We start from the raw sequence: 57,309 nt of genomic DNA, 5'->3' as shown, positions 1-57,309 counted from the left end.
TCTGGCTGGGTACGGGCGTTCGTGTGCTCGACGGCGTCGCGGTCGGGAACGGCGTGGTTATCGGGGCTGGCGCAGTCGTTAACTCTGACCTTCCCGCAATGCACATCTGCGCAGGTATCCCTTGTCGTGTCATCCGGCCCCGGCCGATCTCAGTGGAAGAGGAAAAGCAATGATTACGGTGCTGTCGAACTGCGACATTTACACAGGTTCTGAGGTCCTCAGCGAACACTCGATCGTCCTCCGCGACGGCATCATCGAGAGCGTTACCGACACTCCACCCGTTGGAGCCGACGAGGTGGTCGACCTCGACCGCCGGTCCGTGGCGCCGGGGTTCATCGACATCCAAGTCAACGGCGGCGGCGACGTCCTCCTCAACGATGAGCCGACTGAAGCGGGTGTGCACAAAATCGCCGCCGCCCACCGCAAGTTCGGCACCACCGATATTCTTCCGACGTTCATCACCGGCCCGCTTGACGGCATGCGAAAGGCTGCGGCGGCGGTCGATGCTGCTCGCAAGACCGACCCTGGAGTCCTGGGCATCCACTTCGAGGGGCCGGTGATCAGCCCGAAGAAGTTGGGAGTCCACGCGCCTGACTTCGTGAGGGAAGCCGACGACGCCGTATTTGCTGCCTTCACGTCTGCATCCAGCGAAGGCAAGACCATCGTTACCCTTGCGCCGGAGCTTGCGCCTCCCGGATTCATCAGACGCCTCAAGTCTCACGGCGTGCTCGTTGCGGCTGGTCACACGAACGCGACGGGAGATGACATGAAGCGCGGCTTCGCCGAGGGCATCACGCTGGGCACGCACGTCTGGAACGCGATGAGTCCGCTCACCAGCCGCGAGCCAGGCGCCGTTGGCGCACTACTGGCCGACGACGGCGCATGGTGCGACTTCGTCGCGGATGGCTATCACCTCGACTTTACGACGCTTGCCGTGTCGCTGCGGTCGGCCGCGCCAAGGGGCTTCCTGGTCACCGATGCGATGAGCCCCGTGGGCGGCACCAAGGGGTCTTACCGGTTGGGAGACCTCGAAGTCACCGTGGTCGATGGTCGCTGTCAGACGGCCGATGGCACGTTGGCAGGATCTGCGCTGGACCTCGCAACAGCCGTCCGGAATCTGGTCCAGAAGATTGGCGTGCCCAAGGACGAGGCGCTGAGGATGGCTTCGACGTATCCGGCAGAGTTCCTTGGACTCGGACACGAGCGTGGTCGGATCGCTCCCGGATACCCGGCGCACTTGGCCATCTTCGACAACGAGATCTACGTGTCGGCGATCTACTACAACGGCCAACTCATTCAGACCTCCTGAACAACAACGCAGTCCCATGGCGGGCGGCGTGCAGGTCGATTCCGAGCTCACCCCGGCGTCAGGCGCCAGCGTCGTAGTCGTGGGCGTCCGCTCGACGCCCGCCGCAGGCCTGATTGCGAAGGACTCAGGCCACGGTTGCCCACGGCAGAGCCGGTTGCCGATCGCGTGCTTGCGTGCGCCCAGATGTGTCTTGCAGGCGAACTGGAGCGCCTCCCAGTGCGCCTCCAGGCTCGAGAAGACTGGGAGCTACTCCAAGGGCATCGGGGGCTGGAAGTGCCCGGGACACTTGCTACCGACACGCGTCCTCGAAGATGCGGGTCGCGACGCCGCGGGCAGCGCGCCAGCCTTGATGCTCGCGAGCGTGGTCGGCCGGATGTTCGACTCATAACGCTGGGAGACGCCGGCGAACAGCTCGATCTCCGTGAAGACCTCGCACCACAACCAATCCAGTCGTAGCCCTCACGCACCACAGCGGCGCAGGCTTCGGATCTGACTTCCTCCAGGCACAGAGGAGGGGCCGGGCGACCCCGCTCGCCCGGCCCCTCGTCCCTGTTCGCGAACTCAGGCGGCAGCCGCCGCCTCCGCACCCCCGTCCAGCTCGGCGCCGACGAGGAGGGCGAGCTCGTCGCGCTCCTCCTGGCTCAGTTCGCGGATCTCCTGCGTCGACACCGCCTTGCCCGGGACGCTCAGGTACTTCTTCACCTCGACCATCGTCGCCTTCACCATCGTGCTGCCCTGCTCTCTGGAGACCTCGTCTCCGACTTCACGGAGAACCCTGCGTCCTCCGCTTTGCGTCGACGATCCCGTGCAGCGGTTGCGGCGGGCTCGCACGCCGCTTGCGGGCGTCATGCAGGTGCCGATGGATCTGAAATGCCGAGGGGGTGGCGAGCCACTGGCTCGCCACCCCCTCGGTCCTGCTCGTCAGTACTTCCAGCACCAGAACTGACCCCACGGCGTGAAGGTCATCCCCGCCCGCTTCCGAGGGCTGGCGTAGTAGGCCTGAGCCGCACACACGCTGACGGCCGACTGGCACACCCCGATCGCAAGGAGCTTCCCGCCGACGCCGGAGTTCCAGCAGATGACGGTCGCCGCCCAGAAGCTCCGGCGCGCGGCCTCGGTCTCGTAGGAGTCGAGCAGCAGGTCGACCTGACCCCACTGTGCTCCCGGCCGCACGGTCGCTGCGTCAGCGGGCGAAGCGATGAGGCCCGTCCCGATGACCGCGGACAGCGCCAGCAACATCGCCGCGAACGCGTGGCGGATGCGGTGCGACTGGCGACGAGCGCCCTGCCCCTTGTTCACGCCGACCTCGGCCACATCCAGCGACGCGGCGCCGGACTCCCTGATCGCCGTCAGGGTTCCCTGTTCAATCATGTGAATCTCCTGGTGGACGCGGAGGCTCTTGCCTCCTGACTTCGACGCCGGACGGCTTGCCGTCGTCGTGAACTCGACTCTGGCGATGGGTGATTGCGCGGGTCTCGCGGCGGGCTTGCAGTCGACATGCAGATGCCGCTGGGTGGGGCTACTTGTCGCCGGCATCGCCGTCGGCGGGGTCGTCGATGATCTCGGCGCCGAGGACGTGCTCCAACAACCCGAAGATCTGGCCGAGGGACATCGGCGCGGAGGTTGCTTCGTCCTGATCGTCGGCCTGGTCGTATTCGTCGAGGTCGGCGCTGAAGATGCCGTCCTCCGCCGAGGCAAACTCATCGTAGAAGGCGTTCCAGGCCGCTCTGCTGCGGTCGTGGTCAAGTTCGTCTAGGAGATCGACCTCCTCCGCTGTTGGCACGAAGTGGTACAGGAGGGCGAGCGTCACGGCGTAGCCCGGGAGGTCATCGGGCCCGTCCCAGATCCAGTCCTCGACCATGAGGACTCAACACCCGACGGCCGCGAGGGCGACACGGTCGCCCGGCCCGAGCACGGGCTTGGCGTCGTGAGGGGAGGTCGGGGTCATGACCTCGCGCAGGCCCTCTTGGGAATGGTCCAGGCCCAGGGCGTGCCCGATCTCGTGCATCAGAACCTGCTGGCCGGTGGGCGTCGTCGGGTCCATGTCGTTACGAACGATCACGCGGCCGGACTGAATCACGCCGGAGGAGCTGTAGGTAGGCCCGCCCTTCCCGACGACGGAGCCTGAAACCTTCATGCCGTAGGCGGGCTCGCCTTCGTCGACGTAGCGAATGCGGATCGCGCCGTTGCCGTCGTCACGGAGCGCGGTTCCAGGCTCGATGGTGAGGGGAAGGTTGCTCGCGGCAGCGAGCCGGTCAACGACGAATTCCAGGGCGGCGGCAGCCCCGGCCGGCACCTTGCCCTCGATCGCGACCGGGATGGAGTTGGAGCAGGACCAGTGAATGGGCTTGCCGTTGATCCTGCCCTGGAAGGCATAGTCGCGTCCCTCTCGGACTGCGTCGCCATTGTCGTTCGTCTCCCGCTCATGTGGCGCTACGATCGGCGGCGCCTCGGGCGAAGCCGATACCTGCGGCCTGGCCGTCGCGGCTGCGTGGCCGAGACCCACGACAAGAGCGACCGCGACGAACGCGCCCAACACCGGCATGGGCTGGGTCAGAGTACGACTCCGACCTCCTCGCCGAACGCTGCGCCGACGAGCGGCGCGACGGGAGCGGGCGACGCGTCCGCGTGGTCGACCGCCTCCGTGGCGTGCCATCTCTGGCTCCTCTCCGTCCGGGCCGAGGCGATTGATCGGCCTCGGCCCGGACTTGGGGGTGGTCACACGACTCGCGAGTGGTCCCAGGGATGGGGCGGGAGCGCGTCCCGGCGGGCACGTAACTCCTCGCCTTCCTGGCGGAGGCCCTGAAGCCGGGCCATGCGGTCCCAGACCGGCTGCATGTCAACGGCACTGGCACCGGGGATGCCGGTCGAGATGGTGCCGATGGGGCCGCTGACCCCGGGCTCGACCTTCATCGACGCAGGGGGCGGAAGCTCCGCGTCGAGGCCGAGCTGCACGAGGAGGAAGAGGTAGTCCTCGCGCGCTCCGTTGACCTGGCTCTGGACTTCGTCCCTGATGCGCGGCAGCTTGTCGGTCACGACGATCTCGTCGAGAGCCTCGGACTTGGCGAACAGCTCCTCGATCTCGGCGGACAGGTCCACGTGCTCGTCGAGGTCGTCATCGAGGTCCTCGACCATCGCGTCCCGCTCGCGCGACACCTTGCTTCCGTCGAGCGCCTTGCCCCAGTAGGTGAGCACCGGCAGCAGCAGCCCGGTGATGGCCGCGAGCGCGATCATCACCACCGTGACGATGAGGCTCCCACCCGCGAGCGCGGTGAGGCCGCGCTCGATCATGCCGAAGGTGATGCCCCCGGCGGCGACGATGGCGATGATGCCGTAGACGAGTCGGTTGCGGCGGCTCTTCTCGGCCTCGTGCGGCTGGCGCTCCGCCTGCTGCTCTCTCCCATGGTTGTGCGCTTCGGCAGCGTGGTGGATCGACCAGGCGAGGATGAGGCAGATGCCCACCACAAGGACGACCGCGAAGGTCCACCCCATCCAGTCGAGCCAGGGCTGAAGGATCGGGACGTTGAGGAAGTACGCCGCGAACACGAAGAACCCGAAGGCCTCCGCCCACGGCGCCCACTTGGCGATCAGGCGAAGCGCCTTGGGAACGCGGTCGTGATGGCGCTGACCGTTGGCCCGGTCGTCCTCGATCCGTTCGGTCGAATCCTCGACGTGCTCCACAGCGTCGTGTCCGCCGTAGCGCTTGTTTCCCTCGGGAGTTGCGATGTCGCTCGGGAACCGCGCCAGCTGGTCCAAGTCGTTCTTGATCGTCTCGTTGTTCTCGGCGATCTCGTCCAAGGCCGGGTCGACCTCGGTCTCAAGTCCGAGGCGGAGGATGGACTCCCCGCCCTGGATGAACGGCTTCGCGAGCGTGGTGGCCGCGATCGGCCGCGGGTACCACTCGGACTGAGGCAAGCCCGTCGGGTGGTAGTGGCTGATCGTCATGTCGACGACAGGCTCCACTCGGTCGTACTGGGCCTTGTCCTCGCAGAGTCCGGCGCGGAGCGCCTCGCTCTTGGTGTAGCGCGACCGGGGCCGACGGTTGCGCCGAGGCGCACAACCGTTCCCGTTCCCCTTCTGTCCCGGCCCCTCGGGGAACGGGAACACCTCGGCAGTGGTCATTGACCTCTCCTGTTCTCAGTTGGTGATGGTCACGACGACGGAGCGGTTCCGTACGTCGAAGGGGTCGGGGTAGGGCTGGTTGCGATTGCCCATGCCGACGGCCTCGATGTGACTGGACGGGATGCCCAGGGATTCGAGGAGCTTCTTGATCGCCTTGGCCCGCTTCTTGCTCAGGTCGATGGCGAATTTGCTTTCGAGGTCGTTGCCGGCCGTGTGGCCGACGACCGTGACCGACGAGTCGGGGCCGATCTGCTCCACGCACTGGCGAAGCGCGGCCTTCGTGCTGGCCTTGTCGAGCAGGTTGTCGGAGTCCGGCGCGAAGTACGCGCTGGTGTCGACAGTGCAGGTACGCGCCTTCGGGTTGACGGGCACGGGCGTTGTCGGCGGCGGGGGGATCGGGACGACCGGAGCGGCGACCGTGGACACCGGCGCCGAGCCCTTGACGTACTCGAAGCGAACCTTCGCGGCCCCGCTGGCCTCGGCGAGCGCCGTCCAGAGAGCCTCGCGGTATTCGACCTGCGGCTGACGGAGCTGCTCCTGATCGCCCGACACGGGCCGGACGATGAAAGTGATCTCAGCGCCGGAGAGATCGGGAAGTTCGCCGGACTTCTCCAGGTCGGCGACCACCTTGTCGGGCGCGATGTCCCAGCCCAACCGACGCATGTCCAGCGGGTCGGACGTGTCCAACAGGCTGGAGACGATGAAGATGGGAGCGTCCGTGTCGAGCTGTAGGCGCTCCAGTCCGAGGAAGATCGCCTGCCCAGGCTCGGACGCGCTCGTGTCGTTGATCGTCTGTGCAACCAACTTCAGGTTCTCGTTGGTCGCCTCTTCGGCGCGGCCCGCGACCTTGAGGACGGTGCCGTTGTCGAGCTTCGGTGTCATGTCGAACTCGTCGTTCGAGACCACCTTGCCGTCACCACCGACGCCGATCAGGCGCACGCTGCGGTGCTCATCGGCGGCGAGGCGCAACTCGTCACCAAGCACCCCGGTCATCGGCACCGCCTGAGCGTTTGCGGTCGCCTGGTCGAAGACGATCTGGGTGAACGCACTGCCCGGAAGGCAGCACTCCTCGATCTTCCGCTCGGCCGCGCCGAAGACGGCGAGCACCGCGACGATCAGCGCGACGACCACGCCCCCCGCGATCAGGGCGATCGCCTTGAACTTGCCGCCGCTGTGGCGCGGCCGACGGCTCGCTGCGCCACGACGGCGGTTTGCCGACTGGCGGGCGCGCGTCGTGCGGACCGACCGCTTGCGGCTGATGGTGTTCGTTGCCATGCCAACTCCTTCCCTCGCTGTGAGACCCAAGGCCGGAGGACCTCGGGGCCGACAACTGGGCTTCCTCCGATGCGGAGCTGCCGACGAAGTGGAGTGAACCCACGGGCGCTTGCGCGGCCGTTGCAGAGGAATCGCACGCTCCATGCAGCAAAGGCGATTCCCTACTGGACACGTGCTGGGAACTCGGGCTGTCGGCCGCTGGTCGGTCCACCGGCCGCCCGGGACAGAGCAGCTGCCTACGGAAAGCGTCCTGGGAATCAGGCGTCGTTTCGTTGTGTGCCTACCAATGCACCCATGACCGACGCTCGCCGAGCCCAGGCTCGGCGAGCGCACCTAGAGGGCATGGCGTTTTCCATCCGCTCCCCCGACGAGCTCGTCGCCGTCATCCCGCACATGCTCGGCTTTCAGCCCGAAGAGTCCCTCGTCTTCGTCCCGATGCGCTCCGAACTTCCCGTTGCTCGCGTCGACCTCCCGACGACATCACGAGACACCGAGCTCGTGTGGCACTCCATCCGCGACGGCCTCACCCGATATGCGCATCCGGGCGCCGCGGTCGGCATCGTCTGCTTCGCCGCAGACCGCCAACACGCGGAGACGCTCGGCCGTGAGTTCGCCGAGCGACTCGACACGATCGGCATCGACACCCACGTCCTTCTGTGGGCCGACGAGACCCGATGGGCCGACCTCGCCACCGGCGACATGGGGCTCCAGACCGATGCGGCCCGCGAGCGCATCGCTGCGATGACGGTCCTGAGCGGTCGCGCGCAGCCGGCCGCCAGCCGTGAGCACCTCGCGGAGTCGCTGGTCGGCGACCGCGATCCCGTAGCGAAGCTGCTGTCCGAGACCCGCGCGGCAGCGAGCGGGAACGAGTCGATGGCCGAAAGGCGCTGGGCGCTCGCTCGCATGACGCGATTCCAAAACGACGGCGTCCGCCTTGACGACAAGGATGCGACCAGACTGCTGGTCGCCCTGGAAGCGATCCCGACCCGGGACCGGCTCTGGCTCGACATGAACCGCGGCAATGCCGCCTCCCACGTCGCACTGTGGACCGACTTGACGCGGAGGGCTCCCGACGATGTTCGGGCCGCCCCGGCCTCGCTGCTCGCGTTCGGGAGTTGGCTCAGCGGCCACGGCGCCTTGGCCTGGTGTGCCCTCGACCAGGTGCCCCGGGGGACGCCGTACACCCTCGCCCGCCTCGTCGCAGCCGCCATCGAGACCGGCATGCACCCACGCGAGTGGGACGCGGTCAAGGATGCGCCGGCGGAGGACCAGATTGGTCGCGCATCCGATCTCCGGCGGTCTCCCCCGAACTTGCAGGGCGGCAACGTCCGACCTGCCCCGGGAATCTGAGGAGGACCCGATGCGAGTGATCTACGCGCGGCGGCCGGCCAGCCGTCTCGAGCTCCTACTGTTGCGCCTCGTGCGGAGCTCGAGTGCTGTAGCGCCTCCGGTCGTGCGGGTCGACTTCGTGGCGACGGAAGACGTCGATGCCACCTGAGGTCCACGGCACTACATCGACAGGACCTCTTCCGGCCGTCGATGAGTCACGGCCGTTCCGTAGCCGTCGAGGGTCGACTCCAGAAGCGCATCCAGGTCGCCGCCGTAGTTGGCCTGCGCCATCTGCCGCACCGCCGTCGCCAACGTGCCGCCCGAGATCAGGACGACCGGGTACTGATCGTCGATGATCTCGACCTGTGCCTGGCGCGAGAAGGAGCCCGTGGTGACGTACACGCCGATCCAGCCGCGCCGAAGTCGAGCCACGACCCGAGCGACCTGCTCCGGTGAGATCGACGAGGTGGGCGTGATGCACTTCGCCTGACCGAGGACGACCACCGGTGTGCTCGCGGCGAGCGACCCCATGTCGATCCTGCCGATGAAGTCCACGCCTCCATCTCCGGAGGACCGCGATAGCCACCCTTCCTTGTATCGAGCTCCCGATTCACGCAGTACCTCGGCGGCGACACGCGACGCCAGGAGCTCGAAAGCGTGCTTCCGCCCGTCGTAGAAGTCGTAAACCTGACGAAGCACGGCCGCCTCGGGGCTGCCAGGAATCGGCTGCTGATCCTTGCTGGACCGGACAGCGCTGGCCAGCACTCGGCGTCTGACGCCCGGGACCGCGACACGCCCTTGCTTCACCCAGCGAGCCCACGACTCGGGAGCATCACGGAGCGCTTGCTCGGCTGTCAGCTGCGGATCCCGTCTGTCGTCGATCCATCGCAGGTCGATGCCGTCGACTTCTCCACCTGAGACGACAGCGAGGTCGAGGGCGAGGTTGGGGAAGCTCCGTCCAGTCTCCGGATCCCGCTGAACGACGTGCTCGAGGCGTTCGATGATCGCCGCGCCGCAGAACTCGACGTGGCCCTTAACGATCGCCCGTCCTTCACGATGAACCGTGACACTCCGGAAAAGCAGCAGCGGCGGGGCGAGGAGGCGTTCGTCCCGGCTCGTTCCTGCATGGAGGCGAGCGGCCTCCAGGAGGAGCCGGTTGCCCTTGGTGGCCCCAGGAAGTCCGACGGTCCCAGGCTTGTGGTCGCCGAAGTACCGGACGTGTCCATGGTCGAGGTCGAACTCGTCGTGCCAAGGGTTGGTCTCGTGACCCGCCTTCCACGGACTCGATCGGATGGCGATGAGCGCTCGCCGGCCTCCGTCCGGTCCGATGACTTCGGCCGGCGAATTGATGCCCGCTTCGAGCATCACCATGGGACGGCCGAGATCACCAGGGCTCATGAGCCAGTGGTAGTTCAGGAGCGTTGAGGACTCCATTCTCGTGATCGGCCCGCCGCGGTCGGGCAAGGGCCTGCACCTCGTCATCAACGCCATCCTCGACTCCCCCGGCGCTGTCGTCACGACCTCCACGAGACCGGACAACATCGTCGCCACCATCGAGGCCCGCCGTGAGCGTGGCCCCGTCGCGGTGTTCGATCCCCAGCACCTGACCGTCGGGTTGCAGGACGTCGACCGCAATGCGGTCCGCTGGTCGCCCATCCGTGGATGCGAGGGCCCGCTCACAGCCATGATCCGCGCGGCGGGTCTCGCCTCCACCACTGGACTCTCGTCCGGCGGTGTCGAATCGGGCGGGTTCTGGGAGGGCAAGGCCAGGTCAGCACTCCAGTCGCTGCTCCACGCCGCCGCGATCGAGCGACTGCCAACCCGCGCCCTGTTCGAGTGGTCCCTCTCGCCGTCAGCCGCGACAGATGCAGTGGGCATCCTCGCCAGCCGGCCGCAAGCCGCAGCCGGCTGGGCCGACGCGCTCGACGGGATGATCAACTCCGATCCCCGAACCCGTGACTCAATCTGGATGGCGGTCAGTCAGGCACTCGCCTCACTCGCCGACCCTGCCGTCCTCGACGCGGTCAGCCCAAGCACGGACGAGGCCTTCGATCCGACCTCCTTCCTCGAGCAGAACGGCACGCTCTACCTGCTCGCCACCGGCGCAGGTGCGGGCGCCTCGTGGCCACTGGTCGCGGCGTTCGTCGAGGACCTGACCGAGGCCGCTCGCCATCGAGCAGCCGAGTCGTCGGGATCCCGACTGGATCCCCCGGTGCTGCTGGCGCTCGACGAGATCGGCAACCTCGCACCACTTCCATCGCTCCCGGTGCTGATGGCCGAAGGAGGTGGCACCGGGATCACCACGATGCCCGTCCTCCAGTCGCTCTCGCAGGCACGCAGCAAGTGGGGTGACCACGCGGCCAGCACCATCTGGGACGCGTCGATCGTCAAGGTCATCCTCGGCGGCGCATCGGCGTCCAAGGACTTGCAAGAACTCTCCGTACTCATCGGCGAGCGCGACGAGCGCTCCGACACTGTCACGATCAGCGACTACGGCGCGAGGTCGCTCCAGCGGTCGATCCGGCGTGTGTCCGTGATGCCTCCAGAGCGGATCCGGACCTTGCCGTTCGGCGTGGGGCTGACCCTGTTCCGGAGCGCGCCCCCAATGGTCACAGATCTTCGTCCGTGGACCGACCGCTAACGCGAGAAGATCACCTCTGAATGCCCTAACCCTCCACGTCGACATACTTCGGGAAGTATCGGTACACCGCCGCGTACTTGTTCGATTGCGTGAGCGGAATGCCAACGTCCGTTGCATCTGGCGGAGTGCCAGACGGCAGAAGCGCGTCGAGGTGACGGACCTCCTTAGGGGTAAGCCGCGGAAGCTTGATCCGATAGGCATAAGCGTCAGGCTTGAAGAACTCAAACTCTTCGAAGTTGCAGCTTCGGAAGTGGCTCGCGTCCGACTGGTTCAGGATGACGCCGCCGACCGTCATCATCTTGACGCCATCTGCGTACTCGAAGTTGACCAACTGGCTGTACGCCACTTGCACGCTGTCCGATCGACCAATGTTCCTATCGCGGATGGCGCCGTTGATGCGCTCGTCGATGATCTGGCGGTAGTGGCGAGCAATGTCCCACCCGCCGAGGTCGTCCACGGTCAGCTCCGGAGGCACGAAGGCCTCGAGGTTCTCCTTGAACTCCGCAAACCGCGTCTCGGGATCAGCGTCGAGTTGAGCTCGCGCCGACACGATGAGCACGCTGCCGGACGGAAGTCGATCCACGCACAGAGCGATGTCGTTGAGCATGGCGGTATCAAGCGGGTCGTCATAGTCGAGCCACACGATGCTCCGCTGCTCCCAGTCAAGCTGTGGAAGAACCTCAGCCGACTCACCGAACATCAGCTCCACGGCACCGAACGGCCGGTTGAACTCGAAACGCGGCCGGTCGTCCACCTCGCGCTCGATAGACACCATGGACTGGATGTCGAGCGCGCGGTGGAACAGCACGAAGTCCGCGAAGTAGGGGGAGCCGAATCCGACGTAGCGGTAGTGCTTCAGCGCCGCCGCTCGGTCAAGCCGACGAAAGAGCTCGGCCAGCATCTTCCGCTCGATCGCCTTGGCCGGGCGCAGGTTGTAGTCGATGGCGTCGTAGCTGGCACTACTCATCGCTGTCGTCACACTCGCGTCGGAAGTAGTAGTCGAACGTCTTCTCGCCCACCTCTCGGGCGGAGCTGACCTTCAGCTTCTTCTTCACTGCGTTGATCTGCGCGATGGGTCGCGAGAACTGGATCGACTGCGTCTGCGGTTTCTTCGGTGCGGGCGTTCGGGGCGGCGAGACGAACTTGTCCGAGCTGCCGACACTCGTGATCGGGACCGCTCCACTCTTCTCGGCCGAGGCAACCACAGTCTCGAGCGAGATCACGTCGCGCGGCGGCCGGTCCTTCTCGCTGTCCAGGGCGTTGAGGAAGTCGATGATCGGACGCGCAACTTCGAGCATGCGCGGACGCACTGCCCGAAAGACCCGGTGATCCTGGTCGATGCCTTCCTTGGTGGTCGTCCACGGAAGCTTCTCAACGTCGGCGCTCTCGAAGAAGACGTAACCCTTAAAACGGGCGAACTGGTTGTGGTACTGCGGGAGCGTCTTGCCTTTACCCTCGCCCCAGCCGGTGACCTCGGAGCGATCAGGGCCGAGGATGAGACGGCCGTTGCAGTAGATGTACCAGCCTGCGTCGGCTGGCGACGATACGTCGATCCCAGCCACGATCTCGACATGCACGGGCCGGTCGGTGTCCGCGTCCAGCGTTTCCGAGATCCGCGCGGGCTTCAGCTGATCTGTGCTGAGGAGCGTCTGGACATTGACATTGATCGGCACGTTGTTGAGCGTGATGGCCAGCCCGTCGTTGATCGTGGCCTGGTGGGCCCGCGCCAGCTCGAGTGTCAAGTTGTTGCGGAAGCGCGTCTCGGTGAAGGTGTCCGAGACCGATGGGTGCAGCGGCTTCACCTTGATGACAGTGCCGCAGGCGTCGAGCGAGGTCTCCTTCGCCTCGTAGGTCACGTCCGGAAAGACCCACTTCTTCGTCTTCGCCCACTCGTTGACGTTGACCTTCAGCAGGAAGCTCTCGCCAGTCGTGCTCGAGTCGACGCTGAACGCGCTGCCCAGCTTGAACAGGGCTCGTTTCATGCCGATACCGAACTGACCGATCGAATTGGGGGACGCGGGAGCATCGTCAGGGCGACCGAACCGGAAGGCGTAGTCCCGCGCGATCTCCCACGGAATGCCACCACAGTTGTCGCTGATCTCGAAGCCCGCCTCCGTCGTGCGGACGTTGATCCAGAGCCCCTCGAACCGAGGTGAGTCTGACGCAGTCTCAGAGGCCTCAGTCGGCGCCGGCCGAGGTCGCAGGCGCCGAGCGCCGTCCACGGAGTTGTCGACGAGGTCGACGATGGCAGGAACGAGACTGATGTCGCGCACGAGCATGGAGATGAAGAACGTCTTCGTCGGGTCGGCATTTACGACCTTGGGCTCATCCGCCATGCCACGCCCTTTCATGTCTGAAGTCCAACGTAAGGTAGTCGCTGCAGCGCCCCACCGCTGGTTGACTCGGTAAAGAGGGGGTTCTACCCGCTTCTGTCGGAACCCTGCCCTAGGCTTACCTCCAGGTCACCGGCAGGCGGGAACGAGGAGTGAGGTCTGTTAGCAGCTCGGACGGGACGTCTGACGTCCGTCCTGTAGCCGTCGACCTCTACTCAGGTGCCGGTGGTCTATCACTCGGCCTCGAACAGGCCGGCTTCAACCTTGCCGCCGCGGCCGAGTTCGATCCGATCCATGCGCTGACGCACCGCTTCAACTTCCCATCGACGCCTGTGATCGCGCGCGACCTCGGAGCGGCCTCCCTGCAGGAGACCGCCGACGAGATCCGGGCCGCCGTGGAGACCCACGAGATCGATGCGTTGGTCGGGGGGCCGCCCTGCCAAGGGTTCTCTGTGGGCGGGGTCCGTGACGAGACCGATGAGCGCAACAACCAGCTCCTGCGGTTCGTCGACCTCGTCGTCGAGCTGCAACCGAAGGTCTTCTGTCTTGAGAATGTGGCCGGGCTGCTTGAGCCGCGCTTCGAGTCCCTCCGGAAGGAGGCGATTCGGCGGCTGACCATCGACGGCCAGTTCGAGGTAAGTGGGTTCGGTGCACCGGTCAACGCCGCCGACTACGGCGTGCCACAGACCCGCCGGAGAGTGCTAGTCATGGGCTCGCGCGTGAGCGAGGTACCCCAGCTCGGCGAGCCACTGAGCACCCGCGTGACGGTCCGCGAGGCACTCGAGGGTCTGCCCAGCATCGCTCGCTACGGACGGCTCCTGAAGTCGGACGAGGTCGAGTTGGCCGAGGATGATCTCCGACGCATGTACGCCGCACGCTCGTTGTACGCGAGGCGCCTCATCGGGCTTGAGACGGACCCCCAGGATCGAAGCTGGATGCGGGCTCACAGCGACACGATCCTGACCAACTCGCTCCGCACCGTCCACACCAGCAAGAGCGTTCAGCGATTCACCCGTACCCCGCAGGGTGGAGTCGAGAAGATCAGCAGGCTGTTTCGTCTTGACCCCGACGGCCAGGCGCGGACACTTCGCGCCGGGACTGGCTCGGATCGCGGATCACATACGTCGCCGCGCCCAATCCACCCCGAGAAGGCCCGCGTCATCACCGTGCGAGAGGCAGCACGCCTGCATGGCTATCCGGACTGGTTCCGTTTCCACGCAACGAACTGGCACGGGCACCGCCAGGTGGGCAACAGTGTCCCTCCTCCTCTTGCCGCCGCTGCGGCCCGCGCATTGCTCGCCGCTCTCGGTATCCCTGTGCCGGCACGCCCGGCAGAGACGCTCCCCCTCGGCGACCCAGAATGGCTGCGGTACGGCCGCACCGAGGCTCAAGCGTTCCTCGCGGCCGAGGCGTCAAGCTGAAGCCAGGCTCGAATCTTGACGCTTGACTCGGACGACGAGCATGCACCCGGCGACGATGCCGATCGCAGGTTCCGCTCACTGCACGGCCACAACTCGCGTCGCCGCGGCCGCTAATCCGCAGTGCTGGTGCGCAGCGGAGGCTGGGAGTCCTCTCACACCTATCTCCTGAAGCGGTGCCATCGGGCCACCGCCCGAACCCAGGAGTCAGGATGTCCATCCCCACACAGATGAGCCTCGTCGGCTTCATCGCCTCACCACCGGAACTCCACTTCACCAAGGCCGGCGACGAGTGCTGCCGCATGCGCGTCGGCATCGAGCAGTGGCGCAAGGAGGTCGACGGGAGCTTCACGAAGCTCGACCCGACCTTCCACGACATGGTCGCCTTCGAGAGCACGGCCCGCGAAACCTACGCACGATTCCGCAAGGGCGACTCGTTCGTGGCGACCGGCTACGTCCACGAGTACGAGGTCGACGGCCGCGAGCGCAGCGTCATCAAAGAAGAGTTCGTCGCCCGCAAGATCGGCCACAACGTCAACAAGACCGACTACAGCGTGCAGCGTGGTCGGCACGCCGCGGAACGCTCGCTCAGCTCGGTTCCACAGCTGCCCGCCGTCGGACTCTGGTCAGGCGCTGTCGTGAGTGAAGCGCCCCAGGTTCTCTGCCGGTCCTATACGGGTTGCGGCTCTCTGTTGAGAGTCGCGTAATGGGCCTGCTCGAACTCCACGGGAGTCATCATCCCAAGGGTCGAGTGCAGGCGTCTGTTGTTGTACCAATCAACCCAGCCGGCGGTGGCGTACTCGACGTCGCCGATGGTCCGGTAGGGACCCTGGTGGAAGATCGTGGTGCGGATGCACTCGGTCTTGTAGAGGCCGATGATGCATTCCATCAGGGCGTTGTCGTAGGCATCGGCAACAGTGCCGATCGAGGGCCGGATCCCTTCGTCGGCGAGGTGCTCGGTGAACGCGATCGCGGTGTATTGAGAGCCGGCGTCCGCGTGGCCGATCAGCTCGCCGGGCACGATCGGGTGGCCCTCGCGGCCGCGCTGCCACAGCGCCATTCGCAGCGGGATGTCGACGAGCTCCACGGCCTTGGTGGAGTCGATGTTCCACGCCACGATCCGCTGAGCGAAGACGTCGAGGATGAAGGCGACGTAGACGAACCCGGCCCACGTCCTGACATAGGTGAAGTCCATGACCCAGGTCCGGTTCGGCGCCACCGCGGTGAAGTCGCGGTCGAGCAGATCGCCAGCGCGGTTGCCGTCCTTGCCCGGGATGGTGGTCCGTATGCCCTTGGAGCGTCGAACCCCTTGCAGGCTTAGCGATCGCATCGCCCGATCCACCGCTCCCGGCGACGCATCGAGGCCGTGGCGGCGCACTGAGGTGATCATCTTCCGGCGCCCGTAGAGCCCTTCGGGGGTCATCCTGCGGACGCCTTGGTGGTCGACCTGCCACACGATGTCACGAACGGCGTTGATGACGCCTGCGTCGCTGACGACCCTGGGAGCGGGCGTGCGGTTGACGCGCGCCCACTCCCGATACGACCTCGCGGCGACCTGGCAGCCCTGCTCGCGCAGGACCCGACAGATCGACTCGACCGCGTGGCCTTCGGCTCGTAGCTCGTCGACGAACGCGACGATCAACGATTGCGGGGGTCGAGTTCCCCCGCGAAGAAAATCGAGGCCCGACGCAGGATCTCGTTGTCCTCCTCGAGCCGACGGACCTTCGCCTTCAGTTCCTTGATCTCAGCCAGTTCCTCCGACGTGGCCCCCTGACGCTGCCCGCCGTCGATCTGGGCCTGCGCAGCCCAGCGGCGAACCGTCTCCTTGCCCAGCCCCTCGCGGCGGGCGACGGCCTCAGCAGCCGCGGTCAGCGACGGGTACTCCGGCAGATGCTCCAGCACCTGCCGCACGCACCTGGCCTTCACCGCGGGATCGATCTTCTTCGGCATGCTGCTCATCCTCCTGGACTCAAACAGGAGCGGCATCAAACCTGGGGCGCTTCATCCCTGGGACAGAAGCGATGGGGCGCCGCGGTCCGTCGATCTGATCCTCTTCTCGCGGGAGTCCGGCGCTCTCAACCGCAACTACTTCAACCCAAAGATCTGGCGTCCAGCGCTCGTCGCAGCCGGTGTCGAGCCGAAGCGCGAGAACGGCTGTCACGCCCTGCGCCACTTCTACGCGAGTACGCTCCTCGATGCGGGAGAGTCGATCCTGGCCCTGAGTGAGTACCTCGGCCACGCGGATCCGGGTTTCACGCTCAGGACGTACACACATCTGATGCCGTCCTCTACGGAGCGCACCAAGGCCGCCATCGACGAGATGCTGAGCGTACCGAGTGCACCCCATGAGCCCGAGTAGAAGGCGTTCTGGCAGGTCAGCGCGCTGAGGTCTTCACTACTACGACATCTGATGTCCTAGAACCACGGGAACGGCCCCTGGACCTGCGCCACGCGGAGGATCGGGGGCCGTTTTCCATGCCAGGGGGCGACCACGTCCGGCATGGATGTGGTCGCAGATCGGCACCTGCGGTGCGGTGTGCGGCGGCCTCACGCCTCCCGTGGCCCCGCGGCGCCTGACGTCAGCAGCCGGTCGAGGAAGGCGGTCGTCGCGGGGCTGGGGTTGAAGCTGCTCCACGCGAGGTACTCGACCCGCGTCGGCCCATCGGCCACCGTGACCGTGACGACGCGGGGGTCGGACGGGACGAACGCCGCTGGCAGCAGGGCGACCGCGAGGCCCTGCTGGACCAGGGCGATGATCAGGTCCGTCGACGTGGCCTCGAACGTCACGTCGCGCAGGATTCCGGCAGCGTCGAAGGCGAGGTCGCTCTGAGCGCGGCCGGGGGTTCCCGCGGGAAAGTCGGCGAAGGTCTCCTTCGCCAGGTCCGTGAGGTGCAGCCGCCGTCTCCGCGCGAGCCGATGGCCGCCGGCGAGGACGGCGACGAGACGCTCGCGCGCCACCTCACGAGACTCGACGCCGGCTGGCCGTGTGCTCTCCGGCAGGCCGAGGACGGCGACGTCGACCTCCCCGCGATGGATTGCCGTCATGAGCTCGTCACTGCTGCCGCTGCGCACCGAGATCCGGACAGCCGGGTAGGCGCGGTGGAACGCGCCCAGGGCGCCCGGGACGTCGACGGCCGTCACGGTCGGGATGAGTCCCATGGTCAGCGTGCCACGCACCTGTCCGATCGTGGCCGCAGCGTCTGCGGCAGCACGGTCGGCAGCCTCCAGACTCGTGCGCGCGGCCGGGAGGAAAGCGGCCCCGGCTGCAGTGAGCTCCACCCGACGACTGGTGCGGGCGAACAAGGCGGTACCGAGCTCCTGCTCGAGCGCCTTGACCTGATGGCTGAGCGCCGATTGGACGACGAAGCACTGCTCGGCGGCACGGGTGAAGTTGCGCGTCTCGGCGACGGCCAGGACGTAGCGCAGTTGCTGGAGCTCCATGTCATCAATCGTGCACCACGATCGGTGCAATCGTAACTATGTGTTGGACTCATTGATGCACCGGCCCCGACAGTGAGGGCATGACGACGACGCCCACGCAGCCCCACGCGGCGGCCACCCCGCAGCCGGCCCGGTCGGCTTCACCACCGGGCCGCGCAGGAATGACCCTGGCGGCCGCCGTCGCCCCCGCCGTGTGGGGAACGACCTACATCGTCACCACCCACCTGCTACCACCGGACCATCCCCTGTTCGCCGCACTCGTGCGCGCCCTGCCGGCAGGTGTGCTCGGACTGCTCATCGCGCGCCGTCTGCCGCGGGGAGCCTGGTGGTGGAAGGCCGCGGTGCTGGGCACCTTGAACATCGGGCTGTTCTTCCCGCTGTTGTTCGTCGCGGCCGAGCGCCTGCCCGGCGGGGTGGCCGCGACACTGGGCGCCACGCAACCGATCCTGGTGGCGTTCCTTGCCGTGATCGTGCTGTCCGAACGACTCTCGCGCTGGCGTCTGGCCTGGGGCGTCGTCGGCTTGCTCGGCGTGGGCATGGTCGTGCTCGGCCCCGGCGCCGTACTCGATCCGATCGGCGTCATCGCGGGCATCAGCGGTGCCGCCGCCATGGGCACCGGGGTCGTCCTCACCAAGCGGTGGGGCCGACCCACGGATGTCAGCGCCGTCGGCTACGCCGGATGGCAGCTCACCGCCGGAGGTCTCGTGCTGCTCGCGCCAGCGCTGCTCATCGACGGGGTGCCAGGTCGTCTCGACGCTCCAGGCGTCGCGGGATACCTCTGGCTCGGCGTCATCGGCGGCCTCGTCGCCTACACACTGTGGTTCACCGGGATACGCAACCTGCCAGTGACCGCGACCGCGCTGCTCGGCCTGCTCTCACCGCTCGTCGCCGCCGCCCTCGGGGTCCTCGTCGCAGGTGAGACCCTGAACCCGATCCAGTTGGTCGGCTTCGGTCTCGCCCTGGCGGCTCTCGCAGCAGGACAGCTCACTGGACGACCCCGCACCAGGAAGGAACGCATAGCCTGACGCCCCACCAGCCACGGCGCGTCGTCACCGTTTCTCGGCGACGATGCGCCAGTTGAGGTCGGCGAGCTTGGCCCGCTCGGCCTCGGTCCAGGCCTGACCACCTCGCTGCAGCAGGTCGAGGGACTCCTCGATCCACGGCGGCGCCACCCGCACCTTCTCCAGGGCCCGCACCAGGCGGCGGCCCCACAGGATCAGGTCGCGCTTCTGCTCGCACAGCGGCCACGCCTCGCTCTTGGAGGGCGCTGAGACCAGGATGCGGAAGCCGGCGCGCTCGAGGGCGGCACAGACGTCGGCCGGGTACATCGACTGCGTGGCGGCCAGGGTGGGCAGGAACAACCGGTGCAGGGCGACGTGCTCCTCGTCGTCCCAGTCGAAGAACGGGGTCAGCAGGTACTCCGAGCACGCGTACCGCGCCCCCGGCTTCAGGACCCGGTACATCTCGCGGGCGTGCAGGTCGAGCTCCTCCTTCTTGAAGAACGGCCAGACCGCCTGGAAGGAGAAGCACCCGTCGAAGGTCTCCGACGGGTAGTCGAGCGGGTCGTGGTGGTCACCGACCGTGAAGTGCAGGCGATCGCCCATGCCGCAGCGCTCGGCCCAGGCCACCGCGTTCTCGACCTGGTTCGGGTCGATGTTGTACCCCGAGACCTCTCCGCCGGTCAGGGTCGCGAAGTGGTGGGCGATGCGCCCGCGACCGCAGCCCATGTCCAGCAGGTGCGAGGCGGCGGGGTCCTCGAGCGCCAGCTCGGCCAGCACGGCCTTCTCGGTCAGGATCTGGTTGTCGTACAGGCCCTTGGTCTCGTCCAGCATCGGCGGGATGTACAGCTTCTCCAGGTCGAAGACCGAGAGCATGTTGTTGAGCACCTTGTAGTAGGCCGCGACCGCCCTGGTCTCGTCGGCGGTCTCGGTGGGCTCACCGGCCTGCATCGCCTGGAAGAACCGGTACGCGTCGATCCCGGCCTGCTTGTCCTCCGGCGGCAACGTGGCCAGGCGCTTGAGTCCGGTCGCGGCGGTCCTGAGTCTGTAGGTGTCCAGCATGTTACATTCATACAGCAGTTGGTTGATTGTGTGAATGGGGTGAGCATGGGCCACCACGGCTGGGGCGGTGACCCGCCCGCCACGGAGGAGCTCGCGCGGGTGCGCATCCTCGAGGCGACGCACCGGTGCCTGGAGCGGAGCGGGGTCGCCAAGACCACGCTGTCCGACGTGGCGGCCGAGGTGGGTGTGACGCGACAGACCGTCTACCGCTACTTCCCGAGCCTGGGCGACCTGCTCAACGCGGTCGCCGCGTCAGGGACGAACGCCTTCGTGGAGCGGATGGGCCAGCACGTCGCGACATGCCGGACCCCTCTCGACGCGGTCGTCGAGGCGATCGTGTTCTGCGTGGAGGAGCTGCCGCGAGAGCCCCGCATCGGCCTGCTGCTCCATGCCGAGGACGACCTGTTCGGTCGCGGCGTCACCTCCCCCGCCGGCGTTGCGCTGGCTGCGCAGTTCCTCAGGAGCCTGGCCGTGGACTGGGCCTCCGTCGACGTCACCGACGAGGACCTGGACGGCCTCGCGGAGCTGATGCTGCGCCTGATCGGCTCGCTCATGCAGTACCCGGCCAGCACCCCCCGCTCCCCCGACGACGTCCGCGCCTACGTACGACGCTGGCTCGGCCCGGCGCTCACGACAGCCTCCACCCGCACCTGACGTCCGCGGCCCGCGGGACCACGCCAGGATCAGTCCGAGGAGCCGGTGACCAGGCTGACGGCGAGGAGCAGGTCGATGAGCTCCTCCACCCGACGCACGTCGCAGCCGGTGCGCTCGGCGATCCGCTCCAGGCGGTAGTAGACGGTGTTGGCGTGCACGTGCAGCGCCATGGCGGCCAGCTTCGCGTTGAGGTCGCAGGCGACGTACTGCCGCAGCGTCTCCACGAACGTCCCGCCGGCGGCGAGGTCCTCCTGGACGAACGCCCGCACCTCGGGCCTGACCAGGCGCCGAGCGGTCCGGTCGTGGGTCTGGACGAGGTAGTCCAGGGTGGACATGCTCGACAGGGACTGCACGCCCGTCCGCCCACGCAGGGAACGCCGCGCCAGGCGCGCCTCCTCGTAGGCCTCCGGGACGTCGAGGAAGCCCTCGCGCACCGAGCTCACCCCCACGCTGGGGAAGACGCCCCGTCCCGCCAGGGACGCGATGCCCGCACGGATGCGCGCGAGCAGCCGCTCCTCCCCCGTCGGCTCGACCGGCATCACGGCGACGACCTCGTCGTGGCGCACGACCACCAGCCCGCGCCCGGGGTTGTTCAGCGCCGAGCGCAACATCGACTGGCTGGAGCGCCCGGAGTCCGCGTCCCCGTTGACGGCGAAGGAGCCTGCCACGACCACCAGCGGGCCGGCCTCGGTGATGCCGACGTCGGCGAGCATCTGCACGCGCGGCTGCACCGCCGGCGGCCGCCCCTCCAGGAGGTCGTCGAGCAGGTCGCGGGCCAGACGCGCGGAGTCGGCGAGCTGGAACTGCTGGGCCTCGAGGTAGGCCTCGGCCGCCGCCGTGCTGCCCACCTCGATCGTGCGCATCACCTGGCCCACGATCGTGAGCGCGGCGTCCTTGGTCTCCGGGTGGTGGGCGACGCCGTCGAGGATGCCGTCCCACAGCTCGATCTGCCCGATGCGGAAGGCCTTCATGAAGTCGGGCAGGGCTACACCGAGGTCGACCCGCCGCATGGCGTGGCGACCGGTCCAGGGGAAGTCTCCCCGCTCCGGGTCGCGCCGGTCCTCGACGCTGCTGAGGAACGCCCCGAACACCTGGCGGCAGTGCGACTGCACCTCCGAGCGCAGGCTGCGGTCCTCGAGCGTGGAGTAGACGTCGACCTGCTCCCAGATCGACGACGTGGCGCACTCGGCCAGCTCGTCGACCCGTCCACGCACCCAGTCGGCCAGCAGGTCCACGCCCTCGGCGGTGCCGGTCCCGCGACGGGTGGTCGGCACCGCGACCGAGGCCTCCACGAGGCCCGCCCGCGCGCTCGTCGGGATGCTGGTCCGGGTGCTCGGTGTGCTGGTCTCCGTCACTCTGCGTCCATCCGTTCGCGCTCGCCCGTCGTGCGTGTCCGTCCCGCGAGTCTCCCTCGGTGACGCCCGTCACACCAGTCACTGTCCACCGGCGCGTCGCCGAGCACCTCCCTGAGCACCTCGCCGAGCCGCTCCCGGTCGGCGCGACCGGGTCCGACCCGGTCGTGACCGGGCCCAGCGAACTTTGGGCAGTGGCACAAAGACGTCGGACCGGACCCCGGGCACGATGAGGCGCACGTCACATCGCCTCCACCCCTGACGGCGACCCGACGCCCACGGCCACCCTCACCCCTGCCGCGCCCACCCGGGCCCCACACCGGGTCGCACAGCCGTGCGTCCCCCGACGACAGGAGCGCATGGTGCTCAGCGCACGCAACCTCGAGGTCGTCTACGACGACGTCGTCCTGGCCCTGCGAGGGGTCAGCCTCGACGTACCCGACGGACGCATCGTCGCCCTGCTCGGCGCCAACGGCGCGGGCAAGACCTCCCTGCTCAGGGCCCTCACCGGCCTCCTCGACGTGCACGAGGGCGAGATCACCAAGGGTTCGGTCAGCCTCGACGGCGAGGACCTGCGGCGCACCGCGCCGGAGGCCGTCGTCCGCAAGGGGGTCCGCCAGGTCCTGGAGGGCCGCCGGGTCTTCGTCGAGCTCAGCATCGAGGACAACCTCAAGGTCGGCGCCCACACCGCACGGGCGACGATGGCCGAGAACCTCGATCGCGTCTACTCCCTCTTCCCCGTCCTCCACGACCGCCGCGCACTCACCGCCGGTTACCTCTCCGGCGGCGAGCAGCAGATGCTGGCGATGGGGCGGGCGATGATGTCCAACCCCCGGTTCCTCCTGCTGGACGAGCCCTCCCTCGGGCTCGCGCCCCTCATGGTGGAGGCGATCCGCGACGTGATCGTGGAGATCAACGGCAACGGCACCGGCGTGCTCCTCGTGGAGCAGAACGCCTCGATGGCCCTCTCGATCGCCCACCACGGCTACGTGATGGAGACCGGTCGCGTCGTGCTCGACAAGCCTGCGGCCGAGCTGCTCGCCGACGACGACGTCCGGGAGTTCTACCTCGGGCTGCACCCGGGCGAGGACGGCTCGGGACGCAAGTCCTTCCGCGACACCAAGCACTACCGCAGGAAGAAGAGGTGGTCGGCATGAGTGCCGCCAGCCCCGTCGTCCAGCTGGACGACGTGCACCTGTCCTTCAAGGGCGTCAAGGCCGTCAACGGCGTCAGCCTGCACGTGGAGCCGGGCGAGCTGTTCGCCATCATCGGGCCCAACGGCGCGGGCAAGACCTCGCTGTTCAACGTCATCTCCGGGGTCTACCAGCCGCAGGAGGGGCGCGTGCGGTTCCAGGGCCAGGACGTCCTGGGTCGCAAGCCCAGCGACATCGCCCGTCGCGGGGTGGCGCGGACCTTCCAGAACATCGCGCTCTTCGAGCACCTCACGGTGACCGACAACCTGATGCTCGGCCGGCACCAGCACATCGGCTACGGCTGGCCCTCGGCGTTCGCGTGGTGGGGCCGGGCCAAGCGCGAGGAGATCGTGCACCGCCGCTTCTGCGAGGAGATCGTGGACTTCCTCGAGCTCGAGCAGTGGCGCGGGATGCCGGTGGGCCTGCTGCCGTACGGCGTGCAGAAACGCGTCGAGCTCGGCCGGGCCCTGGCCATGGAGCCCAAGCTGCTGCTGCTCGACGAGCCGGTGGCCGGCATGAACCTCGAGGAGACCGAGGACATGGCCCGCTTCGTCCTCGACATCCGCGACGAGCTCGACGTCCCGATCATCATGGTCGAGCACGACATGGGCCTCGTGATGGACCTCGCCGACCGCATCCTCGTCGTCGACTTCGGCACCCCGATCACCACCGGGACGCCCGACGAGGTGCAGCGGCACCCCGACGTCATCCGCGCCTACCTCGGACAGGAGCTCTCGTCGTGACGACCACCGCCGAACGCAGCCCCGCCCCCACCGGCCGGACCGGGACGACCACCCCGGTGACCCGGATCCGCGAGCACGCCCGCACCCGGCCCGACGCGGTCGCCCTGCGCGACAAGCACCTCGGCATCTGGCGCGAGTGGACCTGGACGCACTACTGGGACCACGTCCAGCTCGCCGGGCACGCGCTGCTCGCCCTCGGCGTCGAGCCGGGCGACCGCATCGCCATCCACTCCGAGAACCGTCCCGAGTGGCTGGTCTCGGACATGGGGGCGATGGCGGTGCGGGCGGCGTCGGTCGGCATCTACCCGACCAACCCCGCGGCCGAGGTCGCCTACCTCCTCGAGGACTCCGGCGCCCGCGTGCTCATCGCCGAGGACCAGGAGCAGGTCGACAAGGCCCTCGAGGTGATCGACCGCGCCCCGCACCTCGAGCGGATCGTGTACGTCGAGCCGCGCGGCATCCGGGGTCGCTACACCCACGAGAAGCTCATGTCGTGGGAGGAGTTCCTCGAGCTCGGCGAGAAGCACCGCGCCGCCCACCACGGTGCCGTCGACGCGGTCGCGGACGCCGCCGAGCCGGACGACCTCGCCACCCTCATCTACACCTCGGGGACCACCGGCCCGCCCAAGGGCGGGATGCTCACGATCCGCAACGTCGAGTTCGCGATCAAGGTCCTCGCCGAGGAGGGCGCGTTCACCGACCCACCACCGGGGCCCGACGACCTGCTGCTGTCCTACCTGCCGCTCTCCCACGTCGCCGAGCGCATCTTCACGACGTGGTTCAACGCCAGCTCGGCCACCCAAGTGAACTTCGCGGAGTCGATCGAGACCGTCCCGCAGAACCTCCGCGAGGTGCAGCCCACGGTGCTCTTCGGCGTCCCCCGCATCTGGGAGAAGCTGATGGCGGGCGTGGAGATCCGCATCGCCGCGGCGAGCCGGCTCAAGCGGGCCAACGCCCAGCTGTGGCTCAGAGTCGCCGCCCGCATCGGCGACGACCTGGTGCGCACCGGCGGTGTCCACACCACCAGCACCCGGTTGCGCTACGCGATCGGCTGGGTCTTCTGCTACCGCGCCCTGCGCGAGCGCCTCGGCATGCGCCGGGTCCGGTACGCCGCGTCGGGTGCCGCGCCCATCGCGCCGGAGGTCCTCAAGTTCTTCATGGGGCTCGGCGTGCCCATGCACGAGGTCTACGGGATGACCGAGAACACCGCCATCGCCACGGCCAACCGCCCCGGTCGGGTCAAGCTCGGCACCGTCGGCGAGGCCCAGCCCGGGGTGGAGGTGCGGGTCGACGACACCACCGGCGAGATCCTCACCCGCCACCCGGGGGTCTTCGCCGGCTACTGGCGCAAGCCGGAGGCGACCACGGCCGTGCTCGACGACGACGGCTGGCTGCACACCGGTGACGTCGGCGAGTGGGTGGACGGCACGCACCTGAAGATCACCGACCGGATGAAGGACATCATCATCACCGCCGGCGGCAAGAACATCTCGCCGTCGCAGATCGAGAACGAGCTGAAGACCTCCCCCTACGTGAAGGAGGCGCTGGTCATCGGCGACGGTCGCAAGTACCTCACCGCCCTGGTCGGCATCGAGCTCGACACCGTCGGTGAGTGGGCCCAGCGCCGCAAGCTCGGCTTCAGCACCTACCGCGACCTGACCGAGAAGCCCGAGGTCGTCGACCTGGTCCGCTCGGTGGTCAACGACGTCAACAGCAGGTTCGCCTCGGTCGAGCAGATCAAGGAGTTCCGGCTGCTGCCCAAGGAGCTCGACCACGAGGACGGCGAGCTCACCGCGACCCAGAAGCTCAAGCGCTCAGCGGTCACCCAGACCTTCGAGGAGATGGTGGAGTCGATGTACGGAGGTGGTGCTCGATGAGCACCTTCCTGGAGGCGGTGATCCGTGGCCTGGGCACCGGGTCGGTCTACGCCCTGCTCGCCCTCGGCTTCGTGATCATCTACAAGGCCACCAGCGTCATCAGCTTCGCCCAGCCGGCGCTGATGCTCTCCGGTGCGGTCGTGACGTCGTACCTCGTGCCGGCGATGGGGGTGGTGCTCTTCACCGGCTTCTCGTTCTTCTTCTCCGTGGCCGTGGCCGCGATCATCACCGCCATCTTGGCGCTGGTGATCGAACGCCTGGCGATCAGACCCATGGTGGGCAAGGCGGTCTTCGTCGTCGCGATCATCACCTTGGGCATCGACATCGCCGTGCGGGTGGTCGTCAACGGCTTCATCGGCCTGGGCGCGCGTCCCATCGGCTTCCCGTGGGGCCTGGACCGCGTGACGATCCTCGGCCTGGACGTGCAGATCCGGCACCTGGTGATGATGGGCACCGTGACCCTGGTCGTCACCGCGCTCTACCTCTTCTTCCAGCGCAGCCGGTACGGCCTGGCCATGCGCGCGGCCGCCTTCGACCAGGAGGCCGCGATGACCATGGGGGTCAGTGTCGGCGGGGTCTTCGCCCTGTCCTGGGCCATCGCCGGCGCGCTCGCCGCCATCGCGGGCTCCCTGCTGGCGACCGGGGCGGGCGTCGACCGGCAGCTGTGGATCGTCGCGCTGGTCGCCCTCCCGGCGATCATCCTGGGGGGCCTGGACTCCCTCGAGGGCGCGGTGGTCGGCGGGCTGCTGATCGGCGTGGCCGAGGCGCTCGTCGGCAGCTACCAGCGCGACCTCGCCCCCTGGCTCGGGGACAACGTCGCCCTGGTCTCCCCCTACATCCTGATGCTCGCGGTGCTCCTGGTCCGCCCGTACGGCATCTTCGGCACGCCAGAGGTGAGGCGCGTATGACCACCACGACCCGACCCGGCACCGCGAAGGTCAGCACCAAGGTCTCCGGACGACCGGGCTTCTACCGGTCCTACTCCCAAGAGCTCGCGCTCTTCAACACCCGACCCAAGCAGGTCGGCGTGGCGGCGGTCGTCGTCCTGGGGCTGCTCGGCCCGTTCGTGCTCGAGGACGCACTGCTGCGCACCCTGGCCATCGCGTTCGTCTTCGCCATCGGCGCCCTGGGCCTCAACATCGTCACCGGCCTGGCCGGACAGGTGTCCCTGGGCCACGCGTTCTTCCTCGGCATCGGCGCCTACACCGCGGCAGCCATCTCCGGTGACCCCGACGGCCGGACGATCGGCTTCGGCATCGAGGAGATGTGGGTCTGGCTCCCGGCCTCGGGGCTCGTCGCGGCGGCCTTCGGCGTCGCCGTCGCACCCCTGGCGACCCGGCTGCGCGGCCTGTACCTCGCCATCGTCACCCTCGGACTGGTCTTCATCGGCGAGCACGTCTTCCGCGAGTGGAGCCACCTGACCGGCGGCGCCGGGGTGGGCCGCTCGGCCGCCACGCCGCAGCTGTTCGGCTTCGACTTCTCCCAGGGCACCGAGATGTTCAGCCGAGAGCAGCAGCTCTACCTGCTGATGTTCGTGCTGATGCTGGTCTTCGCCCTGGGGGCCCGCAACCTGGCCCGGTCCCGCGTGGGGCGCGCCTTCTCGGCCGTGCGCGACCGGGACATGGCCGCGGAGATGATGTCGATCGACCTGCCGCGCACCAAGGCCCTGGCCTTCGGCATCTCCTCGTTCTACGCGGGGTGTGCGGGCGGCCTGCTCTACACGGTCTCCGGGTTCTTCGACCCAGCCTCGTTCAACCTGCTGCTCTCGGTGCAGTTCATCGCCATGGTCCTCATCGGCGGCGCCGGCACCGTCGGGGGCACGATCGCCGGGGCCCTCTTCGTCTCGCTGCTGCCGACGTTGACCCGCGAGCTGCCCAACTTCATCCCCCTGATCAGCCGTCAGGTGACGGAGACACCCAACGTGTTCCAGGTCGAGCAGGTCCTCTACGGCCTGCTGATCGTGGTGTTCCTCCTGTTCGAACCTCGGGGCCTGTACGGCATCTGGGTGCGCGTGCGCACCTACTGGAAGAGCTGGCCGTTCAGCTACTGAACGGTCAGAAACTGCGAAGGAGAACTGCTATGAAGCTGCGCAAGACAGGGGTGCTGCTCGCGGCGCTCGCGCTCACCGCGACCGGCTGTCGCGGTGGCGACCCCGAGAGCGACGGGGCCATCTCGGCCCCGGGCGTGACCGAGGAGGCCTGCCCGGACGCCGTCAACGAGGACAACGGCTGCATCTACCTGGGCACGATCTCCGACCTCACCCAGGGCCCGTTCGCGCCCCTGGGGGTCCCGATCACGGAGGCTCAGAAGGCCTTCTGGGAGCGGGTGAACGAGGACGGCGGCATCGGCGGCTACGACATCGACGTCACCGAGTACGTCCGCGACAACCTGTACAACCCCGAGACCCACGCGCAGGTCTACAGCGAGATCGAGCCCGACGTGCTCGCGCTCGCGCAGACCCTGGGCTCGCCGACCACGCTGGCGATCCTGGAGCAGATGAAGGGGGCCGACGTCATCGCGGCCCCGGCCTCGTGGACCTCGCTGTGGGGCTTCGAGGACAACATCCTCGAGTCCGGCTCGTCGTACTGCGTCGACGCGATGAACGGCGTCGACTACTACGTCGAGCAGGACGACATCACCTCGGTCATGGCGGTCGGCTTCCCCGGCGACTACGGCGGCGACGCCGCGGCCGGCGCCGAGATGGCCGCCGAGGCCAACGGCATCGACTTCACCAGCATCGAGACCGCTCCCGGGCAGGAGGCGCAGTCCGGCGCCATCTCGGCCATCGTCCGGCAGAAGCCGGACCTGGTCATCCTCGGCACCGGTCCCACGGAGACCGCGGTCATCGTGGGTCAGGCCGCGGCCCAGGGCTACCAGGGTCAGTTCCTCGGCTCCTCGCCGACCTGGAACCCGGCCCTGCTGGCCAGCCCGGCCGGTCCCGCTCTCGAGGCGCTGTTCAACCACGTGGGACCCTGGGGTTCCTTCGGCACCGACACGCCGGGCCACCAGGCCATGCGCGACGCCCTGGGCGAGGTCGACCAGCCCAACGACGGCTACACCTCCGGGTGGGCGTGGAGCTACCCGATGAAGGCCGCGCTCGAGCAGTGGCTCGAGGGTGACTACGAGGGCACCCGCGCCGGCCTGCTGCAGGCCGTCGAGGACCTCGAGACCGTCGACTTCGAGGGCATGCTGCCCGAGGAGGCCGGCGACCGCACGAGCGAGAACGACCTGTTCCTGCAGAGCCTGATCTCCTCGGTGGACCCCGACGCCCCCGCCGGCCTCGCCGTCGAGCAGGACTTCTTCACCGGTCCCAGCGCCGAGGCCGCCGAGATCGACGGCGCCTGCTTCGAGGGCTGAGCCCACCCCGCTCCCCCGCAGCACACAGCAGGACGGTGCCGCACCCCCACCGGGGTGCGGCACCGTCGTGCGTCACGGGGGCTCGACGGGCCCGACGTCAGTAGGCGTAGCCGTACGCCGTCGCGGGCCCGAACGCGTAGGGCACGCTCGGCGCCTCTCCTCCGTGGGCGGCGCAGTGCGCGTCGCGGGCGGCGGAGGACTGCACCACGGCGGTGGCGGCCCGCGGCCGGCGCGACCACCCACCGCCTAGGTTGTGGGCATGGAGTTCCGCTACCTCGGCAACAGTGGTCTGAAGATCTCGGAGATCACCTACGGCAACTGGCTCACCCACGGATCGCAGGTGGAGAACGACGCGGCCACCGCGTGCGTGCGCGCGGCGCTCGACGCGGGCATCAGCACCTTCGACACCGCGGACGTCTACGCCAACACCAAGGCGGAGACGGTGCTCGGCGAGGCGCTCGAGGGTGAGCGGCGCGAGTCGCTGGAGATCTTCACCAAGGTCTACTGGCCGACCGGTCCCGGCGGGAAGAACGACACCGGCCTGTCGCGCAAGCACATCATGGAGTCGATCAACGGCTCGCTGACCCGGCTGCAGACCGACTACGTGGACCTCTACCAGGCGCACCGCTACGACACCGAGACGCCGCTCGAGGAGACGATGCAGGCCTTCGCCGACGTCGTGCGGCAGGGCAAGGCCCTCTACATCGGGGTCTCGGAGTGGACCGCCGACCAGATCCGTGCCGGCCACGCCCTCGCGAAGGACCTCGGCATCCAGCTCATCAGCAGCCAGCCGCAGTACTCCATGCTCTGGCGCGTCATCGAGGGCGAGGTCGTGCCCGCGTGCGAGGAGCTGGGCATCTCGCAGATCGTCTGGAGCCCGATCGCCCAGGGCGTCCTGAGCGGCAAGTACCAGCCCGGTCAGGCTCCCCCGGCCGGCTCGCGCGCCACCGACGACAAGGGCGGCGCCGACATGATCAAGCGCTGGATGGACGACGACCTGCTCACCCGCGTGCAGCAGCTGCGCCCGCTCGCCGACGAGGCCGGTCTGACGATGGCCCAGCTCGCCGTCGCCTGGGTCCTGCAGAACCCCAACGTCGCCTCCGCCCTGGTCGGCGCCTCGCGGCCCGAGCAGGTCGAGGACAACGTCGCCGCCGCCGGCAAGAAGCTCGACGCCGACCTGATGAAGGCGATCGACGACGTGCTCGGTGACGCCGTCATCGACGACCCGTCGATGACGGAGAAGACGGCGCCGAAGACGCGCGTCGTGTGAGCTCTGCCCCGGCTCAGGACGCCTGACGGACTGCTGCGAGGTGCTGCTCGCGGGGCAGCGGGCGTCCGAGCCGGGCGAAGGCCTCCTCCACCGTGACCGTCCCGGGCCGCTCGGGCTCGATGCCCAGCACCGCCGGAGCCAGGACGGGGTAGGCCCGCGGAGCTGCCGCCTCGAGCACCCGGGCGAGCACCTGGGGCCGCCGGGCGGCGAACGCCAGCGCCGGACGCAGGAGAGCCGTCACCAAGGCGTCGACCACCGGACCCTGACGGGTGCCGATGGCCCCGCGCATCCAGCGCGGCAGCGTGGCCACCGTCGCCCGACGCAGCAGCGAGTGCACCACCGGACCCAGGACCCGCCACCGCCCCGGCAGCCGACTGGCCAGGTGCGCGCCGTCCAGGACCAGCCGGGCGTGCTCCACGGCGACCTCGCTCACCACCAGGTCCGGTCGCACCCGCTCGTAGTAGGCGCGCATCTGCGACCGGTCCCGCGGGACGTCGTCGGGATCGATGGTCTGGAACCCCGCGGCGACCAGGCACTCGGCCCAGTACTGCCGCTCCTCCTCCTCGCTGAGCGGGCCGGGGCCGAACCGCTCGTAGACGTGCAGCACCGACTGCCACTGGGTCAGGTGGATCCACAGCTGCCCGGCAGGGTCGTTCGGGTCGTAGGCCGCGCCCGTCACCGGGTCCGTGCCGCCCACGCGGGCATGGATGCGCACCAGCGCGTCGGCCATCCGCGCAGCGGTGGCGCTGTCGCCCAGCACCAGCGCCCCGGCGTACTCCAACGTGCGGTCGTAGCGGTCGGCGGCGCGCTGGCGCAGCGACCCCGTGCCGGCCACCGAGGCCACCACCAGCGGATCGAACATCTCCACCAGTGCGGTGCGGGCGAAGCCCACGGTCATCGACGTCGGGTAGCGGTAGACCTTCCAGGTCACCGAGCCGGGCCCGAAGATGCCGTGGTCGAGGGGCTGCGGAGCGTTGCGCGTCATGCAACACAGAGTGATGCATCTGTTGCAGGCGGTCAAGAGACTCCGCTCACCCCAGCAGCAGCGGCACCAGCGTGCGTCGCGCGTAGTCCCGTGCCCCGGCCTGGGTCCGCACGTCGATCGCGTGCTGGGCCGGCAGCAGGACGAAGGAGGCGAACAGCCTGGCCATCGTCTCCCCCACCGCGTCGGGGTCGAGGTGGGTGGCACGACCCGCGTCCTGCAGCCGGCGTACGCCGGTCGCGGCGAACGTGCTGCCCAGCCGCAGCAGCGCGGCGTCGTCGGCGAGGCCCGCCGCGATGAGGTCCTGCGGCTCGTGCTGGGCGGTGCGTCGCACGACGGGGTGTGCCTCCGCCAGCCGCAGCGCCGCGGCGAAGCCCTCCACCAGCTGCTCGACCGGGTCCTCGAGCCCGTCGATGGCCTGCAGGATCCCGTGGGCCATCCGCTCCCCCTCGCGCAGCGTCATCGCGTGCAGGAGGGCGTCGCGGTCACCGAAGCGGCGGTAGACGGTCACCCGGTTGACCCCCGCCCGGCGGGCCACGCCGTCGATGGTGAGCTCCCCGATGCCGTGCGCGGCGCAGGTCGCGACCGCGGCATCGAGGATCTTCGTCGCCGTCGCGTCCTCGGGCAGGCCGGTGGCCCCGCCCGCGAACGCCTGACCGAGCACCGCTCCCAGATCCACGGGACCCAGCCTAGTGAGACGCCGCCGCCGGTGACGGCGGCGTCCTTACCGAGGGCGCGGCGCCCTTCAGAGGATGTAGAGCATCTCCTGGTAGGTCGGCAACGGCCACAGGTCGTCGGCCACCAGGCCCTCGAGCTCGTCGGCGGCCGCGCGGACCGCGGACATCGCCGGCAGCACCGTGTCGCGACAGTACGCCGCCTCGTCGATGCCCTCGTGCTCGTGGGCGCCCCCGATCGCCGACGACAGCGCGGCCAGCCCGACGCGCAGCGCGGTGATCGGTGCGGTGACGGCCTCGAGCGTCGAGGTGTCCGCCCCGACCCCGGCGGCCTTCAGTGCCGCGACGTTGGAGGCCAGCTCGGTCTGGTAGCGGATGGCCGCCGGCAGCACCGTCGTGGAGCCGATCTCGAGGGTGAGGTTGGCCTCGACCCCGATGGTCATGACGTACTGCTCGATGCCGATCTCGTAGCGGCTGTGCATCTCGCGCTCGCTGAACACGCCGTACTTCTCGAAGAGCTCCAGTGCCTCGGGGGTGATGAGCTCGGGCAGGGCGTCGACGGTGGTGCGGAGGTTCTTCAGGCCCCGCTGCGCCGCCTCGACCTGCCACTCGTCGGAGTAGCCGTTGCCGTTGAAGATGACGGCGCCGTGGTCGGAGATGATCGCGGTGAGCAGCTGCTGCACGGCCTCGTCGAAGTCGGTGCCGTCGGCCACCGCGGCCTCGAGCACGGTGGCGCAGTGGTCGAGTGCCTCGGCCATGATCGTGTTGAGGACGACCATCGGACCGGCGACGGTCTGCAGCGAGCCCGGCGCGCGGAACTCGAAGCGGTTGCCGGTGAAGGCGAACGGGCTGGTGCGGTTGCGGTCGCCCGGGTCCTTGCTGAGGTCGGGGAGCGTGTCGACGCCGATCATCAGCGTCCCCTTCTCCTTCGAGCGGGTGGCGCCACCCTTCGCGATCTGGTCGAAGACGTCGGCGAGCTGGTCGCCGAGGAAGATCGAGATGATCGCGGGCGGTGCCTCGTTGGCGCCGAGGCGGTGGTCGTTGGAGGCCGAGGCCACGGAGACGCGCAGCAGGCCGCCGTACAGGTGGACCGCCCGAATGACCGCGGCGCAGAAGACGAGGAACTGGGCGTTCTCGTGCGGGGTGTCCCCGGGCAGCAGCAGGTTGCCCTGCTCGCTGTTGCCGAGGGAGAAGTTCACGTGCTTGCCCGAGCCGTTGACGCCGGCGAAGGGCTTCTCGTGGAACAGGCACTCCATGCCGTGCTTCTTGGCGACCGCCCGGAAGGTCGTCATCGTCAGCTGCTGGTGGTCGGAGGCCTCGTTGGCGCGCTCGAACATCGGCGCCACCTCGAACTGCCCGGGAGCCACCTCGTTGTGCCGGGTCTTGGCCGGGATGCCGAGCTTGAACAGCTCGCGCTCGGTGTCCATCATGAAGCCCAGCACGCGCTCGGGGATCGCCCCGAAGTAGTGGTCGTCGAACTCCTGGCCCTTGGGCGGCCTGGCGCCCAGGAGCGTGCGGCCGGCGTTGAGCAGGTCGGGCCGGGCGTTGAAGAAGTGCCGGTCCACCAGGAAGTACTCCTGCTCGGGGCCGCAGAAGGCCACGACGTTCTCGGGGGCCTCGTGGCCGAACAGCGTGAGCACCCGCTTGGCCTGCAGCGACATGGCCTGCTGGCTGCGCAGCACCGGCGTCTTGTGGTCCAACGCCTCGCCGGTCATCGAGATGAAGACCGTGGGGATGCACAGGGTGTTGCCGTTGGGGTTCTCCAGGACGTACGCCGGGCTCATCACGTCCCACCCGGTGTAGCCGCGCGCCTCGAAGGTGTTGCGCAGGCCGCCGTTGGGGAACGAGCTGGCGTCGGGCTCGCCCTGCACCAGCGTCTTGCCGGAGAACGACGCCAGGGCGGTGCCGTCACCGACCGGGTCCAGGAAGCTGTCGTGCTTCTCGGCGGTCAGGCCGGTCAACGGGTAGAACACGTGCGCGTAGTGCGTCGCGCCCTTCTCCAGTGCCCAGTCCTTCATCGCCGAGGCGACCGCGTCGGCCACGGCCGGGTCCAGCGGCGCGGACTTCTCGATGGTCGTGAGCACCGACTTGTAGACCGACTTCGGCAGCCGCTTCTGCATCACGGTGAGGCTGAAGACGTTCTGCCCGAAGACCTCCCCCGGCTCCTCGCCCGGGTCGAAGGTGACCGGGGGTGGCACGAACGCCTCCACGGACGTGATGGCCTGCAGCCGGACCGGGTTGGACGTCATGGTGGTGCTCCCTCAGCCATGCGCGGACGCGCGATCACCCGAGACCGACGGGCGTCACGCTAGGCGGGTGCGGTGTCGGGCGCGTTTCGGCGTGGTGACGTTGGACCGCGCGTGGGTCAGGCCTCGGCCGCGTCGCGGATCGGGGTGATCCAGGACTGGTGGGTGGTGCTGTTCTTGGTGATGGCCAGCAGCTCGTCCATGTGCGGCTCGAGGCCGGTCACCTTGTCCAGCGGCACGCCGATGATGAGCTGGAAGCCCAGCCCCTTCCAGGCGCGCACGGCACGGCCGGCGAACTCCGAGTCGGCCTTGACGAAGCCCTCGTCGAGGAAGACCGGGGCGAAGCGCGGCCGCGAGCGCAGCTCGTCGCCGAGGCGGAAGCGCAGCGCGGAGCCGACGATGAAGGCCACCAGCTCCTGGCTCTCGCCGCCGCTCTTCTCCCCCAGGGTCCGGTAGGTCGCGGTGAGCTCACCGGTCAGCGAGTCGTAGCGCTCGGCGCTGATCTCGACGTGCCGACGCACGTCGAGGAGGCGGTCGCGGTCGGTCGAGGCCCCGAGGGCGTCGCCGGTCTGGGAGGGCACCCGCAGCTGGTCCATGAAGCGGCTGAGCTCGGTGAAGCGGCGCTCGAGGTCGTCCTCGCCCAGCTCCCCGGTGGTGCCGGCGGCCAGCCGACGCAGGTCCTTCATGAAGACCTGCACGTGCGCGGGAGCGAGCCGGCGCAGCCGGATCCGCAGCCGGTCGCCCACGCCGCCGAACTCCAGGCGCCGCAGGATCGCGTTGATCGGCTCGAGCCGGTCCTCGATCTCCTCGATCGAGGCCGCCATCGCACCGACCAGCGGCACGAGGTCCTGACCGCTCCACTCGGTGAGCCGACGCCGCCACTCCGCCCGCCGCTCGGCCAGGCCGGTGCCGCGCACCTCCTCGAGGATGCGGGCGTAGTCGGGGTAGGACGCGGCGGTGGCGCCGAGGTTCGGCGAGTCCCACTGCATCTTGTAGACCCGGAAGATCCCGGCGAGCTCCTCCTCGACCCGGGTCAGCTCGGTCTCGGCGTCGACCACGGCCTCACGCAGCCGCTCGGCGAGCCGTTGCGAGGTCTCGGTGAAGCGCTCCAGGTCGTCGGGGTCGCCGGGCGCGGCGGCCGCGGCGAAGTCGGCCGCGAGGGCGGCGTCCTGCTCCTCGGTGAGGGTGACCCTCCCGGCGCGCTCCATCGCCTCCAGCCGGTCGGTGACCAGGTCCTCGTCGTCGACGAGCCGGGCGTGCTCCTCGGTCAGCTCGCGGGCGCGCGCCTCCAGGCCGAAGCGCTCGCGGCGCACCTCCTCCAGGCGCCCGGTGAGCTCGTCGATCTGCCGCTGCAGGGCGTGCAGCTGGTCGTCGGCGCCGAGGATCTCCTCGCGCCGGGCCTCCAGCTCGGCGATGCGCCGGTCGCTGCCGTCGACGTCGAGGTCCTCGAAGCGCGCCGCCACGATGGCGTCGTACGACGCCCGCTGCTGCTCCAGCAGCGCACTGCGCCGGTCGAGCTCGGCGACCTCCGCGTCGACCGCCACGAGCTGCTCCTCGAGCCCGGCGAGCTCGGCGTCGATCTCGGCGACCGCCTCCTCGCCGGAGAACCCGATGATCGAGCGGGCATCGCCGCGCCCGTGCGTGCCGCGGCGCCCCTGACGGGTCTGGCCCGCGGCCGTCACGCGGAAGCCGCCGCCTGCGAGCCCGGCGGCGTCCTCGACGCACAGCGCGTTGCGCGAGGGCTCGGACACGTGCGCCTGCACCCAGCCGGAGAAGGGTGAGTCCTGGAAGAGCAGCTTGCCGGCGACCCGCTCGGGGTCGGCCGGACCGAGGTCGGGCAGGTGCAGCTCGACACCCTCGAAGACCAGCCGGCCGCGCAGCCGCAGGCCGTCGATGGCGGAGGAGAACTGCTCGAGACGGTCCAGCGGGACCAGCAGCATCCGGGCGCTGGCACCGAGCACGGTCTCGACGGCGGTGCGCCAGCGGGCCTCCTCCGGCGCCACGTCGACCAGCTCGGCCAGGAACGGCAGCTCGGCCACGGGGATCCCGCTGGCCCGCGAGACCTCCTCGCGCAGCTCGTGCATCCGCGCCGGGAGCCGGCCCCCACGGCTCTCCAGCGAGGCCCGCTCGCGCCGCAGCTCGGCCTGGCGCTGGCTCAGCGGGAAGCGCCGGTCGCGGGTGACGTCGCGCTCGCGGCGCACCCGCTCCTGCTCGCGCTCCCACCCGGAGAGCCACTCGCGCGCGTGCAGCTGCAGCACCGTGAACGCCTCGACCGACATCAGCGCGTCGCCCAGGTCGGGCGCGCCGGCGTCGGTGACCCCGACGACCGGCAGCAGCCGCTGCTGGAGGCGGTCGCGACGGGCGAGCCGGTCCTCGCGCACGACCTGCTCCTGCTCGATGGACTGCCCGATGCCCTGGATCGTCGACCCGCCCGCGGCCCGGTGGGCAGTCTTGGCCGCCTCCAGGTCCGCGGCCAGGTCGCGCTCGGCCGAGGTCGAGGCGGAGAGGGCAGCAGCGGCCCGCTCCCGTGCCGCACGGTTGGCGTCGACCGCGTCGCGGATCAGCCGGTGGTGGGTGCGCAGCAGCCACTGGCGCAGCGGGGTGTCGCCGCTGGCGGCCACGCCGTAGGAGTCGAGCTCGGCCAGCCGCGCCGTGGCGCGGACCTGCCGCTCGTGGAGGTCGGTGATGGGGCTGAGCACCTCGAGCTTGCGCTCCTCGGTGCGCATCGCCGCGTAGGCGGCGTCGAGGTCGTCGAAGTGCTCGATGGCGCGGTCGGCCGCGGCGTAGGTGGTGGGCCGCTCCAGCACCATGTCCTTGTAGAGCTCATCGACGCTGCGCACCTGGTTGCCGGCCTGGATGCGGGCCAGCAGCCGCAGTGCCTTGGCGCCGTCGCCGCCGGCCCCGATGCCGAGCCGGGCGTGCAGGACGGCCGAGAACTCGGCGTACGTGCGATGGACGCGGACCCCGGGGAAGAGCTTCTTCAAGGTGTTGGCGTGGAAGCGGTCGGCGACCGCTGCCTCCAGCACCTGCAGCGAGAGCGATCCCTCGTGGGTGACCAGCTGCATCTGCACGTCGGCCGAGCGGGTCGCCCGTCGCGGCACGTAGTAGGTGCGCAGGGCCGTGAACCGGCCGCCCTGGTCGTTGACGAAGGTCATCGCCACCGCGCCCCAGGTGTCGCCGCCCTTGCCGCGCAGCAGCTTCTCGACCGGTCGCCCGGTCCGCGGGTCGTCGACCACGTCCACGGCGCCGCGCAGGTAGGAGAGCAGGTTGCGCTGCCCCACCCCGCGGGCCCGGCCGGCGACGGCGTCGTTGGAGGCGCCGTTGAACTTGGTGTCCGAGGGCATCATCAGCGCGGTGTAGGCATCGAGGATGGTCGACTTCCCCACGCCCGACGCGCCGGAGATCATCGTGGCCTCGCCGCGCAGCGGGACGGTCGTCAGGCCGCCGAAGCCGCCCCAGTTGACCAGCTGCATCAGCGCCGCGCGCCACTGCATCGTGTCGTCGGCGGGCAGGGAGACGACCTGCTCGGTGAACAGGCCCTCGCGCTCGGTCTCCTCGACGCTCACTCGGCGTCCTCCTCGATCAGCATGGCGTCGGTGTCGTCGGCCGGGGCCTCCGGCTCCTCGGCGGGTACGTCGATGGCCTGGTCGGCCCCGTTGTCTTGTGCCCCGCCGCCGTTGGCCTCGCGCAGCTGCTCGAGCAGCTGCTGCAGCAGCTCGAGGGGCAGCAGCGGCTCGACCGCCTCGCTGATCTCGAACCGGTCCTCGGAGGCCGTGGCGATCAGCAGTCCCGCCTTCACCACGCTGGTGAAGGCGTTGCGCGCGCGCTTCTCGTCGCCGGCCTCGTCGGTCGCGTGCGCGGGCCGGAAGGTCGCCACGTGGTCGAGGACGTCGTCGCGGTCGATGTAGACCCGGGTGTCGCCGCCGGCGTGCCCGGCACGCAGCCGGTCGCGCAGGTGCACCAGCACCAGCGTCTCCTCGCGCGACCAGGCCGCGTCGTAGAGCAGGGTGGGCAGCCGGGCGCCGGCCTCGGAGACGGCCTGGCGCTTCCAGGCCACCTCGCGGGTCCGGTCGATGGCCAGCTCGAGGAACAGGTCGTTGAGGCGGGAGCGGATGACCCGCTCGTGCTCGACCAGCACGGTCCAGTCGCGGGGGTGCGTGCGCGCCGAGATGAACCGGGACTTCAGCAGCGTGACCAGCGCCAGGCGCTGGGCGTGCTCCAGGCCGCCCTCGTCGCCCTCCCACAGCGAGACCGAGGTGGCGTCGTCCGGGGCCAGGTCGGGCTCGGGCGACAGGTCGGGGTGCACGTCGGTGGTCACGGCTGGTCCTCCACGGGCGGCAGGTCGGGCGGCAGGTCGGGGTCGGGGACGGGGGTGCGCGGGACGTCGAAGGTCCGCAGGGAGCCGTCGGGGCGGACCGCGGCGTACGCCTCGCCCTGACCCTCGGGCTCGGCCTCCTGCTCGAGCCACCCCAGCTCGGCGGCGAGGTGCAGCAGCCCCAGGATCTCCACGGGACGGCGCAGCGACGGCTCGAGGCCGCCGAAGAACGAGCCCATCGAGCCCACCGGCACCAGCTGCGCGCGGGCCTCGTCCAGGCGCCCGCGCAGCACGGTGAGCTGCGGGCCGCCCTGGGCCTTGAGCTGCTCGAGGGTCAGGCGGGGGGCGTCGTCGGGGTCCGGCGCGGTGATCGGGTCGGGCAGCCGGTCGTCGGCGGGGTCGTGGAACCGCTCGCGCAGGTGCTCCACCGAGACCCGCGCGGGCAGCAGCGGGAGGTCGATGCTGGCCCGCGGCCCCGTCGTTGCCATCCAGGTCATCAGCTCGGACTCCACCTGGCGCAGGGTCTGCTCCAGCTCGCGGTCCCGGGCGACGTCGTGGGAGACGATGTACTCCTTCAAGGTGGCCGTCACGCGCGAGCGCTGCGAGAGCACCCGGTCCAGGCCGTCGCGCACCAGCCGCACGGTGCCCCGCAGCTCGGCCCGGTCGGCCTCGCCCAGCAGCCCCTCGGAGAGCGGGTGGTCGAGCAGGTCGCCGAGGTCCTCGCGCAGCTGGGTGACCGTCGCGTCGTCGCGCAGCAGCGCGAAGGCCCCCTCGAAGGCCCGGCCCTCGTGGGTGGCGGTCATCAGCGCGTCGGCGCGCGCGAGGTAGTCGTCGATGACCTCGCCGGCGGGCCGGTCCTCGGCGCGGAAGGCGGCCAGGATCTCCGAGCGGATGGTGGCGAAGCGCTCCTCCACGCGGGCGAAGTCGCTGGGCAGCGCGGAGACCAGCGACATCAGCTCGGTGTAGCCCTCGAGCATGAAGTCCTCGGTGGCACCGACGAGCTCGGCGCCGTCGACGAGCCGGTCGCGCTCGGCGGTCAGTCGCGCGATCTCGGCGTTGAGGATGCCGACCCGGCTGGAGCGGTCGGGGTTGGCCTCGGAGTTGAAGCGCCGGACCGTGGTGAGGATGGTCGCGATGCGGTGCTCGGAGAGCGTGGCCCGGTCACGGGTGAGGTTCTTGACCAGCTCCAGCGCCTGCTGGGCGTGCGAGGTCAGCGCGTAGACCTCCTCGCCGGACTCGTCCAGGGAGCGCACCAGCCACTGACCGCGCATCCACCGCTGGCACAGGTCGCGCCCGGAGCCGGTCGGGACGTCGGCGTCGGGGTCGCGCCGGAAGACCGCGAGGTGCTCCTCGACCTGGGTGTGCAGCCGCGCGGTGGCGATCGGCTTGTTGTCACGCCCGAAGGCGGCGCGGAAGATCGTGATGACCACCGGCGCCTGCCGCTGGTGCAGCAGGGTGAGGGTCGGGCGCGCGAAGGCCGCGCTGACGCGCGCGAGCTCGGACGCGATGTAGGAGCCGTCGCTCACTGTCCCTCCCCGTGCGGCTGTCCGGACGCCGACGGGCAAGCATCCCAGACACCACCCCCACGGGCGGTCCGCAGGGTGGGGTCAGGGCACGAGCACGTCGTCGATCGGTCGCCGCGGAGCGACCGGCAGCCGCGCGGTGGAGGTGTGCGGCCACCCCACGCGCAGCAGCACCTGCGGCTGCACCGTCAGTCCGAGCACCCCCGAGCGCAGCCGCTCGCGGACCTCCGGTTCCTCCACCGGCAGGGACACCGGCACTCCCCCGAGCCCCTCGGCCACCGCCTCCAACCACGTGGCGCTCAGGGCCTCGCCGGCGGCCAGCCAGCCGACCCGGGTGTCGTCGTCGTGACAGATCGCCAGCACCCCGGCACGCTCGGCGACGGCCTCCGCGTCCTCGCCGGGCGTGCCGTCCAGCGCGCCCACCCCGTCGCGACCACGGCCGAGCGGGTCGACGACGCGGTCCGGCACCAGCGAGGCCGGCACCCCGTCGTACGTCGCCCCGGGCTCGACCGCCCACCAGCGGCCGCGCTCGCGCTCGACCGACGGCCGCGAGGCCTGCACCAGGCCCGCGGTGGCGACGAGGTGCTCGACCGCCACCCGTTGGCGCACGTCCAGCACCACCGCGGGCGCGCCCGCGAGCGACGAGACCTCCGCGAGCCGCCCGAGGGTGGCCGCCGGCACCTCCCAGGAGCTGAAGGGGCGCCGGTCGGTGCGACGGGCCACCAGGGACGCCAGCGCGATCCGGTCCTGGTGCCCGGCCTGGGCCGGCCCCTCGAGGTGCAGCCGTGCCACCAGGTCCGGCGGCCCGTCGTCGGGGAACCGCTCGACCCGCACCGCGCGGTCCACCGAGCGGACCGCGACCACGGCGTGGTGCAGCGCGCACCCCAGGCTCACCGTCATCAGCCGCCCGCGCGGGTCGATGCCGCCCAGCTGACGGTCGTGGTCGGCGTACAGCTCGAGCGTGTGCTCGGAGAGCACCCGCCAGCGCCAGGGCTGGGTGTTGTGCAGGCTCGGTGCCCGCATGGCCATCGCCACGATGCTGCGCGCCACCCCTCGCCGGGGTGCTGCACCGGTGACCTCCGTCGACGCCAAGGTGACCATGTCCGCCTCTCCGGGCCCGGCTGGCTCCGGCCCGTCCCCAGCCTCGCGGCGCAAGGGCCCGGCTGCCTGAGCCGGACGGCACGGGGTCCCGGGACCAAGGTCCCGGGCACGCGGTGCAGACGGGGTCAGCCCATGAGGTCCTCGGAGAAGGCGACCTCGTCGACCTCCCGCGGCGTCCGACCCGGGCACGACGCCGGGTACGACGCAGGCCCGGCCATCCGGAGCGTCGCCCGCACGGCGGTGCCGCCGCCGAGGCAGACCTGCTCGGCCACCTGCCGGGCCGTGGCCAGCTGGTCCCCGGCGGGGACGACCCGCGACACCAGCCCGGCCGCGAGCGCCTCGTGCGCGTCCAGCCGCCGGCCGGTCAGCACCAGGTCGTCGGCCAGCCGGTGACCGACCACCTCGCGCAGCCGGCGCAGTCCCCCGTGCTCGGCGACCAGGCCGCTCCTGGTCGCGGTCATCTCGAAGGTCGCGGTCTCGTCGGCGACCACCACGTGGCTGGCCATCAGCAGCTCGACCCCGGCGTCGCGGACCGACCCCGAGACCGCGGCGACCACCGGCCGGTCGACGGCACGGCCGGTCAGCCCGGCGACGCCGTGCGGCGGGGTCACCAGGGTGCCGCCCCAGCCGATCTCGGCCGGGTCCAGTCCCTGGCAGAAGTCGGGCCCGTCGGCGTGCAGCAGCAGCACCCGCAGCGCCGGGTCGGCCAACCACGCGGAGACGACCTCGTCGCACTCGGTGTGCGCCCGCCGGTCCAGCAGCGGGCGCAGCAGCGCGAGCTCGACGACCGGCCCGTCGACGGCGACCCGGACCCGGGTGTGCTCGCCGTCGAGGCGCGGCGGGTGCACCGGGTGCAGCCGGTCGAGCGTGGCGCGAGTCAGCGCCGCCCGGTTGAGGTGGTCGACGTGGCGCACGTGGACGCGGCGCCCGATCGGCTCGACGTCCTCGTCGGCGAGCAGGTCGAGCAGCGCGTCGTCGTCGGCGGCGGTGGCGAGGAAGCGGCGCCCGGCCAGGTCACGGCAGACCAGTGCCGCGGTCCGGCTGCCGTCGCGCTGCGGCTCCACGCTGAAGGACTCGACCACCGCGGGGCCGTCGGCCACCTCGGTCCACGGCACCCCGGGCACGGCGTCCAGGCCGGCCTGGAGCGCGGCGGAGTCGTCGGGCACCCACGGTCGCGGCCGGGCGGAGTAGACGCCCACGGCGTACTTGGACAGCTGTCCCCCGTTGGCGCCGACCAGCCCGATGGCGCCGGGCTCGTGTCGCACCCGGCGCACGACCTCGGCGACCGCGTGCAGGGAGTAGTTGCTCCCCGCACCGCCGAAGAACGGCAGCCCGCCGGTGAGGGTGAGCCGTCGGGGGTCGTCGGTGTCGAGGTCGAAGGCGTCGGTGACGGTGGTGATCGCGATCGGGAAGCAGCTGTAGAGGTCCATCGGGCCGAGGTCCTCGATGGAGGCGCCGGCCACGTCGAGCGCGTGCTCGACGGCCGCCACGGTGGCCGGGCTGCGCGAGAGGTCGGGCCGCGCCAGCATGGTCTGCTCGCTGAGGGAGGCGTGGCCGTGCAGAAACACCCAGCGCTCCTCGGGCACGCCCAGCGCCCGGGCGGTGGCCAGGGAGGCGATGACGCAGGCCGCGCCCTGGTTGACCTGGTCCCGGGCGACCATCAGCCGGCGGTAGGGGTCGGCGACGACCCGGTTGTCGGCGGTGACGGCCTCGACCTCGGCCGCCGTGCGGACGGTCGGGGCCGCCGCGTGCTCGCGCTCGGCCGCGACCTCGCTCAACGGGGCGAGCAGGGCGGCCATCTGCTTGGCGTAGGTGCGACGGTCCAGGCCGAGCCGGTGCCGGCGGGCGTGCTCGAGCAGGGCGTACTGCACCGGCGCGTTGGTCATCCCGTGCAGCACCTGGTGGCGGGTGTTGACCAGGTGCGTGCCGCGCCCGCGGTCCACCTCCGGCCCCGTGACGTCCTCGGCGAAGTCGGGTCGCTCGAGCGCGGCACCCGCACCCCGGGTGAAGTGCCTGGTGGTCGAGGTGACGTCGGCGCCGAAGACCACCGCGAGGGCGTGCCGCCCGTCCGCGACCTCCTGGCACAGCTCGTTGACCAGGCTCTGCGGGGTCTGGCCGCCCAGCGCGTCGTGCACGACGTACGACGGCGAGGCCCCGACCCGTCGCAGGACCGCCCAGGGGTAGCTGGTCGGCGTCCCGAGCGGCGACCCGAACCCCATCGCCTCGAAGGAGCGCGTCATCGCCGCCGCGTCGACCGCGGCGAGGACCGTCTCCGGAGCGACGCCGGTGTCCGCGACCGCGGCCAGCAGCGCGTCGGCGGCCAGCTGGGCCTCCGATCGGGCGCGGTAGTCGGGTGAGTCGAGGGTCTCCGACACCTCGCCGACCCCGATCAGCACCGGGGTGTGCGGGGGCAGGTCGGCGTGAGCGGGGGTGGGATCGGCGGACGCGTTCACAGGAAAACTAGAACACGTTCTCGCTCGCTCCCGCTAGCGCCCCTCGTGCACGAACCGTCCGTCCGCGGTCACCGGGTGGTCCTCGTTGATCGCCACGACGGCGTCGGTCGGGGTGTCCGCGGTGGCGGGACGCGGGTCGAGGTGGATCCCTGCGATCATGCAGCGCACCGAGCCACCGGCGAGCTCGATGGTGGGGATGTCGACGGCCAGGATCTCGCAGGAGCGCTCGATCACCTCGACCTGCGAGGGGTCCAGGCTGGCGCGGGCCCGCGCCGACATCGCCATCACCCGCCGCGCGCTGCCGTCGGCGTGCCGGCCGGCGAGCTCCACGGCGTTCCCGGCGAACTCGCGGACCTGGTGCTCGGTGATCTCCACCAGGGTGCGGCCGTTGACCGTGAGCCGCTCGCGCACCTGCTCGCGGCGGCGCTCGTCGGGGATCATCTCCAGGGCCATCAGGGCGACGTCCGTGCCGACACAGCCCATCACGTTCGTGTGGTAGACCGGCACGCCGCCGGAGTCGACCGCGTCGAAGACCATCGGCTCGTAGGTGAAGTCGGTGCAGAAGCGCTCCAGCACGTGGGAGTCGGCGCGGTGGCTGCGCGCGACGTAGGCCACCCGGGAGAGGTGGTCGAGCACCATCGCGCCGGTCCCCTCCAAGAAGATGCCGTCGGGCTCGAGGCCGGAGTAGTCGATGATCGTCTGCACGCGGTACTGCGACTTCAGCATCTCCAGCACGTCACCGCGCCGCTCGTGGCGCCGGTTGGAGGCGTACATCGGGAAGACCCCGACCACGCCGCCGGCGTGCGTGGAGACCCAGTTGTTCGGGAAGACGCTGTCCGGGCGCGTGTGGTCGTGGTCCTCGAAGACGTGGACCCGCACGCCGACGTCGCGCAGCGCCTCGGCCACCGCGTCCATCTCCGCCAGCGCCCGGGTCGACAGCTCGGCGGCGCTCTCCCCCACCGGCACGTCGGCCTGGAAGGCGTTGTCGGCGGCCGTCGCGGGGTTGGGGAGGAATCGCGTCGCGCGGACGAGGATCACGGCCGAGGGCGCTTGAGCGGTCACGGCCGGAGACTAGGTCATCGACAGGTGCGTGCGCACGGCGGCGAGTGCTGCCAGAGTGCGGGCATGAGCACCTCGCCCGCCGCCGGGCCCGACGACACCCGACCGGACGACTCGTGGCTGACCACCGACCCGGCCTGGGCGGGGGTGCGCCAGGAGGTCATCGACGTCGACGGGCGCCCGGTACGGGTGCTGCGGGCCGACGCCACCGGGGACGGGGCGGCGCCCCAGCTGCTGGTGCACGGGCTGGGCGGGAGCGCGGCCAACTGGATCGACGTGATCGCGCCGCTCGCGGCCCGCGGTCCCGTCGTCGCCGTGGACCTCCCCGGCTTCGGGCACACCCGGATCGTCGACTCCGACCGGCTCACGGTCCCCGGTCACGTCTCCTTCGTACGCCACGTGGTCGACGCCCTGGGCTGGGAGCGCGCGACGGTGCACGGCAACTCGATGGGCGGCCTGGTCGCCACCCACCTCGCCGCCCGGCACCCCGACGTCGTCGAGCGGCTCGTGCTCGTCTCCCCCGCACTGCCCCCGTCGTGCGCACTGCGACTGCTGCCGCCCTCGGTCCCCGCGGTCCAGGGGATGCTCACGATGGGCGTGCCGAGCATCGGCGGCACGGTGCTGGCCGCCGCGACCGGGCGCGACGTGCGACCCGCCCGGGCGCTGCTGGGGCTGATCTTCACCGACCCCGACGCCGTGCGCCCGACGCTCCTGCAGGCGATGGCCGCCGACGCGCTGTCCGGGGACCCGGACCAGCTGGCCGACCGTCGCCTCGCCCTGCGGGCCAGCACCGCCTCGATCGCGCGGCTGTGGCTCGAGCCCGGCCCGACCTGGCGCGCGATCCGCGCGGTCACCGCTCCCACGCTCGTCCTGGGCGGCACCGCCGACGCGCTGGTCCCGGCCCGGGTGCTGCGCCACGTGCTGGCCGCCCGACCGGACTGGCGCGGCGAGCTGATCACCGACCGACGGCACGCACTGATGCTCTCGGAGCCGCACGAGTTCCTCGCGCACGTCGAGGACTGGCTGACCACCCACCGGCGAGCCGCCTGACCCGGCCCGGAGGCGGTCTGGTCCACCACGACCGTGGCCGCGAGATCGCTCAGGTGGACGCCCGCGGCGCCGATGGGTGCAGCAGTGAGGGTCGCCGGACCGAACTTCCCACCGGGTCCGTCGCTCGCGAGTCAGCCACCCCGGCGCGCGCCGCAGGAAGTGCGGAAGGCGCCGGGGTGCTCTCGTTCCCGGACCGTCCGGCCGCCGACGTCCTGGCTCAGTCCCGCGTGAGCGAGCGCGTGATCACCGCGTTCGCGGCGCGCTGGAAGCCGGTGACGACCGCCTCGAGCGTGAGTCGCCGCAGCCGGGCCATGGTCTGCTCCAGCCGCTCGGCGTCCTCCGGCGCGTGCTCGCCGCGACGGTAGGGCTCGATGACCTGGGCGTGCAGGATCGCGGTCAGCTCGGTGACGAGGGTCTCCATGTTGCGCCGGATCGCGTCACTGGCCGCCTGCATCGACTCGCGCGGGATGTCGACGTCCAGCAGCTCGACGCCCATCTCGAAGTTCGGCATGGGGACGAAGTGGTCACCGTCGCGGTCCAGGGCCGCCATCGACTCCAGCAGCGCCAGGTCGTCGGGCGTGAGCGTGCGCCCGGCCCGCTGCTCCAGGGCGTCCAGGGTGAGCCGCTCGGTGGGCCGGGGACTCCAGGACGTCAGCATCGCGCGCTGCAGGGCGAGGTCCTCGACGTTCGCGTTCGCGGGCAGGTCCTGGATGAAGCCCTCGATCGCCTGCAGCGTGAAACCGTGGTCCTGCAGGGCGCGCACGAGCTCGAGGTGGGCGAGGTGCACCTGGTCGTAGTAGGCCATCCGTCCCCGGCGCACCGGCGGTGGGACCAGCCCCAGGCTCGCGTAGTAGCGGGTGGTGCGCACGGTGAGCCCGCAGGCGGTGGCGAGCTCGTCGACCGTCATCAGGCCCTCGGCCTCGTCGGTCAGGGGGGCGGTCATGACCGGCACGGTATCGCTGTCGCCACCCCTCTTGCACCGTGACAGTTCTGCTGTCACAGTTGCGCTGTAGGAGTCACCCCACCGCGGCGTGACCACGCCCGACCCACGAGGAGCCCCCGAGATGGCCCAGCCCACCTCCATCTACGAGCAGGAGCACGAGGACTTCCGCGCGATGGCGCGGACCTTCATGGAGAAGGAGGTCGCCCCCCACATGGAGCAGTGGGAGAAGGACGGCCAGGTCAGCCGTGAGCTGTGGCTCAAGGCCGGTGAGCAGGGGCTGCTGTGCTTCGACGTCCCGGAGGAGTTCGGCGGCATGGGGGTCCAGGACTTCCGCTACAACGCCATCGTCTCCGAGGAGCTCTCCCGCGTCGGCGCGAGCGGGCCCGGCTTCCCGGTGCACACCGACATCATCGTCCCCTACATCACCTCGCTCGGCACCGAGGAGCAGAAGCAGCGCTGGCTGCCCGGCTTGGTCTCCGGCGAGCTGATCTCGGCCATCGCGATGACCGAGCCGGGCGCCGGCTCGGACCTGCAGGGGGTCAAGACCAGCGCCGTGGACAAGGGCGACCACTACGTCCTCAACGGGTCGAAGACCTTCATCTCCAACGGCATCATGAGCGACGTCGTGATCGTGGTGTGCCGCACCGACCCCGACGCCGGCCACATGGGCATCAGCCTGCTGGTCGTCGAGCGCGGGATGGCCGGCTTCGAGCGCGGCCGCAACCTCGACAAGATGGGCCTGAAGGCCCAGGACACCGCCGAGCTGTCCTTCGACAACGTCGAGGTCCCCAAGGCCAACCTGCTGGGCAAGGAGGGTGAGGGCTTCATCTACCTCATGCAGAACCTCCCCCAGGAGCGCATCTCCATCGGCGTCCAGGCGGTCGCGGCGATCGAGCACGTGCTCGACCTGTGCCTGGGCTACGCCAAGGAGCGCGAGGCGTTCGGCAAGCCGATCGGCAAGTTCCAGCACAACCGCTTCGTGCTGGCCGAGATGGCCACCGAGGCCTACGTGGCGCGCACCTTCATCAACGACTGCGTCCTCAAGCTCAACGCCGGCCAGGCCGACCCCTCGCTGGCCTCGATGGCCAAGTGGTGGACCACCGAGCTGCAGGCCAAGGTCGTCGACGCCGGGGTCCAGCTGCACGGCGGCTACGGCTACATGACCGAGTACCCCATCTCGCGCGCCTACACCGACTCGCGCATCTCCCGCATCTACGGCGGCACCACCGAGATCCAGAAGGAGATCATCGGGCGCAGCCTCGGGTTCTGACCCGCCGAGCCGGCGCATCCTGCGCAAGGATGCGCCGGCTCGACGTGGGGGTCAGCCGAGCACCCGGTCGTGGTGCAGCGAGGTGTTGCGGGTCTCCTTGGCGGCGAGCACCGCGGCGACCGTGATCGCCGAGGCGACCACGAGGTAGATCCCCACGGCCGTGGTGTTGTCGCCGTCGCCGGAAGCCAAGAGCTTCACCGCGATGATCGGGGCCAGCGCGCCGGCGAAGATGGAGGCCAGCTGGTAGCCGACCGACGCACCCGTGTAGCGCACCGAGGTGCCGAAGAGCTCGGAGAAGAACGCCGCCTGGGGGCTGTACATCAGCGAGTGGAAGAACAGGCCGACGACCACGGCGAGCAGCACCTTGCCCGGCTCCCCGGAGGAGGCGAGCCCGAAGAACGGGAAGATCCAGACCGCCACGCCGATGGCGCCCACCAGGTAGAGCGGGCGGCGGCCCACGCGGTCGGAGAGCGCACCGATGGCGGGGATCAGGAAGAACTGGATCGCCGCACCGATGAGCAGCATCTGCAGGATGAGGTCGGTCCCGATGTCGGCGAAGTCCTTGGCGTAGGTGAGCACCACGACGGTGAACAGGTAGTAGGAGATGTTCTCGGCCATCCGCATCCCCATCGCCACGAGGACCTCGCGAGGGTAGCGACGCAGCACCTCCAGGATCGGCAGGTGCGCGTCGTCGGTCCGCTCGGCCATCTCGGCCTTCGCCTCCTGGTAGACCGAGGACTCCTCGAGCTGCAACCGGACCCACAGACCGATGAGGACGAGCACGGCCGAGAGCAGGAACGGGATGCGCCAGCCCCACGCCTCGAAGGTCTCGTCGGACTGCACCGCGGCGAGGACGAACAGCACGGCGGTGGCCAGCAGGTTGCCCAGCGGCACGCCGGCCTGCGGCCACGACGACCAGAACCCGCGGCGCGCGGGGTCGCCGTGCTCGGCGGCCATCAGCACCGCACCGCCCCACTCACCGCCCACGGCGAAGCCCTGGAGCAGCCGGCAGACCAGCAGCAGGATCGGCGCGGCGAGTCCGATCGAGGCGTAGGTCGGGAGCAGGCCGATGGCGAAGGTCGCCAGCCCCATCATCAGCAGCGCGACGACCAGCATCTTCTTGCGGCCCACGCGATCGCCGAAGTGACCGAAGACGACCCCGCCCAGGGGGCGCGCGACGAAGCCGAGGGCGTAGGTGCCGAAGGCCAGCAGGGTGCCGGTCACCGGGTCGGACTCGGGGAAGAACAGCGTGCCGAAGACCAGCGCCGCCGCCGAGCCGTAGAGGAAGAAGTCGTACCACTCGACGGCGGTGCCGACGAGCGAGGCGAAGACCACCTTGGTGATGGGGGTGCGGGTGCTGCCGTCCGGGTCGGGGGCCGGGGCGCCCGGCGCGGCCGGGTGGGTGGAGACGGACATGGGTGCTGCCTTTCCGAGAGGGGGGGACGAGGAGGAAGGAGTAGGGACGTCGAGCCGGCGTATCAATACGCCGGCTCGACGGGATGGCGCCGCTACGTGGCGGTCCAGCCGCCGTCGAGGACGTGGGCGGACCCGGTGATCGAGGCCGAGTGGGGGCCGCACAGCCAGGCGACCGCCGCGGCGACCTCGTGAGGCTCGACCATCCGCTTGACCGGCGTGCGCGCCAGCAGCACCTCGTCGACGACCCGGTCGGCACTGATCCCGTGCTCGCGGGCCTGGTCGGCGACCTGACCCTCGACCAGCGGGGTGCGGACGTAGCCAGGGCACACGGTGTTGGAGGTGACCCCGGTGCCGGCCGCCTCCAGCGCGATCACCTTGGACAGCCCCTCCAGGCCGTGCTTGGCCGAGACGTAGGCCGACTTGTACGCCGAGGCGCGCAGGCCGTGGACGCTCGAGACGTGCACCAGCCGGCCCCAGCCGGCGGCGTACATCCCCGGCAGCACCCGCTGGGAGAGCAGGAAGGGGGCCCGCAGCATCAGGTCGTGCAGCCGCTGCCAGTGCGCCGGGGCGAGCTCGGTGACCGGGGCGAGGTGCTGGGCGCCGGCGTTGTTGACCAGCACCTGCACCGGCCCGAACCGACCCTCCACGCGGTCCACGGCAGCCGCCAGGTCGCCGGGGTCGGTGAGGTCGGCGACCTCGGTGTGCCCCCCGACGTCGGCAGCGACCTTCGCGGCGGCCTCGGCCTCCCGGTCCAGGACCACGACCCGCGCCCCGCCCTCGGCGAGCGCGGCCGCCACGGCTGCTCCGATGCCACGGGCCCCGCCGGTCACCAGGGCGCAGGCGCCGTCGAGGGTGCTGGAGGTCACATCGCGGCTCATGGGGCGCCACGCTAGGCGCGGACGCCGGTCAGCAGAATGTGGCGGGGAGCCACTCTCGACCGTCAAATATGTGCCGACGGCACGTCGCCGGGGGCCACGCCGCGCAGCGCCACGACACGCAGCGCGAGCTGGACGTCCAGGGCCCGCGCCGGCTCGCGCCAGCCCCGGCCGAGCAGCTCGTCGACCCGGGCCAGTCGCTGGGCGACGGTGTTGGGGTGCACGTGCAACCGTGTCGCCGCGCCGCTGGGACTACCGCCCGCGGCGAACCAGGCCTCCACGGTCCGGCACAGGGCGCTGCCGCGGGTCTCGTCCCAGGCGAGGACGGGCCCCAGGACGTCCTCGACGAAGTCGGTCAGCGCCTCGGGGCCACCACCGCCCAGCACCAGGCGGGCGACTCCGAGCCCCGCCGGGTCGCTCACCTCGCCGGTCCGGCCCAGCACGACCAGCACCTCCGCGCAGCGCGCAGCCTCGGCGTACGCCGCCGACAGGCCGGACCCGAGGGCGTCGGGCGGCCCGGCGGCGATCCCGACGGTCGCGGTGCCGCCGGTCGTCGCGACGCTGCGGGCCAGCGCCTCCCCCACGGCGACCGGGCCGTCGTCGGCCCGGGCCACGAGCACGACCTGCCCGTCGTGCACCCCGACCAGCCCGCCGGAGGCACGCGCGGCCCGGACCGCCGCACGCGCGGCCACCTCCGCCTCGACGCCGTCGAGGCGGGCCACGGCCACCACGCACCCGCCGTCGAGGTCGACCCCGTGCCGCGCCGCCCGCGCCCGCAGCCTGCCGACCTCGGCACGGTCCTGCGGGTCGCGCAGCAGGTCGGCGATCAGCGCACCCCCCAGGCGGGCCTCGGCCGCCTCCTCGGAGCGGGCGAAGAGCAGGACCAGCGCCACGACCACCGCCCCTCGCTCCAGGATCCGTCGCTCGGCGGGGTCCAGCACCTGCCCGTGCGCGTCCCCGTCGGGGTCGCCCAGGACGACCAGGCAGCCCAGACGCTCGCTGCCCGCCACGACCGGCACCTCCTCGGCGACCAGGATCGGCTCCGGTCCGGCCAGCCGTCGGCCCTCCCGGTCGCGGACCCCGACGGCGTGCCCGAGCACCTGACCCAGCACCTCGACCACCTCGTCGAGCGGGCTGCCGCGCAGGACCAGCGCCGTCAGCCGGTCGTGGGCCTCGGCGGCGCGGTCCACCGCGGCCGCCTGCTCACCGATGCGGCGGGCGGCGGCGTCCAGCTCGGCGAAGAGCCGCGCGTTCTCCAGCGCCACCGCGGCATGGGCGGCGAAGGAGGTCAGCAACGACACCTCCTCGGGCGGGAAGGGCCGCACGGTGCGGTGGGTCGCGAGGAGCGCACCGATCACCCGGCCCTCCACCAGGAGGGGCACGCCGAGGATGGCCCGGATGCGCTCGCCGTCCACCGCGGCGTCGATGTAGCGCCGGTGCTCGAAGCGGGCGTCGGTCTGGTAGTCGGCGGTGAAGTACGGCGCGCCCGTCTGCGCCACCAGGCCCAGCAGACCGGTGCCGAGCGGCAGCCGCAGCTGCTCGAACTCGGCGGTCAGGGCCCCGTCGGTGACCTTCATGTAGGACGCGCCCTCGCCCGTCCCGTCATCGACGTCGTTGAGCGAGAGGTAGGTCATGTCCGCCTTCAGCAGCTGACGTGCCCGACGGACGATCGCCTCCAGCACCGCGTCCACGTCGCGGAGGGCGGTGAGGTCGTGGGCGGTCTGGTAGAGCGCCGACAGCTCGGCCTCGCGCGAGCGCTGCCTGGCCACCAGGTCACGCAGCCGCAGGGCGACGTCGCACTCACGACGGGTCGCCTCGGGGTCGGCGCCGGCGGCCACGAGCGAGGCCACGAGGTCGTCGTAGTCGGCGCGCGGCGCCTCGTCGTAGAGCAGGTCGAGGAACGTGGGCACCGCGCGAGCATGCCCGCCTGGCGGCCACCTCACGCACGAGGTCGACGGGCTCTGCCCTCCTCCGTGGTCAGGACGGCTGGGTCCCCGCCGTGGTGCGCGCGGTCGCCGGCGCGGCCAGCCGACGACCGGTGACCCTGGTGGGGCGGATCCGCACGGTGGCGGACTTGCTCCCCGTGGGCCAGGCGGTGGGCGCGTCGGCCGGCGCGGGCTCGAAGAGGACCCGGGCGACCCCGCGCACCAGCACGCTCCACCCGGTGCGGCTCTCGTGGTCCAGGTCGTCCACCTCGAGGGCGACCCGGCTGTCGTCGACCTCCCGCGCCATCGCGGAGTAGGCCGCGGTGCGGATCACGACCGCACCGTCGGAGACGGCGACGTTCACCGGCACCGCGACGGGGCCGTCGGCGTCGACCCAGACGAGTCGGCCCACGCCCGCCGTCTCCAGCAGGCCCCAGCAGGTCCCCTCGTCGAGGTCGACGAGGACGGGGCGCTCGGGCTCGTGACCGCTCTGGCGGCTCTGCGTCGTGGTCATGCCTCCACGGTGCACCGCGACCGCGGCCGGTCGCAGGGTCCAAGGTCCTCTGCGACCGGTGCTCCCGTCCCCCGGCTCGCGGGCGCCGTCTCCCGACCCCCGTCGGTCCGGTCCAGACCGGCGACGCCGGCGTGGTTTGTCCGGGGCCGCGACGGGGCAGGTCGGCTCTGGGACAGCCCGCTCTCGGCCGCTCGCAGCCCGTGTCCCGGGGATGGGCTGCGGCGGAGGGCGCCTACCCTCCTCGACATGACCCCGCCGCGCCGACGTCGACGTCTCGACCGCGCCGAGCTGCAGCGCCGGCTGCACGCCGCGGGGGTCGACCGCCGCTCCTTCGGGCTCTCGGGAGGCCTGCCGAACGAGCAGTACGTGCTGGAGCGGCGCGAGCGCGGGTGGGCCGTCTACTACTCCGAGCGTGGGCGGCGCACCGACGAGCGGGTGTTCCGGACCGAGCGTGCCGCGTGCCGGCACCTGCTGCGCCGGCTCCTGGACGACGAGAGCACCCGGATCCGCTGAGACCGGCACGCCCGGTCGGGGCTCAGGTCCAGTGCCGCCGCATCACCGTGGCGACGTCGAAGGGGTCGCTGCCGCGCTGGGCGGCCAGCACACCGGCACCCTCGGCCGAGCCGGTCCACAGGGGTGCGCCGCCACCGACCCACCGGTCGAAGGCAGCGGCGTACGCCGTCGCGCGCTCGGCCCGGACCCCGAGCACCGTCGGCACCGGGTGCCACACCTCGCCGTCGGGCTGGAGCGGTCGACCCAGCGCGGCGCGCACCCGCTCGGCCGTGGGGCGCTCGCGGGCGATGACCACGTGCCGCGGCAGGACGTAACGCGGCGCGAGCACCGGCGCGAGGGCCTCGTCCAGGGCCGTCGCGAACACCGCGGACTCCTCCTCGCCGACCCCGTCGAGGCGGCAGCGGTACTCCCCGCCCGGGTCGACGTCGATGCCCACGGCACTCGAGTCCGCCCCCACCAGCCCGCACGCGTGCAGCGCGTCCGCGACCGCGGCGGCGACCTGCCCCACCGACGGCGGGGCGGCCGCCTGCTCCAGCAGCCGGGCTCCCCGGGTCGCCAGCGTGCGTCGCCGCACGAGCAGCCCCACCACCACCGCGACGCCCAGCAGGAGCACACCCGCCGTCACGCCCAGGGCGGTGGGCACGAGGTCGGCGGCGGGGAAGCCGACGGCCATCGCTCCCCCGCCGACCGCGCCCGCGGCCACCACCTCCCGCGCCGGGGTACGCCGCTGGAGCGGTGTGCGCGCCTCGAGCACGTCCGGTCGCACCACCACCGGCGCGGGGCCGGACCCCTGCCCGAGGGTGCCGGCGCGGCGCGGGCGGACCCGGACCGTGCGGCCGGCCCGGTCGGCGTACGGCTCCCCCACCCGCCAGCGCTCCCGGACCGCGGCGCGGTCCTCGGCCCGCAGCACCATCCGGGCGTTGGCGGCGGCGAGCTCGGCGTCGGCCGGCGGGGCGTAGGGCGAGAACGCCGGGTCGATGTGGCCGACGCCGTCGACGACCTCGCCGGTCTCGTCGACGCCGAAGAATCCGGCGTGCTTGCGGACCAGCCGCTGCCAGTCGCGGTCGCCGCGGGGGTGCCGGTCGCTGACGCACACGACCGACCAGTTGATCGCGACCTTGTCGGGGCGGGCGGGGTCGGTGCGCAGCGCGCGGCCGCGGGTCTGGACGACGGCGGTGGTCGTGGTGACCGACGTGAGGTCGACCAGGCCGCTGACCGAGCGGGCGTCCCAACCCTCGCCCAGCAGGCCGCGGGTGCCGACGAGCACGGTCGTGCCGCCGGTCTCGAAGAAGCGGGTGACGTGCGGGACCCAGCGCCGGCTGGTCCAGGCGCCCTCGAGCCGGTGCACGGGCCCGGTGCCGGGACGCACCCGCAGGCTGCCCGCCAGCCCGGGGTCGCTCGCGGCGACGTGGTCGACGAGCCGGCCCAGGGTTGCGGCGGACCCGGCGACGGTCGACCCGGTGACCAGCACGGCGTCCGCGCCGGCCGGGTCCTCCAGGAGGGCGGCGAGGACGGCGTGCGCGGAACCGGCCTGCTCGGCCAGGACCCCCACCAGGTCGACGGGCAGCGTGGCGGTGGCGCGCTCGTGGTCGCACAGCACCAGCAGGCGACGGTCCTCCCCCAGTGCGAGCTGCTCCACGCGGGCGATCTCGACGGTCGCCGCGGTCTTGGCCTCGGAGCGGGCCAGCACGCGGTCGATGGGCGAGCGGCCGCGACGCACCCCGGCGCGGGTGAGCACGTGCCCGACGGCGGGCAGGGCGCGGCGCACCCCCTCCAGCGCCTCCTGGTCGGCCGGGTCGCGGCTGCGCAGCAGGTGCCCGGTCACCCAGTCACCCACCAGCGCCACCCAGTCGTCGGCACCGGGGTCGCGCCGGTGCTCCTCGGTCGGCCTGGCCCCCGGTGGCAGCGCGAGCAGGCCGGCGTGGTGCAGGCGCAGGGCGGCGTCGGTGAGCACCGGCTCGGCGGCGGCCAGCGTGGCCCAGGAGACCTCCGCACCCCCCGCGTCGCGGGTCACCAGGCGCCGGTCCAGCCACGTGAGGAACGGCACCGAGCCGAACGCCGGGTCGGTCAGGGCGGTGACCAGCTCGGCGAAGCGCACCGCGCTGCTGTCGACCCAGGCCCGCTCGTGCGGGGTGGGCGTGACCAGCCAGACCAGCTCGGCGAACGGCGCGAGGTCGCCCTCGCGCACCACCGCCGGGATGGTCGCCTCGAAGACCGTCGCCCCGAACAGCGTCTGCACCAGCGCCGCCTGGTCGCCACTCAGGGCTGCGGGGGGCGTGGCCGTCAACCCCAGCACCCGCGCCTGCGGGAGCTCCTCGAGCAGGTCGGCGAGCAGCCGACCCCAGACCTCGAGGAGGTGGTGGCACTCGTCGAGCACCAGCAGGAGCGGGCCGGCGGCGCGCAGCTCCTCCACCCGGGCCCGGCCGTTCTCGTGCAGGCGGGCGACCGGGGAGCGCTCGTCGCCGTCCTCGTCGACCTCGGCGTCGGGGTCGAAGACCGCCACCGACTGGTAGGTCCACGCCGTCACCGGGATCGCCAGCTCCGCGGCCTGCGCCTCCCACTGCCCGACGATGGCGGTGTTGGGGCCGAGCACGACGGCCCGGGCGACCTCACCGGCGGCCAGCAGCCGCTCGGCGGTCTCCAGGCCGACGCGCGTCTTGCCGGCACCGGGGGGCAGCACCGTCCACGCCCGCGTCCGCCCGCCGGCCCAGGCCGCGTCCAGCGCCGCGAGGGCCTGGGCCTGGTGGGTCCGCAGGGGCGGGCGCTGGGCCGACTCCATCAGGACTCCCAGAAGACCCGGTCCACCACGGCGTGCGCCGTGCGCGTGTGCCGCAGGTGGTCGTCGACCATGGCCTCCGAGGACCCCTCGGGGTAGCCCAGGATGCTGGCGATCGCCGCCCGCTCGCGGGGGTCGGAGGGGATCTGGTCGCTCGGCTTGCCGCGCACCAGGGTCACGGCGTTGCGCATCCGGCTCACCCGGCGCCAGGTCTGCTGCAGCAGCGCGGCGTCGTCCTCGTCGATCAGCCCCGCGTCCCGCGCGGCGGCGAGGGCCTCGAGCGTCCGCGACGTGCGCAGCGCCGGCACCTGCCCCGCGTGCCGCATCTGCAGCAGCTGGACGGTCCACTCGATGTCCGCGAGCCCCCCGCGGCCGAGCTTGAGATGGGTCTGCGGGTCGGCCCCGCGCGGCAGGCGCTCCTGGTCGACCCTCGCCTTGATCCGGCGTACCTCCAGGACCTGCTCGGTCGTGATGCCGTCCTCGGGGAAGCGCAGCGGGTCGATGAGCTCGGTGAAGCGGCGCCGCAGGTCCTCGTCCCCGACGACGGCGTCGGCGCGCAGCAGGGCCTGGGCCTCCCACACCTGCGACCAGCCGGCGTAGTAGGCGGCGTAGGCGTCGAGGGTGCGCACCAGCGGACCCTGGCGCCCCTCGGGCCGCAGGTCGGCGTCCACCACGAGCGGGGGGTCGCCGCCGGGCAGCGACAGCAGCCGGCGCAGCTCGTTGGCGACCGCCTGGGCGTACTGCGCGGCCACCTGCGGATCGGCGCCCTCGACCGGGTCGTGGACGAACAGCACGTCGGCGTCGGAGCCGTAGGACAGCTCGAAGCCGCCGTAGCGGCCCATCGCGACGATCGCGTACCGGGTCGGCGCCTCCTCCAGGCCGCGGGCCGCGCGCACCGAGGCCTCGACGACCTCGAGCGTCGCCTGGAGGGTGGCGTCGGTGAGGCGGGACAGCCCGGCACCCACGTCGCCGACGTCGGTGAGCCCGAGCAGGTCGCCGACGGCGATGCGGAACAGCTCACGACGGCGTACGGCGCGCACGGCCCGGACCGCGGCCTCGACGTCGTCGCGGCGCGAGGCGGAGGCCCGCATCTCCTCGGTCAGCACCTCGGCGCTCAACGGGGCCAGGTCGCGACCCAGCATCCGCACCCCCTGCGGCTCCCGCTCGAGCAGCTCGGTGGCGTAGCGGGAGGTGGCCAGCACGTGCGCCATCCGCTGGGCGACCTCACCCTCGTCGCGCAGGGTGGCGAGGTACCACGGGGTGCTGCCCATCGCCTCGCTGATCCGCCGGAAGCCGAAGA

The 57,309-nt window shown here is 70.9% G+C and carries 48 protein-coding genes (2 of these 48 cut by a window edge); 19 read left to right on the top strand and 29 right to left on the bottom strand.

Going from position 1 to position 57,309, the window contains the following annotated elements; all coding sequences use genetic code 11:
- Positions 1 to 173, top strand: partial view of an acyltransferase gene (locus tag BKA05_RS06985; RefSeq protein WP_179530787.1) — the 3' end only. It extends 439 nt beyond the left edge of the window; 173 of the gene's 612 nt are visible here — the last part of the coding sequence; its start codon lies beyond the left edge, outside the window; its stop codon occupies positions 171 to 173.
- A complete protein-coding gene (gene nagA / locus BKA05_RS06980; protein ID WP_179530786.1) occupies positions 170 to 1,309 on the top strand; it encodes an N-acetylglucosamine-6-phosphate deacetylase in 1,140 nt (379 codons plus the stop codon). The genes BKA05_RS06985 and nagA overlap by 4 nt, the downstream gene beginning before the upstream one ends.
- A 561-nt stretch (positions 1,310 to 1,870) precedes the next feature.
- Here nagA and BKA05_RS06975 read toward each other — a convergent pair.
- The 6 genes from BKA05_RS06975 to BKA05_RS06950 form a co-directional block, all read right to left on the bottom strand.
- Positions 1,871 to 2,035 (bottom strand): hypothetical protein, encoded by a 165-nt coding sequence (locus BKA05_RS06975; protein WP_179530785.1) that lies wholly within the window; start codon positions 2,033 to 2,035, stop codon positions 1,871 to 1,873.
- A 195-nt stretch (positions 2,036 to 2,230) separates the two neighbouring features.
- Positions 2,231 to 2,680, bottom strand: a complete 450-nt coding sequence (locus BKA05_RS06970; protein WP_179530784.1) for a hypothetical protein — start codon at positions 2,678 to 2,680, stop codon at positions 2,231 to 2,233.
- Positions 2,681 to 2,828: 148 nt separating this feature from the next.
- The gene (locus BKA05_RS06965) at positions 2,829 to 3,170 is read right to left on the bottom strand and encodes a hypothetical protein (protein ID WP_179530783.1); all 342 of its coding nucleotides are present in this window, start codon (positions 3,168 to 3,170) and stop codon (positions 2,829 to 2,831) included.
- A gap of 6 nt (positions 3,171 to 3,176) precedes the next feature.
- Entirely contained in the window at positions 3,177 to 3,854 is a 678-nt protein-coding gene (locus BKA05_RS06960; protein WP_179530782.1) for a matrixin family metalloprotease, read from the bottom strand.
- A 173-nt stretch (positions 3,855 to 4,027) separates the two neighbouring features.
- Positions 4,028 to 5,431, bottom strand: coding sequence for an MFS transporter (locus BKA05_RS06955; protein WP_179530781.1), 1,404 nt, complete (start codon positions 5,429 to 5,431; stop codon positions 4,028 to 4,030).
- A 15-nt stretch (positions 5,432 to 5,446) separates the two neighbouring features.
- Positions 5,447 to 6,706, bottom strand: coding sequence for an OmpA family protein (locus tag BKA05_RS06950; RefSeq protein WP_179530780.1), 1,260 nt, complete (start codon positions 6,704 to 6,706; stop codon positions 5,447 to 5,449).
- Positions 6,707 to 7,048: 342 nt separating this feature from the next.
- Between BKA05_RS06950 and BKA05_RS06945 the strand changes: the two genes are divergently transcribed.
- On the top strand, positions 7,049 to 8,056 hold the full coding sequence (locus BKA05_RS06945) for a DUF4192 domain-containing protein (protein WP_179530779.1): 1,008 nt from the start codon (positions 7,049 to 7,051) through the stop codon (positions 8,054 to 8,056).
- Between the two features lie 159 nt (positions 8,057 to 8,215).
- Here BKA05_RS06945 and BKA05_RS06940 read toward each other — a convergent pair whose 3' ends face one another.
- Positions 8,216 to 9,433, bottom strand: a complete 1,218-nt coding sequence (locus BKA05_RS06940; protein WP_246289768.1) for a restriction endonuclease — start codon at positions 9,431 to 9,433, stop codon at positions 8,216 to 8,218.
- 40 nt (positions 9,434 to 9,473) lie between these two features.
- Here BKA05_RS06940 and BKA05_RS06935 point away from each other — a divergent pair, with 40 nt between their 5' ends.
- Positions 9,474 to 10,676 (top strand): type IV secretory system conjugative DNA transfer family protein, encoded by a 1,203-nt coding sequence (locus BKA05_RS06935; protein WP_343045551.1) that lies wholly within the window; start codon positions 9,474 to 9,476, stop codon positions 10,674 to 10,676.
- Positions 10,677 to 10,701: 25 nt separating this feature from the next.
- On the opposite strand, the gene BKA05_RS06930 is transcribed toward BKA05_RS06935, so the two are convergent.
- Complete coding sequence (locus BKA05_RS06930) at positions 10,702 to 11,643, bottom strand: O-methyltransferase (RefSeq protein ID WP_179530777.1); 942 nt, start codon at positions 11,641 to 11,643, stop codon at positions 10,702 to 10,704.
- Positions 11,636 to 13,027: an ATP-binding protein gene (locus BKA05_RS06925; protein WP_179530776.1), complete on the bottom strand. Its 1,392-nt coding sequence runs from the start codon at positions 13,025 to 13,027 to the stop codon at positions 11,636 to 11,638. The genes BKA05_RS06930 and BKA05_RS06925 overlap by 8 nt, the downstream gene beginning before the upstream one ends.
- A gap of 134 nt (positions 13,028 to 13,161) precedes the next feature.
- On the opposite strand from BKA05_RS06925, the gene BKA05_RS06920 reads away from it, so the two are divergent.
- Positions 13,162 to 14,430 (top strand): DNA (cytosine-5-)-methyltransferase, encoded by a 1,269-nt coding sequence (locus BKA05_RS06920; RefSeq protein ID WP_179530775.1) that lies wholly within the window; start codon positions 13,162 to 13,164, stop codon positions 14,428 to 14,430.
- Between the two features lie 209 nt (positions 14,431 to 14,639).
- A complete protein-coding gene (locus BKA05_RS06915; RefSeq protein WP_246289767.1) occupies positions 14,640 to 15,134 on the top strand; it encodes a single-stranded DNA-binding protein in 495 nt (164 codons plus the stop codon).
- Here BKA05_RS06915 and BKA05_RS06910 read toward each other — a convergent pair.
- Positions 15,098 to 16,377 (bottom strand): IS3 family transposase gene (locus tag BKA05_RS06910; RefSeq protein WP_179530774.1). Its coding sequence is split into 2 segments (ribosomal slippage): positions 15,098 to 16,104 and positions 16,104 to 16,377, totalling 1,281 coding nucleotides; the frame shifts between segments, so codons are not numbered across the junction. The genes BKA05_RS06915 and BKA05_RS06910 overlap by 37 nt on opposite strands.
- Here BKA05_RS06910 and BKA05_RS06905 point away from each other — a divergent pair.
- A complete protein-coding gene (locus tag BKA05_RS06905) occupies positions 16,376 to 16,786 on the top strand; it encodes a tyrosine-type recombinase/integrase (protein ID WP_179530773.1) in 411 nt (136 codons plus the stop codon). The genes BKA05_RS06910 and BKA05_RS06905 overlap by 2 nt on opposite strands.
- A gap of 188 nt (positions 16,787 to 16,974) precedes the next feature.
- Here BKA05_RS06905 and BKA05_RS06900 read toward each other — a convergent pair whose 3' ends face one another.
- Positions 16,975 to 17,868: a LysR family transcriptional regulator gene (locus BKA05_RS06900; protein WP_179530772.1), complete on the bottom strand. Its 894-nt coding sequence runs from the start codon at positions 17,866 to 17,868 to the stop codon at positions 16,975 to 16,977.
- An 80-nt stretch (positions 17,869 to 17,948) separates the two neighbouring features.
- On the opposite strand from BKA05_RS06900, the gene BKA05_RS06895 reads away from it, so the two are divergent.
- The gene (locus BKA05_RS06895; RefSeq protein ID WP_179530771.1) at positions 17,949 to 18,893 is read left to right on the top strand and encodes an EamA family transporter; all 945 of its coding nucleotides are present in this window, start codon (positions 17,949 to 17,951) and stop codon (positions 18,891 to 18,893) included.
- A gap of 24 nt (positions 18,894 to 18,917) precedes the next feature.
- Here BKA05_RS06895 and BKA05_RS06890 read toward each other — a convergent pair whose 3' ends face one another.
- Positions 18,918 to 19,928 carry a class I SAM-dependent methyltransferase gene (locus BKA05_RS06890; protein ID WP_218842351.1) on the bottom strand — a complete coding sequence of 337 codons (1,011 nt, stop codon included), beginning with the start codon at positions 19,926 to 19,928 and terminating at the stop codon, positions 18,918 to 18,920.
- Positions 19,929 to 19,973: 45 nt separating this feature from the next.
- Here BKA05_RS06890 and BKA05_RS06885 point away from each other — a divergent pair, with 45 nt between their 5' ends.
- Positions 19,974 to 20,582: a TetR/AcrR family transcriptional regulator gene (locus tag BKA05_RS06885; protein ID WP_179533033.1), complete on the top strand. Its 609-nt coding sequence runs from the start codon at positions 19,974 to 19,976 to the stop codon at positions 20,580 to 20,582.
- 29 nt (positions 20,583 to 20,611) lie between these two features.
- Here the strand turns inward: BKA05_RS06885 and BKA05_RS20230 are convergent, their stop codons facing one another.
- Positions 20,612 to 21,937: a helix-turn-helix domain-containing protein gene (locus tag BKA05_RS20230; RefSeq protein WP_179530770.1), complete on the bottom strand. Its 1,326-nt coding sequence runs from the start codon at positions 21,935 to 21,937 to the stop codon at positions 20,612 to 20,614.
- Positions 21,938 to 22,293: 356 nt separating this feature from the next.
- Between BKA05_RS20230 and BKA05_RS06875 the strand changes: the two genes are divergently transcribed.
- The 7 genes from BKA05_RS06875 (at position 22,294) to BKA05_RS06845 (ending at position 30,374) form a co-directional block, all read left to right on the top strand.
- Positions 22,294 to 23,091 carry an ABC transporter ATP-binding protein gene (locus BKA05_RS06875; RefSeq protein WP_218842348.1) on the top strand — a complete coding sequence of 266 codons (798 nt, stop codon included), beginning with the start codon at positions 22,294 to 22,296 and terminating at the stop codon, positions 23,089 to 23,091.
- Positions 23,088 to 23,870 carry an ABC transporter ATP-binding protein gene (locus tag BKA05_RS06870; protein ID WP_179530768.1) on the top strand — a complete coding sequence of 261 codons (783 nt, stop codon included), beginning with the start codon at positions 23,088 to 23,090 and terminating at the stop codon, positions 23,868 to 23,870. Before BKA05_RS06875 ends, BKA05_RS06870 begins: the two co-directional genes overlap by 4 nt.
- Positions 23,867 to 25,747 (top strand): AMP-dependent synthetase/ligase, encoded by a 1,881-nt coding sequence (locus BKA05_RS06865; RefSeq protein ID WP_343045550.1) that lies wholly within the window; start codon positions 23,867 to 23,869, stop codon positions 25,745 to 25,747. Before BKA05_RS06870 ends, BKA05_RS06865 begins: the two co-directional genes overlap by 4 nt.
- Entirely contained in the window at positions 25,744 to 26,655 is a 912-nt protein-coding gene (locus BKA05_RS06860; RefSeq protein ID WP_179530767.1) for a branched-chain amino acid ABC transporter permease, read from the top strand. Before BKA05_RS06865 ends, BKA05_RS06860 begins: the two co-directional genes overlap by 4 nt.
- Positions 26,652 to 27,797 (top strand): branched-chain amino acid ABC transporter permease, encoded by a 1,146-nt coding sequence (locus tag BKA05_RS06855; RefSeq protein WP_179530766.1) that lies wholly within the window; start codon positions 26,652 to 26,654, stop codon positions 27,795 to 27,797. Before BKA05_RS06860 ends, BKA05_RS06855 begins: the two co-directional genes overlap by 4 nt.
- Before the next feature lie 29 nt (positions 27,798 to 27,826).
- Positions 27,827 to 29,104 (top strand): ABC transporter substrate-binding protein, encoded by a 1,278-nt coding sequence (locus tag BKA05_RS06850; RefSeq protein ID WP_179530765.1) that lies wholly within the window; start codon positions 27,827 to 27,829, stop codon positions 29,102 to 29,104.
- A 259-nt stretch (positions 29,105 to 29,363) separates the two neighbouring features.
- Complete coding sequence (locus tag BKA05_RS06845; RefSeq protein ID WP_179530764.1) at positions 29,364 to 30,374, top strand: aldo/keto reductase family protein; 1,011 nt, start codon at positions 29,364 to 29,366, stop codon at positions 30,372 to 30,374.
- 13 nt (positions 30,375 to 30,387) lie between these two features.
- On the opposite strand, the gene BKA05_RS06840 is transcribed toward BKA05_RS06845, so the two are convergent.
- The 9 genes from BKA05_RS06840 to ctlX all read right to left on the bottom strand — a co-directional run bounded on the left by BKA05_RS06840 (position 30,388) and on the right by ctlX (position 44,730).
- Positions 30,388 to 31,359 carry an oxygenase MpaB family protein gene (locus tag BKA05_RS06840; RefSeq protein ID WP_179530763.1) on the bottom strand — a complete coding sequence of 324 codons (972 nt, stop codon included), beginning with the start codon at positions 31,357 to 31,359 and terminating at the stop codon, positions 30,388 to 30,390.
- Positions 31,360 to 31,405: 46 nt separating this feature from the next.
- Complete coding sequence (locus BKA05_RS06835) at positions 31,406 to 32,035, bottom strand: TetR family transcriptional regulator (RefSeq protein WP_179530762.1); 630 nt, start codon at positions 32,033 to 32,035, stop codon at positions 31,406 to 31,408.
- Between the two features lie 66 nt (positions 32,036 to 32,101).
- Entirely contained in the window at positions 32,102 to 34,279 is a 2,178-nt protein-coding gene (locus BKA05_RS06830; RefSeq protein ID WP_179530761.1) for a glutamine synthetase III family protein, read from the bottom strand.
- A gap of 116 nt (positions 34,280 to 34,395) precedes the next feature.
- Positions 34,396 to 37,842, bottom strand: a complete 3,447-nt coding sequence (locus BKA05_RS06825; protein ID WP_343045549.1) for an ATP-binding protein — start codon at positions 37,840 to 37,842, stop codon at positions 34,396 to 34,398.
- The gene (locus BKA05_RS06820) at positions 37,839 to 38,594 is read right to left on the bottom strand and encodes a DUF4194 domain-containing protein (protein WP_179530760.1); all 756 of its coding nucleotides are present in this window, start codon (positions 38,592 to 38,594) and stop codon (positions 37,839 to 37,841) included. Before BKA05_RS06820 ends, BKA05_RS06825 begins: the two co-directional genes overlap by 4 nt.
- Positions 38,591 to 40,117, bottom strand: a complete 1,527-nt coding sequence (locus BKA05_RS06815; RefSeq protein ID WP_179530759.1) for a DUF3375 family protein — start codon at positions 40,115 to 40,117, stop codon at positions 38,591 to 38,593. Before BKA05_RS06815 ends, BKA05_RS06820 begins: the two co-directional genes overlap by 4 nt.
- An 81-nt stretch (positions 40,118 to 40,198) precedes the next feature.
- Positions 40,199 to 41,143, bottom strand: a complete 945-nt coding sequence (locus tag BKA05_RS06810; protein WP_179530758.1) for an Acg family FMN-binding oxidoreductase — start codon at positions 41,141 to 41,143, stop codon at positions 40,199 to 40,201.
- A 197-nt stretch (positions 41,144 to 41,340) separates the two neighbouring features.
- Positions 41,341 to 43,668, bottom strand: coding sequence for an enoyl-CoA hydratase-related protein (locus tag BKA05_RS20225; RefSeq protein ID WP_179530757.1), 2,328 nt, complete (start codon positions 43,666 to 43,668; stop codon positions 41,341 to 41,343).
- A gap of 33 nt (positions 43,669 to 43,701) precedes the next feature.
- Positions 43,702 to 44,730: a citrulline utilization hydrolase CtlX gene (ctlX, locus tag BKA05_RS06800; protein WP_179530756.1), complete on the bottom strand. Its 1,029-nt coding sequence runs from the start codon at positions 44,728 to 44,730 to the stop codon at positions 43,702 to 43,704.
- A gap of 63 nt (positions 44,731 to 44,793) precedes the next feature.
- Here ctlX and BKA05_RS06795 point away from each other — a divergent pair, with 63 nt between their 5' ends.
- Positions 44,794 to 45,777: an alpha/beta fold hydrolase gene (locus BKA05_RS06795; RefSeq protein ID WP_179530755.1), complete on the top strand. Its 984-nt coding sequence runs from the start codon at positions 44,794 to 44,796 to the stop codon at positions 45,775 to 45,777.
- A 217-nt stretch (positions 45,778 to 45,994) separates the two neighbouring features.
- Here BKA05_RS06795 and BKA05_RS06790 read toward each other — a convergent pair whose 3' ends face one another.
- Positions 45,995 to 46,720, bottom strand: a complete 726-nt coding sequence (locus BKA05_RS06790) for a MerR family transcriptional regulator (protein ID WP_179530754.1) — start codon at positions 46,718 to 46,720, stop codon at positions 45,995 to 45,997.
- 121 nt (positions 46,721 to 46,841) lie between these two features.
- Between BKA05_RS06790 and BKA05_RS06785 the strand changes: the two genes are divergently transcribed.
- Positions 46,842 to 47,990, top strand: a complete 1,149-nt coding sequence (locus BKA05_RS06785) for an acyl-CoA dehydrogenase family protein (RefSeq protein ID WP_179530753.1) — start codon at positions 46,842 to 46,844, stop codon at positions 47,988 to 47,990.
- A gap of 51 nt (positions 47,991 to 48,041) precedes the next feature.
- On the opposite strand, the gene BKA05_RS06780 is transcribed toward BKA05_RS06785, so the two are convergent.
- From BKA05_RS06780 to BKA05_RS06765, 4 genes are all read right to left on the bottom strand, one after another.
- A complete protein-coding gene (locus BKA05_RS06780) occupies positions 48,042 to 49,406 on the bottom strand; it encodes an MFS transporter (protein WP_179530752.1) in 1,365 nt (454 codons plus the stop codon).
- A gap of 92 nt (positions 49,407 to 49,498) precedes the next feature.
- Complete coding sequence (locus BKA05_RS06775) at positions 49,499 to 50,284, bottom strand: 3-hydroxybutyrate dehydrogenase (protein ID WP_179530751.1); 786 nt, start codon at positions 50,282 to 50,284, stop codon at positions 49,499 to 49,501.
- Positions 50,285 to 50,346: 62 nt separating this feature from the next.
- A complete protein-coding gene (locus BKA05_RS06770; RefSeq protein WP_343045548.1) occupies positions 50,347 to 52,191 on the bottom strand; it encodes a helix-turn-helix domain-containing protein in 1,845 nt (614 codons plus the stop codon).
- 67 nt (positions 52,192 to 52,258) lie between these two features.
- Positions 52,259 to 52,720: a pyridoxamine 5'-phosphate oxidase family protein gene (locus tag BKA05_RS06765; protein ID WP_179530749.1), complete on the bottom strand. Its 462-nt coding sequence runs from the start codon at positions 52,718 to 52,720 to the stop codon at positions 52,259 to 52,261.
- A 246-nt stretch (positions 52,721 to 52,966) separates the two neighbouring features.
- On the opposite strand from BKA05_RS06765, the gene BKA05_RS06760 reads away from it, so the two are divergent.
- Positions 52,967 to 53,233: a hypothetical protein gene (locus BKA05_RS06760; RefSeq protein WP_179530748.1), complete on the top strand. Its 267-nt coding sequence runs from the start codon at positions 52,967 to 52,969 to the stop codon at positions 53,231 to 53,233.
- A gap of 22 nt (positions 53,234 to 53,255) precedes the next feature.
- Here the strand turns inward: BKA05_RS06760 and BKA05_RS06755 are convergent, their stop codons facing one another.
- Both BKA05_RS06755 and BKA05_RS06750 read right to left on the bottom strand, forming a co-directional pair.
- Entirely contained in the window at positions 53,256 to 56,012 is a 2,757-nt protein-coding gene (locus tag BKA05_RS06755) for a DEAD/DEAH box helicase family protein (RefSeq protein WP_179530747.1), read from the bottom strand.
- Positions 56,012 to 57,309, bottom strand: partial view of a bifunctional [glutamine synthetase] adenylyltransferase/[glutamine synthetase]-adenylyl-L-tyrosine phosphorylase gene (locus BKA05_RS06750; protein ID WP_179530746.1) — the 3' portion only. It continues 1,696 nt past the right edge of the window; the window shows 1,298 of its 2,994 coding nt (coding positions 1,697-2,994); its start codon lies off the right edge, out of view; the stop codon is at positions 56,012 to 56,014. The genes BKA05_RS06755 and BKA05_RS06750 overlap by 1 nt, the downstream gene beginning before the upstream one ends.

Source organism: Nocardioides marinus, from assembly GCF_013408145.1.
Taxonomy (GTDB): Bacteria; Actinomycetota; Actinomycetes; order Propionibacteriales; family Nocardioidaceae; genus Nocardioides; species Nocardioides marinus.
Note: the sequence above shows the minus strand (reverse complement) of the source record. Positions and strands in the feature narration are given on the sequence as shown.

Coding starts and splice junctions, on each gene's coding strand:
- nagA (WP_179530786.1), top strand. CDS start 170: ATGATTACGGTGCTGTCGAACTGCGACATTTACACAGGTTCTGAGGTC.
- BKA05_RS06975 (WP_179530785.1), bottom strand. CDS start 2,035: ATGGTGAAGGCGACGATGGTCGAGGTGAAGAAGTACCTGAGCGTCCCG.
- BKA05_RS06970 (WP_179530784.1), bottom strand. CDS start 2,680: ATGATTGAACAGGGAACCCTGACGGCGATCAGGGAGTCCGGCGCCGCG.
- BKA05_RS06965 (WP_179530783.1), bottom strand. CDS start 3,170: ATGGTCGAGGACTGGATCTGGGACGGGCCCGATGACCTCCCGGGCTAC.
- BKA05_RS06960 (WP_179530782.1), bottom strand. CDS start 3,854: ATGCCGGTGTTGGGCGCGTTCGTCGCGGTCGCTCTTGTCGTGGGTCTC.
- BKA05_RS06955 (WP_179530781.1), bottom strand. CDS start 5,431: ATGACCACTGCCGAGGTGTTCCCGTTCCCCGAGGGGCCGGGACAGAAG.
- BKA05_RS06950 (WP_179530780.1), bottom strand. CDS start 6,706: ATGGCAACGAACACCATCAGCCGCAAGCGGTCGGTCCGCACGACGCGC.
- BKA05_RS06945 (WP_179530779.1), top strand. CDS start 7,049: ATGGCGTTTTCCATCCGCTCCCCCGACGAGCTCGTCGCCGTCATCCCG.
- BKA05_RS06940 (WP_246289768.1), bottom strand. CDS start 9,433: ATGAGCCCTGGTGATCTCGGCCGTCCCATGGTGATGCTCGAAGCGGGC.
- BKA05_RS06930 (WP_179530777.1), bottom strand. CDS start 11,643: ATGAGTAGTGCCAGCTACGACGCCATCGACTACAACCTGCGCCCGGCC.
- BKA05_RS06925 (WP_179530776.1), bottom strand. CDS start 13,027: ATGAAAGGGCGTGGCATGGCGGATGAGCCCAAGGTCGTAAATGCCGAC.
- BKA05_RS06915 (WP_246289767.1), top strand. CDS start 14,640: ATGTCCATCCCCACACAGATGAGCCTCGTCGGCTTCATCGCCTCACCA.
- BKA05_RS06905 (WP_179530773.1), top strand. CDS start 16,376: ATGCTGCTCATCCTCCTGGACTCAAACAGGAGCGGCATCAAACCTGGG.
- BKA05_RS06900 (WP_179530772.1), bottom strand. CDS start 17,868: ATGGAGCTCCAGCAACTGCGCTACGTCCTGGCCGTCGCCGAGACGCGC.
- BKA05_RS06895 (WP_179530771.1), top strand. CDS start 17,949: ATGACGACGACGCCCACGCAGCCCCACGCGGCGGCCACCCCGCAGCCG.
- BKA05_RS06890 (WP_218842351.1), bottom strand. CDS start 19,928: ATGCTGGACACCTACAGACTCAGGACCGCCGCGACCGGACTCAAGCGC.
- BKA05_RS06885 (WP_179533033.1), top strand. CDS start 19,974: ATGGGCCACCACGGCTGGGGCGGTGACCCGCCCGCCACGGAGGAGCTC.
- BKA05_RS06875 (WP_218842348.1), top strand. CDS start 22,294: ATGGTGCTCAGCGCACGCAACCTCGAGGTCGTCTACGACGACGTCGTC.
- BKA05_RS06870 (WP_179530768.1), top strand. CDS start 23,088: ATGAGTGCCGCCAGCCCCGTCGTCCAGCTGGACGACGTGCACCTGTCC.
- BKA05_RS06860 (WP_179530767.1), top strand. CDS start 25,744: ATGAGCACCTTCCTGGAGGCGGTGATCCGTGGCCTGGGCACCGGGTCG.
- BKA05_RS06855 (WP_179530766.1), top strand. CDS start 26,652: ATGACCACCACGACCCGACCCGGCACCGCGAAGGTCAGCACCAAGGTC.
- BKA05_RS06850 (WP_179530765.1), top strand. CDS start 27,827: ATGAAGCTGCGCAAGACAGGGGTGCTGCTCGCGGCGCTCGCGCTCACC.
- BKA05_RS06845 (WP_179530764.1), top strand. CDS start 29,364: ATGGAGTTCCGCTACCTCGGCAACAGTGGTCTGAAGATCTCGGAGATC.
- BKA05_RS06840 (WP_179530763.1), bottom strand. CDS start 31,359: ATGACGCGCAACGCTCCGCAGCCCCTCGACCACGGCATCTTCGGGCCC.
- BKA05_RS06830 (WP_179530761.1), bottom strand. CDS start 34,279: ATGACGTCCAACCCGGTCCGGCTGCAGGCCATCACGTCCGTGGAGGCG.
- BKA05_RS06810 (WP_179530758.1), bottom strand. CDS start 41,143: ATGGCCATGCGGGCACCGAGCCTGCACAACACCCAGCCCTGGCGCTGG.
- BKA05_RS06795 (WP_179530755.1), top strand. CDS start 44,794: ATGAGCACCTCGCCCGCCGCCGGGCCCGACGACACCCGACCGGACGAC.
- BKA05_RS06790 (WP_179530754.1), bottom strand. CDS start 46,720: ATGACCGCCCCCCTGACCGACGAGGCCGAGGGCCTGATGACGGTCGAC.
- BKA05_RS06785 (WP_179530753.1), top strand. CDS start 46,842: ATGGCCCAGCCCACCTCCATCTACGAGCAGGAGCACGAGGACTTCCGC.
- BKA05_RS06780 (WP_179530752.1), bottom strand. CDS start 49,406: ATGTCCGTCTCCACCCACCCGGCCGCGCCGGGCGCCCCGGCCCCCGAC.
- BKA05_RS06775 (WP_179530751.1), bottom strand. CDS start 50,284: ATGAGCCGCGATGTGACCTCCAGCACCCTCGACGGCGCCTGCGCCCTG.
- BKA05_RS06765 (WP_179530749.1), bottom strand. CDS start 52,720: ATGACCACGACGCAGAGCCGCCAGAGCGGTCACGAGCCCGAGCGCCCC.
- BKA05_RS06760 (WP_179530748.1), top strand. CDS start 52,967: ATGACCCCGCCGCGCCGACGTCGACGTCTCGACCGCGCCGAGCTGCAG.
- BKA05_RS06755 (WP_179530747.1), bottom strand. CDS start 56,012: ATGGAGTCGGCCCAGCGCCCGCCCCTGCGGACCCACCAGGCCCAGGCC.